The organism is Burkholderia sp. Ac-20344, assembly GCF_017104975.1.
GTDB lineage: Bacteria > Pseudomonadota > Gammaproteobacteria > Burkholderiales > Burkholderiaceae > Burkholderia.
The window spans coordinates 1-55,947 of the sequence record NZ_JAAGPP010000002.1 but is presented as its reverse complement, the minus strand read 5'-3'; the positions used below and the strand labels follow the sequence as shown (position 1 = coordinate 55,947).

54 protein-coding genes and 4 pseudogenes (1 of these 58 only partly in view) are annotated in these 55,947 nt (G+C 65.3%); 29 read left to right on the top strand and 29 right to left on the bottom strand.

The window, feature by feature from the left end; translation table 11 throughout:
- From G3N64_RS01075 to G3N64_RS01065, 3 genes are all read left to right on the top strand, one after another.
- Positions 1-290 carry the end of a LysE family translocator gene (locus G3N64_RS01075; protein WP_205781933.1) on the top strand. The gene continues 343 nt to the left of window position 1, outside the view, so 290 of the gene's 633 nt are visible here — the last part of the coding sequence; the start codon falls outside the window, past its left edge; it ends in the stop codon at positions 288-290.
- 216 nt (positions 291-506) lie between these two features.
- A complete protein-coding gene (locus tag G3N64_RS01070; RefSeq protein ID WP_205781932.1) occupies positions 507-848 on the top strand; it encodes a type II toxin-antitoxin system RelE/ParE family toxin in 342 nt (113 codons plus the stop codon).
- Positions 835-1,122 (top strand): helix-turn-helix transcriptional regulator, encoded by a 288-nt coding sequence (locus G3N64_RS01065; RefSeq protein WP_175002412.1) that lies wholly within the window; start codon positions 835-837, stop codon positions 1,120-1,122. The genes G3N64_RS01070 and G3N64_RS01065 overlap by 14 nt, the downstream gene beginning before the upstream one ends.
- An 85-nt stretch (positions 1,123-1,207) precedes the next feature.
- Here G3N64_RS01065 and G3N64_RS01060 read toward each other — a convergent pair whose 3' ends face one another.
- The 3 genes from G3N64_RS01060 to G3N64_RS01050 form a co-directional block, all read right to left on the bottom strand.
- Entirely contained in the window at positions 1,208-1,879 is a 672-nt protein-coding gene (locus G3N64_RS01060) for a YebB family permuted papain-like enzyme (protein ID WP_205781931.1), read from the bottom strand.
- A gap of 135 nt (positions 1,880-2,014) precedes the next feature.
- Positions 2,015-2,584: a hypothetical protein gene (locus G3N64_RS01055; protein WP_205782024.1), complete on the bottom strand. Its 570-nt coding sequence runs from the start codon at positions 2,582-2,584 to the stop codon at positions 2,015-2,017.
- Between the two features lie 228 nt (positions 2,585-2,812).
- Positions 2,813-3,271, bottom strand: coding sequence for an Lrp/AsnC family transcriptional regulator (locus G3N64_RS01050; RefSeq protein WP_006486309.1), 459 nt, complete (start codon positions 3,269-3,271; stop codon positions 2,813-2,815).
- Positions 3,272-3,395: 124 nt separating this feature from the next.
- On the opposite strand from G3N64_RS01050, the gene G3N64_RS01045 reads away from it, so the two are divergent.
- The 3 genes from G3N64_RS01045 (at position 3,396) to surE (ending at position 5,403) form a co-directional block, all read left to right on the top strand.
- The gene (locus tag G3N64_RS01045) at positions 3,396-4,142 is read left to right on the top strand and encodes an AzlC family ABC transporter permease (protein ID WP_205781930.1); all 747 of its coding nucleotides are present in this window, start codon (positions 3,396-3,398) and stop codon (positions 4,140-4,142) included.
- Positions 4,135-4,443, top strand: coding sequence for an AzlD family protein (locus G3N64_RS01040; RefSeq protein WP_205781929.1), 309 nt, complete (start codon positions 4,135-4,137; stop codon positions 4,441-4,443). The genes G3N64_RS01045 and G3N64_RS01040 overlap by 8 nt, the downstream gene beginning before the upstream one ends.
- Before the next feature lie 180 nt (positions 4,444-4,623).
- On the top strand, positions 4,624-5,403 hold the full coding sequence (surE, locus tag G3N64_RS01035) for a 5'/3'-nucleotidase SurE (protein ID WP_205781928.1): 780 nt from the start codon (positions 4,624-4,626) through the stop codon (positions 5,401-5,403).
- A gap of 120 nt (positions 5,404-5,523) precedes the next feature.
- On the opposite strand, the gene G3N64_RS01030 is transcribed toward surE, so the two are convergent.
- The 12 genes and pseudogenes from G3N64_RS01030 to G3N64_RS00980 all read right to left on the bottom strand — a co-directional run bounded on the left by G3N64_RS01030 (position 5,524) and on the right by G3N64_RS00980 (position 17,245).
- A complete protein-coding gene (locus tag G3N64_RS01030) occupies positions 5,524-6,345 on the bottom strand; it encodes an SDR family oxidoreductase (protein WP_205781927.1) in 822 nt (273 codons plus the stop codon).
- Between the two features lie 14 nt (positions 6,346-6,359).
- The gene (locus tag G3N64_RS01025; RefSeq protein WP_205781926.1) at positions 6,360-6,500 is read right to left on the bottom strand and encodes a hypothetical protein; all 141 of its coding nucleotides are present in this window, start codon (positions 6,498-6,500) and stop codon (positions 6,360-6,362) included.
- 219 nt (positions 6,501-6,719) lie between these two features.
- Positions 6,720-9,395: a GH92 family glycosyl hydrolase gene (locus tag G3N64_RS01020; protein ID WP_205781925.1), complete on the bottom strand. Its 2,676-nt coding sequence runs from the start codon at positions 9,393-9,395 to the stop codon at positions 6,720-6,722.
- 67 nt (positions 9,396-9,462) lie between these two features.
- The gene (locus G3N64_RS01015; RefSeq protein ID WP_205781924.1) at positions 9,463-11,922 is read right to left on the bottom strand and encodes a GH92 family glycosyl hydrolase; all 2,460 of its coding nucleotides are present in this window, start codon (positions 11,920-11,922) and stop codon (positions 9,463-9,465) included.
- Positions 11,923-12,249: 327 nt separating this feature from the next.
- Positions 12,250-12,717 (bottom strand): cupin domain-containing protein, encoded by a 468-nt coding sequence (locus G3N64_RS01010; protein ID WP_205781923.1) that lies wholly within the window; start codon positions 12,715-12,717, stop codon positions 12,250-12,252.
- Between the two features lie 119 nt (positions 12,718-12,836).
- Complete coding sequence (locus G3N64_RS01005) at positions 12,837-13,145, bottom strand: hypothetical protein (RefSeq protein WP_205782029.1); 309 nt, start codon at positions 13,143-13,145, stop codon at positions 12,837-12,839.
- A 47-nt stretch (positions 13,146-13,192) separates the two neighbouring features.
- A complete protein-coding gene (locus tag G3N64_RS01000; protein WP_205781922.1) occupies positions 13,193-14,545 on the bottom strand; it encodes a pyridoxal-dependent decarboxylase in 1,353 nt (450 codons plus the stop codon).
- 20 nt (positions 14,546-14,565) lie between these two features.
- Positions 14,566-14,865 carry a helix-turn-helix domain-containing protein gene (locus G3N64_RS00995; RefSeq protein ID WP_039369710.1) on the bottom strand — a complete coding sequence of 100 codons (300 nt, stop codon included), beginning with the start codon at positions 14,863-14,865 and terminating at the stop codon, positions 14,566-14,568.
- A 192-nt stretch (positions 14,866-15,057) separates the two neighbouring features.
- Positions 15,058-15,223: pseudogene (locus G3N64_RS39540) on the bottom strand (LysR family transcriptional regulator); the annotation flags it as partial.
- Between the two features lie 130 nt (positions 15,224-15,353).
- Positions 15,354-15,773: pseudogene (locus G3N64_RS00990) on the bottom strand (type II toxin-antitoxin system VapC family toxin).
- On the bottom strand, positions 15,773-16,024 hold the full coding sequence (locus tag G3N64_RS00985; RefSeq protein WP_205781921.1) for a type II toxin-antitoxin system Phd/YefM family antitoxin: 252 nt from the start codon (positions 16,022-16,024) through the stop codon (positions 15,773-15,775). Before G3N64_RS00985 ends, G3N64_RS00990 begins: the two are co-directional and overlap by 1 nt.
- 336 nt (positions 16,025-16,360) lie before the next feature.
- Positions 16,361-17,245, bottom strand: coding sequence for a LysR family transcriptional regulator (locus G3N64_RS00980; protein ID WP_205781920.1), 885 nt, complete (start codon positions 17,243-17,245; stop codon positions 16,361-16,363).
- Positions 17,246-17,376: 131 nt separating this feature from the next.
- Here G3N64_RS00980 and G3N64_RS00975 point away from each other — a divergent pair, with 131 nt between their 5' ends.
- From G3N64_RS00975 to G3N64_RS00965, 3 genes are all read left to right on the top strand, one after another.
- Positions 17,377-18,414, top strand: coding sequence for an aldo/keto reductase (locus tag G3N64_RS00975; RefSeq protein WP_205781919.1), 1,038 nt, complete (start codon positions 17,377-17,379; stop codon positions 18,412-18,414).
- Between the two features lie 159 nt (positions 18,415-18,573).
- On the top strand, positions 18,574-18,876 hold the full coding sequence (locus tag G3N64_RS00970; protein WP_205781918.1) for a metalloregulator ArsR/SmtB family transcription factor: 303 nt from the start codon (positions 18,574-18,576) through the stop codon (positions 18,874-18,876).
- Positions 18,877-18,937: 61 nt separating this feature from the next.
- Positions 18,938-19,939, top strand: a complete 1,002-nt coding sequence (locus G3N64_RS00965) for a zinc-dependent alcohol dehydrogenase family protein (protein WP_205781917.1) — start codon at positions 18,938-18,940, stop codon at positions 19,937-19,939.
- 92 nt (positions 19,940-20,031) lie between these two features.
- Here G3N64_RS00965 and G3N64_RS00960 read toward each other — a convergent pair.
- Positions 20,032-20,577, bottom strand: a pseudogene (locus G3N64_RS00960) (class I SAM-dependent methyltransferase); the annotation flags it as partial.
- A gap of 203 nt (positions 20,578-20,780) precedes the next feature.
- On the opposite strand from G3N64_RS00960, the gene G3N64_RS00955 reads away from it, so the two are divergent.
- The 3 genes from G3N64_RS00955 (at position 20,781) to G3N64_RS00945 (ending at position 23,852) form a co-directional block, all read left to right on the top strand.
- Positions 20,781-21,791, top strand: a complete 1,011-nt coding sequence (locus tag G3N64_RS00955) for a hypothetical protein (protein ID WP_205781916.1) — start codon at positions 20,781-20,783, stop codon at positions 21,789-21,791.
- Between the two features lie 264 nt (positions 21,792-22,055).
- Positions 22,056-22,643 carry a DUF4410 domain-containing protein gene (locus G3N64_RS00950; protein WP_205782023.1) on the top strand — a complete coding sequence of 196 codons (588 nt, stop codon included), beginning with the start codon at positions 22,056-22,058 and terminating at the stop codon, positions 22,641-22,643.
- 399 nt (positions 22,644-23,042) lie between these two features.
- The gene (locus G3N64_RS00945; RefSeq protein ID WP_205781915.1) at positions 23,043-23,852 is read left to right on the top strand and encodes a TlpA disulfide reductase family protein; all 810 of its coding nucleotides are present in this window, start codon (positions 23,043-23,045) and stop codon (positions 23,850-23,852) included.
- A gap of 34 nt (positions 23,853-23,886) precedes the next feature.
- Here the strand turns inward: G3N64_RS00945 and G3N64_RS00940 are convergent, their stop codons facing one another.
- Both G3N64_RS00940 and G3N64_RS00935 read right to left on the bottom strand, forming a co-directional pair.
- A complete protein-coding gene (locus G3N64_RS00940; RefSeq protein ID WP_205781914.1) occupies positions 23,887-24,555 on the bottom strand; it encodes a MarC family protein in 669 nt (222 codons plus the stop codon).
- 446 nt (positions 24,556-25,001) lie between these two features.
- Positions 25,002-25,889: a serine protease gene (locus G3N64_RS00935; RefSeq protein ID WP_205782028.1), complete on the bottom strand. Its 888-nt coding sequence runs from the start codon at positions 25,887-25,889 to the stop codon at positions 25,002-25,004.
- Here G3N64_RS00935 and G3N64_RS39535 point away from each other — a divergent pair.
- From G3N64_RS39535 to G3N64_RS00915, 4 genes are all read left to right on the top strand, one after another.
- Positions 25,848-28,130 (top strand): ATP-binding protein, encoded by a 2,283-nt coding sequence (locus G3N64_RS39535; protein WP_346778793.1) that lies wholly within the window; start codon positions 25,848-25,850, stop codon positions 28,128-28,130. The genes G3N64_RS00935 and G3N64_RS39535 overlap by 42 nt on opposite strands.
- 283 nt (positions 28,131-28,413) lie before the next feature.
- Positions 28,414-28,749, top strand: coding sequence for a SymE family type I addiction module toxin (locus G3N64_RS00925; protein ID WP_205781913.1), 336 nt, complete (start codon positions 28,414-28,416; stop codon positions 28,747-28,749).
- Positions 28,746-29,066 (top strand): helix-turn-helix transcriptional regulator, encoded by a 321-nt coding sequence (locus tag G3N64_RS00920; protein ID WP_205781912.1) that lies wholly within the window; start codon positions 28,746-28,748, stop codon positions 29,064-29,066. The genes G3N64_RS00925 and G3N64_RS00920 overlap by 4 nt, the downstream gene beginning before the upstream one ends.
- Before the next feature lie 73 nt (positions 29,067-29,139).
- Positions 29,140-29,502 carry a transcriptional regulator gene (locus G3N64_RS00915; protein ID WP_205781911.1) on the top strand — a complete coding sequence of 121 codons (363 nt, stop codon included), beginning with the start codon at positions 29,140-29,142 and terminating at the stop codon, positions 29,500-29,502.
- A 481-nt stretch (positions 29,503-29,983) separates the two neighbouring features.
- Here G3N64_RS00915 and G3N64_RS00910 read toward each other — a convergent pair whose 3' ends face one another.
- From G3N64_RS00910 to G3N64_RS00890, 5 genes are all read right to left on the bottom strand, one after another.
- A complete protein-coding gene (locus G3N64_RS00910; protein WP_346778792.1) occupies positions 29,984-31,732 on the bottom strand; it encodes a DUF2326 domain-containing protein in 1,749 nt (582 codons plus the stop codon).
- 34 nt (positions 31,733-31,766) lie between these two features.
- Positions 31,767-32,015: an ABC-three component system middle component 8 gene (locus tag G3N64_RS00905; protein ID WP_205781909.1), complete on the bottom strand. Its 249-nt coding sequence runs from the start codon at positions 32,013-32,015 to the stop codon at positions 31,767-31,769.
- Positions 31,984-32,964, bottom strand: a complete 981-nt coding sequence (locus tag G3N64_RS00900) for an ABC-three component system protein (protein WP_205781908.1) — start codon at positions 32,962-32,964, stop codon at positions 31,984-31,986. The genes G3N64_RS00905 and G3N64_RS00900 overlap by 32 nt, the downstream gene beginning before the upstream one ends.
- Before the next feature lie 12 nt (positions 32,965-32,976).
- A complete protein-coding gene (locus G3N64_RS00895; protein WP_205781907.1) occupies positions 32,977-33,297 on the bottom strand; it encodes a helix-turn-helix transcriptional regulator in 321 nt (106 codons plus the stop codon).
- Between the two features lie 368 nt (positions 33,298-33,665).
- On the bottom strand, positions 33,666-34,508 hold the full coding sequence (locus G3N64_RS00890; RefSeq protein WP_205781906.1) for a peptidylprolyl isomerase: 843 nt from the start codon (positions 34,506-34,508) through the stop codon (positions 33,666-33,668).
- Positions 34,509-35,532: 1,024 nt separating this feature from the next.
- Here G3N64_RS00890 and G3N64_RS00885 point away from each other — a divergent pair.
- Positions 35,533-37,131: a hypothetical protein gene (locus G3N64_RS00885; RefSeq protein ID WP_205781905.1), complete on the top strand. Its 1,599-nt coding sequence runs from the start codon at positions 35,533-35,535 to the stop codon at positions 37,129-37,131.
- Between the two features lie 49 nt (positions 37,132-37,180).
- Positions 37,181-37,567 carry a hypothetical protein gene (locus G3N64_RS00880; RefSeq protein WP_241020704.1) on the top strand — a complete coding sequence of 129 codons (387 nt, stop codon included), beginning with the start codon at positions 37,181-37,183 and terminating at the stop codon, positions 37,565-37,567.
- Here the strand turns inward: G3N64_RS00880 and leuA are convergent.
- Positions 37,485-39,194 carry a 2-isopropylmalate synthase gene (leuA, locus tag G3N64_RS00875; RefSeq protein WP_205782022.1) on the bottom strand — a complete coding sequence of 570 codons (1,710 nt, stop codon included), beginning with the start codon at positions 39,192-39,194 and terminating at the stop codon, positions 37,485-37,487. The two genes, G3N64_RS00880 and leuA, sit on opposite strands and share 83 nt — an antisense overlap.
- Positions 39,195-40,152: 958 nt before the next feature.
- Here leuA and G3N64_RS40345 point away from each other — a divergent pair.
- From G3N64_RS40345 to G3N64_RS00855, 4 genes are all read left to right on the top strand, one after another.
- Complete coding sequence (locus tag G3N64_RS40345) at positions 40,153-40,542, top strand: fucose-binding lectin II (protein WP_205782021.1); 390 nt, start codon at positions 40,153-40,155, stop codon at positions 40,540-40,542.
- Positions 40,543-40,657: 115 nt separating this feature from the next.
- A complete protein-coding gene (locus G3N64_RS00865) occupies positions 40,658-41,488 on the top strand; it encodes a fucose-binding lectin II (RefSeq protein WP_205781904.1) in 831 nt (276 codons plus the stop codon).
- Positions 41,489-41,681: 193 nt separating this feature from the next.
- Entirely contained in the window at positions 41,682-42,416 is a 735-nt protein-coding gene (locus G3N64_RS00860; protein WP_205781903.1) for a fucose-binding lectin II, read from the top strand.
- 116 nt (positions 42,417-42,532) lie between these two features.
- A complete protein-coding gene (locus G3N64_RS00855; protein WP_205781902.1) occupies positions 42,533-43,372 on the top strand; it encodes an AraC family transcriptional regulator in 840 nt (279 codons plus the stop codon).
- 57 nt (positions 43,373-43,429) lie between these two features.
- Here G3N64_RS00855 and G3N64_RS00850 read toward each other — a convergent pair whose 3' ends face one another.
- The gene (locus G3N64_RS00850) at positions 43,430-44,794 is read right to left on the bottom strand and encodes a M23 family metallopeptidase (RefSeq protein ID WP_205781901.1); all 1,365 of its coding nucleotides are present in this window, start codon (positions 44,792-44,794) and stop codon (positions 43,430-43,432) included.
- A 348-nt stretch (positions 44,795-45,142) separates the two neighbouring features.
- Between G3N64_RS00850 and G3N64_RS00845 the strand changes: the two genes are divergently transcribed.
- A complete protein-coding gene (locus G3N64_RS00845; RefSeq protein WP_205781900.1) occupies positions 45,143-46,012 on the top strand; it encodes a mechanosensitive ion channel family protein in 870 nt (289 codons plus the stop codon).
- Positions 46,013-46,069: 57 nt separating this feature from the next.
- Here G3N64_RS00845 and G3N64_RS00840 read toward each other — a convergent pair whose 3' ends face one another.
- Positions 46,070-47,212, bottom strand: a complete 1,143-nt coding sequence (locus G3N64_RS00840; protein ID WP_205781899.1) for a branched-chain amino acid ABC transporter substrate-binding protein — start codon at positions 47,210-47,212, stop codon at positions 46,070-46,072.
- A gap of 69 nt (positions 47,213-47,281) precedes the next feature.
- Positions 47,282-48,319 carry a histone deacetylase family protein gene (locus tag G3N64_RS00835; protein WP_205781898.1) on the bottom strand — a complete coding sequence of 346 codons (1,038 nt, stop codon included), beginning with the start codon at positions 48,317-48,319 and terminating at the stop codon, positions 47,282-47,284.
- 115 nt (positions 48,320-48,434) lie between these two features.
- On the opposite strand from G3N64_RS00835, the gene G3N64_RS00830 reads away from it, so the two are divergent.
- The 5 genes from G3N64_RS00830 (at position 48,435) to dbpA (ending at position 53,427) form a co-directional block, all read left to right on the top strand.
- Positions 48,435-48,923 (top strand): Lrp/AsnC family transcriptional regulator, encoded by a 489-nt coding sequence (locus tag G3N64_RS00830; RefSeq protein ID WP_205781897.1) that lies wholly within the window; start codon positions 48,435-48,437, stop codon positions 48,921-48,923.
- 61 nt (positions 48,924-48,984) lie between these two features.
- A complete protein-coding gene (locus G3N64_RS00825) occupies positions 48,985-49,296 on the top strand; it encodes a hypothetical protein (protein WP_205781896.1) in 312 nt (103 codons plus the stop codon).
- A gap of 511 nt (positions 49,297-49,807) precedes the next feature.
- A complete protein-coding gene (mqo, locus tag G3N64_RS00820; protein ID WP_205781895.1) occupies positions 49,808-51,469 on the top strand; it encodes a malate dehydrogenase (quinone) in 1,662 nt (553 codons plus the stop codon).
- 366 nt (positions 51,470-51,835) lie between these two features.
- Positions 51,836-52,033 (top strand): hypothetical protein, encoded by a 198-nt coding sequence (locus G3N64_RS00815; RefSeq protein WP_039344264.1) that lies wholly within the window; start codon positions 51,836-51,838, stop codon positions 52,031-52,033.
- Positions 52,030-53,427 (top strand): ATP-dependent RNA helicase DbpA, encoded by a 1,398-nt coding sequence (gene dbpA, locus G3N64_RS00810; protein WP_205781894.1) that lies wholly within the window; start codon positions 52,030-52,032, stop codon positions 53,425-53,427. Before G3N64_RS00815 ends, dbpA begins: the two co-directional genes overlap by 4 nt.
- Before the next feature lie 160 nt (positions 53,428-53,587).
- Here dbpA and G3N64_RS00805 read toward each other — a convergent pair whose 3' ends face one another.
- Entirely contained in the window at positions 53,588-54,412 is an 825-nt protein-coding gene (locus G3N64_RS00805) for a PhnD/SsuA/transferrin family substrate-binding protein (RefSeq protein ID WP_205781893.1), read from the bottom strand.
- A 300-nt stretch (positions 54,413-54,712) separates the two neighbouring features.
- Here G3N64_RS00805 and G3N64_RS00800 point away from each other — a divergent pair, with 300 nt between their 5' ends.
- Positions 54,713-55,738 (top strand): fatty acid desaturase, encoded by a 1,026-nt coding sequence (locus tag G3N64_RS00800; protein WP_205781892.1) that lies wholly within the window; start codon positions 54,713-54,715, stop codon positions 55,736-55,738.
- Between the two features lie 92 nt (positions 55,739-55,830).
- Here G3N64_RS00800 and G3N64_RS00795 read toward each other — a convergent pair.
- Positions 55,831-55,947, bottom strand: a pseudogene (locus G3N64_RS00795) (IS5/IS1182 family transposase); the annotation flags it as partial.

Genomic DNA, 55,947 nt, shown 5'->3' with positions numbered 1-55,947 from the left:
GCCAGGGGCTGACGACGAACCTGCTGAACCCGAAGATGGCGCTGTTCGTGCTCGCGCTGTTTCCGCAGTTCGTGCGACCCGAGCACGGTTCGATCGCCGTGCAGATTCTCCTGCTCGCAACGGTGCTGAACCTGATCGGCATCGTCGTGAACGGCGCGGTCATTCTGTCCGCGAGCCGGCTGAGCCAGCGGATCGGCGCGCGCCGCCGCCCGTCGAAGCTGCCGCAGTATCTGCTCGGGTCGGTGTTCGTGGGGCTCGCGGCGCGGCTCGCGGTGGCGGGGCGGAGCTAACACCACCACTCTTCCATCGCGCGTAGCGCGCGCCGGCAACGAATTGCGCACCGCGCCGACACCGGATTGCCTGAGAACAGTCGGGCTCGCACATCCTCGCCGAAGTCCCCAGCCGACGTAACGGCGACTCCAACCCTCCGGCACGTCTGACCAGCCGCCCGCATCCGCAGTCGCGGCAGGCCACAGTTCTTGCATCGATATAACATATTTGTTACTATGCTGACCAATGCGTACGAAATTCGGTTCTTCAATGAGCGTGTCGAGGAGGGCGTGGCAGCGTTACCCAAGACACTCATCGCCCGGTTCTATGCGCTCGTTGACCGCATGGAGCAGTACGGCCCGAACCTGGGCGAACCCCACACGCAATCGATGGGAAACGGACTGTACGAAATGCGATTGAAGGGCGCGGAAGGTATCGCCCGAGTGTTTTATTGCGCGATCGTCGAGCGGCGTATCGTCATGCTTCATTGTTTTGTGAAGAAGACGCAAAAGACGCCACAGAAGGAACTGGAAACGGCGCGCCGTCGACTGAAGGAGGTTCAAGATGGCAACGTATAAGGAACTGCGCGAGCGTGCATTGACCGACCCCGAGGTGCGCGCTGAATACGAACGACTGAACCGCGAGGAATTCGCACTGCTCGACGCAATGCTGGCTGCCCGACGAGAGGCCGGGCTGTCTCAAGCCGATGTGGCGGAGCGGATGGGCACGAAGGCACCGGCCATCACACGACTTGAGCGTGCGCTCGCAACTGGCCAGCATTCACCATCCATCGATACGTTGCGCAAATATGCGGCGGCTTGCGGTAAAAAGCTCGTGATTTCGTTCGCCTGAACCTCCCGCAAGCCGACGCATCCCCATTGCTCTTCAAGCTCTACATTGCACCACGTCGGCAGGAGCATCATCGATTCCCACTCCGTCATCCTGCGTCACCAGCGCGCGTATCCGCCACCACCCGCAACGCCCCGCTATCCAGCAAGCTCGCCGGCGTCACCGTGCGGCGGCGCCACGGAATCCGGCCGAAATACCAGATCCTCCAGAAACCGAGCGGATGATCGGGATTCCGGCGCAGCAGCATGTCGAAGGTCTCGACGTCGCCGAGCACGATCCGCGTCGCATCACGCACGACTTCGCGCACGAACCGCGAGCAGAACTGCCGCCGCGACGCGAGATTGAACCCCGTGTCGTAGACCACGCCGATCCGGCGCATCGCAGCCGCCACGAGCCGGCGCCGCTGCGCGGCATCGAGCGGCTGTTTCAACCGTGCGATCACACACGCGCCGCGATCGGAGCGCGCGAGAAACCGCGACATCGTCGTGACCCGCGACAGCGGAAACGTGCTCTCCGCGATCAGCGGCTCGCCGCCACGCTCGCCGACCACGATCCCGACGTGATTCGTCCACGAGCGCGTCGCGCTCGCCACTTCGAGAAACGGCCGCACGGTCACGCGGATGAAGACGATGTCGCCGATCTCCGGTTCGATCGGCAACGGCATGTCGTGCGATGCATGGGACCCGACGGAGAAGAGGCGCTGCCGGCCTGAGCCGGGCGAGCGGATCAGGAGCGGCCGGCAACCGATATCGACAACCATACGAACCTCGCGCGTGGAGTGATGCCGCGAGCATGTCAGCAGCAGTCGCGCGCCGCACCCGCTTCTTGCGCGAGGGCGAGTATCCGCGCCGCCGGGTGGCGGTTTTCGATACCGGCGCGCGCGGCCGCGCTGCCTTCAGCGCGTCGCACCCAGCGCCACGCGCAGCCGCTCCATCAACTGCGTGTAGTGCCGCAGCACGTCGTCCTTCGGCACGACATTCGCGGTCGCGAAACGGTCGGACCACGCCGGTTTCCATTCATACGAGCCGTGCACGCTGCGGTCGCCGTCGGGCGCCTGGATCAGCGAGCGGATCCGCGCGTCGCGGCCCGGGCCCGTATGCATGTCGAACAGCGCGTGGATGTACGTGTGATACGCGTCGTACACGTCGTCGTCGAACAGGTAGCGATAGATGTGGAACGTGCGGTCGAGTTCGCGCTTCGCGCGGATCACGTCATCCGGCGAGATGTCCTTCCAGTAGCCGATCCACGTGTAGAAGCACAGCAGCGCATTGAGCTGCGGCGCGACCGCGTCGTACAGCGCGAGCCGCTTCTCGATCAATCGCTGGTTGGTCCACTGCACGAGTTCGAGCCGCTTCAGCCGGCGCGCGACGAGCCAGCCGAGACACGCGACCGACAACGGCGTCAGCACGCCCAGCACGAGCTTGACGATTTCCAGCGAATTCCACGGATTGCTGATTGGCTGCATGAATGGCCCGACAAGAAGAAACGCGTCCGTGCCGGCGCACGCCCCGGCGCGCAGCGCCGCCTGCCCGATCGCGTCGGCATTGACCGTTAGTTGCTTGCGCATCGAACGTCGCGTGACGACACAGGCGACGGGTTCGAAGCGGCGTGATTCGTCAGTCTATCGGGTGATTGTCACCGAGCCGTGACCGTTCGTCGACCCGTCGTCGCGTGGCCACGCACCTCGCCCGCGTCAGGTCGGTAGCGCCGACGTGAGCTTGACCTTCTGCATCGGAATGTCGGTCTTCACGCTCAGCACGCCCGGAATGCGCGTGAGGTATTCCATCTGGAAGCGCCGGTAGTCGTCGATATCGGCCGCGACGACGCGCAGCAGGAAATCGCAATCGCCCGCCATCAGGTGGCATTCGACGACTTCCGGCATCTGCTGGACGGCCTCCGCGAAGCGGTTCACCGATTCCGCGTCCTGCCCCTTCAGCCACACGCGCGTGAAGATCGTCAGCCCCTTGCCGACTTTCGCGGGATTCAGCACGGCCACGTATTTCTCGATCACGCCGGCTTCCTCGAGGAGCCGCACGCGCCGCAGGCACGGCGACGGCGACAGCCCGACCTCGTGCGCGAGTTCCACGTTCTGCATGCGGCCGTCGCGCTGGAGCGCGCTCAGGATCCGGCGGTCGATGGCGTCAAGTTTCATTGGCATTCGATTCCAAAAAAATCGCGTATCACGCGTTCAATGCCAAATTCTGAGAAAAATCTGGCCACAACGCAACCCGATTCGAGTCAAAAAAGCAGACAATTCCTCCCCCGAAGGAGGAGTAATGAGCAGTAGCGTTTCAACGTCGTCAGGGCTTCGCGACAAGCCCGCCTATGTCGCCGAGATGGGTCGCGGATTGCGCGCGGCGCTGCCCGTCATGCTGGGTTTCGTGCCGTTCGCGCTCGTGCTGGGCGCGCAGGCCGCGCAGAAAGGGCTGAGCCTGTTCGAAGTGCCGATGATGACCGGCATGAACTTCGGCGGCGGCTCCGAATTCGCGGCGATCCATCTGTGGACGTCGCCGCCGCACATCGCGCTGATCGTCGCGATGTCGTTCCTCGTGAATTCGCGCCATATCCTGATGGGCGCCGCATTCGAGCCGTATATCCGCCGCCTGCCGCGCCGCCGCGCGTTCTTCGCGCTGTTCTTCATGTGCGACGAAAGCTGGGCGATGTCGCTCGCCGACGCCAGGGCACGCTCGGCCACGCACATCAGCGTGCCCTATTACGCGGGCATCTGCATGGGGCTCTACCTGACGTGGATCTCGATGACCACGCTCGGCGCGGCGGTCGGCCCGACGATCGGCAACGTCGAGCAGTACGGCTTCGACATGGCGTTCACGGCCGTGTTTCTGGTACTGCTGCGCGGGATGTGGAAAGGGATGCGCGCGAGCCGCCCGTGGTTCGTGAGCCTCGTCGTCGCAGCGGCCACGCACCTGGCCGTGCCCGGCGCGTGGTACGTCGCGGCCGGCGCCTGCGCGGGGCTGATCGCCGCGCTGCTGTGGGAGCCGCGCGAGGAGCCGCGCGATGCCTGATTTCCCGGATTTCAGCACGGTCGCGACGATCGTGCTGATGGCGTCGACGACCTACCTGTCGCGCATCCTCGGCTACGTGCTGCTGCGCAACCGCACGCTGAGCCCGCGGATGGCGTCGGTGATGGAGAACGTGCCCGGCTGCGTGCTGATCTCGGTGATCGCGCCGGCCTTCGTGTCGACGCGCCCGGCCGACCTGCTTGCGCTGGCCGTTACGCTGATTGCGGCGACGCGCCTGTCGATCCTGCCGACCGTCATCGTCGGCGTCGCGTCGGCCGGCCTGCTGCGGCACCTGCTCGGCTGAGCGGTTCCGACCCGCCGCGTACGCCGCGGCACGGCCACCGACGAACGGGCGCGCGATGCGCCCGTTTTCACATCCGCGCCGACCGCACGACACGACGATCCTCACGCGGGAATGCTAGCCTTGTGGCTTGCGCCACGCTGCATGCCCCTCTCATTACCCGTCTCCGCGAGGATCGTCCCGATGCAAGAAACCCGCCCGCTGTTCGATCGCGTCCTGCTCACCAACGACGACGGAATCGACGCCCCCGGCCTTGACGTGCTCGAACAGGTCGCCACGCAACTGGCGCGCGAAGTGTGGATCGTCGCGCCGGCGGAAGACCAGAGCGGCACGTCGCATTCGTTGAGCCTGCACGAACCGCTACGCGTGCATCGCAAGGGCGAACGCCGCTTCGCGGTGCGCGGCACGCCCGGCGATTGCGTCGCGATCGCGATCAGCCATCTGATGAAGGACGCACGGCCCGACATCGTGCTGTCCGGCGTGAATCGCGGCGGAAACCTCGGCACCGAAACGGTGTTTTCCGGGACGGTGGGCGCCGCGATGACGAGCATGCTGGTCGGCGTGCCGGCCATCGCGCTGAGCCAGGCCTTCACCGATCGCAACGCGGTGCCGTGGGACACGGCGCTCACGCATGCGCCGGACGTCATTCGCCGGCTCGTCGCCGCCGGCTGGGACAGCGACGCGTGCCTCAACGTGAATTTCCCGCCGCGGCCCGCTCAGGACGTGCGCGGCCTGAAGGTGACGAACCAGGGCGCCGGCACGCTGCAGGGCGTCGAGATCGTGTCGGGGCGCGACCCGCGCGACATCGAGTATCACTGGCTGAAGCTCGCCCGCGCACCGCGCGACGACGATGCGGATTCGGAAACGGTCGCGCTCGGCGAAGGGTATGTCGCCGTCACGCCGCTGAAGTTCGAGCGCACGCACGATCAGGCGCTCGCGCGGTTGCGGTCGAGCCTCGGCTGATCTGCGTACATCGACGAGTTAGCGGTCGCGGCAATCGCGCGCGTGGCACCTGCGCGCGGGTGCCCGGCTGCAACGCCGCTTCACCGCTTCACCGCTTCACCGCTTCATTGAGTCGCAACATCACGTCAGGCTCATCCCCCCGTCGAGCATCACGATCTCGCCCGTCACATAGTCGGACGCGACGAGCATCGCGACCGTCTGCGCGATGTCGTCCGGTGTCGCCGCACGGCGCATCGGCGCGCGCTCGCGCCAGAGCTGCTGCGCGTCCGTCCAGTCGGCCGTGAGCGGCGTATCGACGAGCCCCGGCGCGACCGCATTGACGCGAATCGCCGGCGCGAGCGTGCGCGCCAGCAGCCGCGTCGTGTGATTGAGCGCAGCCTTCGCCGCCGCATAAGGAATCGACGCGCCCTTCGGCCGCACGCCCGCATGCGAGCTGACGTTCACGACGCAACCGGCCCGCCCGTGCGACGCCGCCTCGCGCAACGCGGCCTCCGCCTCGGCGACGAGCCGGAATGGCGCGATCACGTTGATCTCGTGCATCTCGCGCCACACGTCGGGCGTCGCCGCGGCGAGGTCGTCGTGCGGAATCACGCGGCTCACGCCCGCATTGTTGACGAGCACGTCGAGCCGCCCGTGCACGGCCAGTGCGTCGCGAATCAACCGCACGCGCTCGGCATCGTCGGCGAGATCGGCCTGCACGTAAGCCGCGCCGAGTTCGCGCGCCATCGCCCGCCCCACGTCGGCCGAACTGCGCGAATGCAGGATCACTGCGTAGCCATCCGCCGCCAGGCGGCGCGCGACGGCCGCGCCGATCCCCGACGTCGAGCCGGTGACGAGCGCGACCGGCCGATGCAGGCGCGACGCGCGCGGCTCGGCGAGGGTTTCGGTTTCAGGTTCCGTTTCGGAAATCGGGGCAGATATCGGCGGGAGCGGCGCATCCATATCGGGGAACCCTGTCAGTGGCGTTCCCGCATCATAAGCGCGACGACGCCCCATGACACGAACGTGACGGCGATCACCATCGGGATTGCATCGGTCAGGCCGAAGCGGTCGGCCGTCAGGCGCCAGATCCGTTCGATGCCGAGCCGGAGCAGCATGAGCGCATTGCCGGCCGGAACGGGGGCCGTCGCCTGCTGTCGCGCCCTGTGTTGCGTGCTGGCCGCCGAAGCGGTCACCGCGTCGGCGCATGGCGTCCCCGCCGCACGACCCGAAGACGGATTCCCGGGGCAGGCCGCTTCCTGCCTCGCGGCCGCGGCCCGCACCGTCATATGAAGGGAAGGAGAAGCGGCCCGCGTCACACGGGCCGCTTGCGGCCGCTACTTGCCGGCCAACGCCAGCGACGGTGCGAGCGCACTGTTCGGATCCTGCCCGTTCCACGTGCCGACCCATGCGTCATTCGGCGTCGCCCCCATCACGAAGTCGAGCGTGCCGCCGGCTTTCATCTCGTCGTACGTGATGTACGGCCGATGCAGCGGCGTGCCGTTCAGGCTGACCGACTGGACGTAGCGATTGACCGATGACGGCGCGCCGCCGCCGGCCGTATGCGCGGTCACCTTGAAGCGCCGGGTCGCGCCGAACTTCAGTGCCTTTCCGTCCCCGCCTCCCGATGCGACCGGCATGTCGACCGTCGCTTCCTCGAACAGCGGCGTGCCGAGATAGAACACGCCGCCCACCGGATTCAGCGAATAGATGCCGAGCGCGGACAGCACGTACCACGCGGACAGCTGCCCGCAATCGTCGTTGCCGGGAATCGCCGCATCGCGCACGCGGCGCGGATCGGCCAGCGCGGCCTGCAGGCTGTCGCCGCTCAGCAGCGCGCGATCGCCGGCCGTCAGCGTCAGCGAGTACATGTCGTCCATCACCGTGCGCACGCGGTCCTGCGTCTTCGACGGCATGCCCGCGACGTCGTACAGGTACGGCAGGTGGTTCGCCGGCTCGTTCCCCGCGAAGAACTGGCCGCTGCGGCCGGTCAGATCCGGAAAGCCCTGGTTGTTGAGGAAGGTCAGCGGATTGGCCGGATCGAACGTGCGGTCGAGCTGCGCGATGAACTGGCTTTTCCCGCCGAGCAACGCAACGAGGCCGGGGAAGTCGTGGAAGATGTTCCACGTATCGACCCACGAATTCGATTCGGAGAAGTCCGTCTTCTCCGCCGCCGCCGGGTCGAAGCCCGCCACCCAGTTGCCTTGCGAATCCTTCGGCTGCGCAAACTTCCAGCCGTTGTTCGACACCGGATTGAACACGTTCCGGTAGTTCTGGCTGCGCTGCAGATAGGGCCGGTAGTCGGCCGTGCGCTTGCCCGCCGCCTTGCCGACCGCGGCCGTCGCCCAGTCGTCGAACGCGTAGTCCTGCGTCGTCGACACCGATGCGTTGTCGCCCGCGTACACGTAGCCGCGCTGGCGATACTGGTCGAAACCGTGTGCGCTCGCGCTCTGCGTGGTCGTCAACGCGGTCCAGATGTCGTCGATGCCCGCGCTCGTCAAGTGCTTCAGGTACGCATCGGCGATCAGCGGGATCGACGGGTGGCCGGCCATCGTGAAGGTTTCCGTTTGCGCGAGCGGCCACACCGGCAGCTCGCCCTTGCCGTTCTGCCTGAACTGCGTGAGCAGCGACTTCACCCAGCCGTCGACACGCTCGGGCTGCACCAGCGTCATCAACGGCGACTCGGCGCGAAAGGTATCCCACAGCGAGAACGTCGACGAATAGTCGAAGCCCGGATCCGCATGCTTGCTCGTGGTCGGCGGCGACGTCGTGCCGTCGTTGGTCGAATCGGTGCCGACGTAGCTGCCGTCCGCATTGTTGTAGACGGTCGGCGCGAGCATCGTGCGGTACAGCGACGTGTAGAACATCGTCCGCTGGTCGGCGCTGCCGCCCTTGATCCGGATCCGGTCGAGCGCGGCGCTCCACACGCGCTCGGCCGCACCGCGCACCTGGTCGAACGACTTCGCGCCGACTTCCGACGCGAGATTGGCCTGCGCATCCGCGATGCTCGATGGCGAGATGCCGACCTTCACCGTGACCGCGCCGCCGCCGTCGTTGCCGTCGGCGAACGTCAGGTAAGCCTTGAAGCCGTCCGCGCTGAACGCGACGTGCTTCGTATCGAACGGCTTCGAGAAACGCGCAACGAAATACGTCGGCTTGTTGTTCGCCCAGTTGTTCGTGAACTGCCAGCCGGCGATCGTCTGCGCATCGATGACCTGGATCCTGCCGCTGGCGGTCGAGCCGCCGATCGGGTTGTCGATGCTGACGATCATGCTGCGCTTCTGCGTCGCCGCGCTCGGGAAGTACGTGTAGCGGTGCACGCCCGCATGCGAAGTCGCCGTCATCTCCGCGAGGATCTTCGCGCCCTGCACGTTCCACGGCGTGTTGCCGCTGCCGACCGGCGCCATCTTCACGCGGTAGTAACCGGGGCTCGCGGTTTCGTCGTCGTGGCTGAACGATGCGTTGTACGTGATCGACGAATCGGCGGCGACCTTCGCCAGCGTCGCGGTGTCGACCGGCGCCAGCGTCGGCAGGAACCGCACTTCGCCGCCCGAGCCGATGCCGGTGCCCGACAGGTGCGTATGCGTGAAGCCGGTGATGAACGGATCGTCGTACTGGTAGCCCGACGTGCGATCCCAGTTCCACGGCAGCGTGTGTGCGCCGCCGGTCGTGTCCGGCCCGAGCTGCACCATTCCGAACGGCACGGTCGCGCCCGGGTACACGTGGCCGTGGCCGCGCACGCCGCTGCTCCAGTCCGCGTTGATGTCGAGATTCGCGGTGCCGATCATCGGGTCGACGCTGCGCAGCACCGACCGTTTATCCGCGCCGCCGTGCTCGTTCCGATCGCCCTGGTCGTTCGGGTTGCTCTGGTTGCTCTGGTTGCCTTGATCGTTCTGGTTGCCCTGCGCGTTCGACATCTGCGCGAGCACGCTCGCATCCGTCGAACCCTGATCGCCCCCGCACCCCGACAGCACGGCAAGGCACCCGATACCCACCACATGACGTAGCTTCATCCGTTCGTCCCTCCCTCTCTCTGCGTCGATCCTGTTGGCAAGAACCGCTCGTCGCTCTCCCCGCCCGTTACGGCGCGCTGGCCGCCTGCGGGAACGACGGCAGCGCGGATGCGTCGGTGCCCCACGTCGCGGCGCTCGCGTCGGCCGTCATCGCATACGTCAGCTTCCCGCCCTTCGCGATCTGCTCGAACGGCAGCCACGCGGTCGAGTAAGGTGCGCCGTTCAGCTTCAGCGACTTCACATAGAACGACGCGCCGTCGCCCGAGCCGGCACCCGGCGCGACGATGTGCAGCAGACGGTAGCTGCCGTCCTTCTGCCCGACGCGCACCGTGATCCTCTCGAACTGCGGGCTCGACAGCGCGACGCCGCTCACGCCCGGCACGACCGGATAGAGGCCGAGCGCGGCCCATACGTACCAGCCCGAAATCGCGCCGAGATCGTCGTTGCCCGGCAGCCCGGCCGCGCCGGCGCCGAACGCGTTCGCGAGCGATGCGTGCAGCACGCGCTGCGTATGCGACGGCGCACCGGCCCATGCGTAGACCCACGGCACGGCCATCGTCACTTCGTTGCCGACGTAGAAATACGGCTGCACGGTGCCGATGTTCAGGTGCGTGAAGAACGTGTCGAGCCGCTTGACGACCGGTGCGGCACCACCGGCCTGTGCGACCACGCCGGCGAGGTCGTGCGGCACGTACCACGTGTATTGCTCGGAATTGCCTTCCATGAAGCCCGTGCCGTCGGTGACCCATGCACCGGCCGACGTCTTCGGCTGGATCGCGCCCTGGTCGAACAGGTTTCTCCAGTTGCCGCTCGACTTCAGCAGCGTGCCGGCCGTCGCCGACTCGCCGAGCGCCGTCGCGAAGCGCGATACCGCGAAATCGCGCACCGCATATTCGAGCGTGTTCGATGCGCTCTGGTTGTCGCCCGAGCCCGACGACGGCACGTAGCCGAGCCGGTCGTAGTCCGCGCGGCTGCCCATCACCGGCGTGCCGGCGCACGCGGCGCCCGGCGCCGTGCTGTTCTTCATGATCGACAGCGCGGCCTGCGTGTCGAAGTTCGTCGCGCCGAACGCATGCGCGTTCGCGACGATGATCGAGCCCGCATCGCCCGGCATCACGGCCGTCTCGGTATTGAAGTACGCCCAGCGCGGGAATGCGCCGCACGCCTTCGCATCGAGCACGAGCGACTGCACGATGTCGCTGGTCCGCACCGGGTCGAGCAGCGCCTGCAACTGGATGAACGAGCGGTCGATGTCCCAGCCCGAGAAGTTCGCGTACATCGTGCGGCCTTTCTCGACCCGACGCGTCGGCGCGGCCGATGCGCCGTTCGACGCGTAGAAATCCGGATACTGGCCGTTCACGTCGTTGAACACGTTCGGGTGCAGCGACGCGTGATACAGCGCGGTGTAGAACTTCGTCTTGTCGGCGTCGCTGCCGCCCGCGACCTGGATCGCGTTCAGGCGCGCGTTCCACGCGGCGCTCGCCGCGCTGCGCACCTTGTCGAAACGCCAGTTGCGGTTGCCTTGCGCATCCGATTCCGGATTTTCCGCGCGCAGGTTCGCCTTCGCATTCGCTTCGCTGACGAACGAGATGCCGAGCTTCATCATCACGTCGGGATGCTTGCGGTCGACATTGAACGTCAACGTCACCGGGCTGTTGTTCGACAGCGCCGGCTTCGCCGCGAACGGCTGGCTGAATTCCGCGTAGTAGTACACGGGCACCGTATGCCCGGCCCAGCAGAATCCGCCGCCCGCGATCGTGCCGGACAACGCGCGGTCGCCGACCTGGCCGATCGTGTCGCGCGTCGTGCCTTGCGCGCGGTTGTTCAGCACGGTCGGATCGATCGCGATCGTCGCCTGCTGGCCCTGCGCGAGTGCCGGATACGTGAAGCGCGCGAAGCCGGTGCGCACCGTCGTCGTCAGCTCGGCCTTGATGCCATTGCCGAGCGTGACGCCGTAATAGCCGGCCTGCGCGGTTTCGTTCGCGTGACTGAAGCTGGCCGGCGTGCCGGCATCACCGGGCGCGAGCTGCGGCATCACGTTCAGGTAGCCGCCGTTCGCCCAGCAGCCGGTACCGCTCAGGTGCAGGATGCTGAATGCGTTGATCGACGTGTCGCCGTACCAGTAGCCACCGGAGAAGCCGGAGCCGTCGCCTTTGCTGCTGTCGTACTGCGCAGTCGGCGTCATCGGGCTCCACTGCATCATCCCGAACGGGACCGTCGGCCCCGGGAACGTGCCGCCGCCGAGACCCGAGCCCACCGGGTCGGCCGGCTGGTCGGTCGCGTAGTCGGTGCCGATCAGCGGATTGACGTACTGCGCGACGCGGATGTCGGCGTTTTTCCTCGCCGCTTCGTTGCTGTTGTCGTCTTCGTTGCCATTGCCGCCGCTGTCGTTTTCACTGGCCTGCGACGGCACGGACGCCGACCTGTTTGCAGCGACCGCCGACGGCGAATCGCCATCGCCGCCGCATGAAGCCAAGACAACGCATAGCGCCAGCAGCGCCGTTCCCAACCCCCAGTTCCTCGACATCGCCTGTCTCCGTATCGTTCTTGAATCCGATATTGATTCGAACTACTGAGCTTTCAATCAGGATGCTTTTTGATGAGTTCCACTTTCCTGGCCGATCGGTCGAAAATCCCGGGTTCGTGTATTTATTTCCGCATTCCGGCACCCGGAAAAAGACGCGCCGATATGTCGAAATACCGGCGCCCAGGAACGGACAACGGGCACAAGCGTGCCCAAATAAACGTGTTTTCTCTACCCCGTGTTTTTACGAATTTTTATTTCGTTTATCTAAACAAGAGGTTATTGATTCGATTTTTATGTGGAATGGGGTATTGAATGCACGATTGGCGATCAAGGCTGCTTCGGCAGATCGACGTAGTCCTCGAGTTCGCCCGCGATATAAAGCCGCTTGCCGATTCGCGGGTATTCGCAGACGTCGTGTTCGAGCCGCTGCCCGCCGACGAGCAGCTCGAGCGGCGCATCGCCGGTGTTCTGCACCGTATGCGCTTCGCCGCCGCGCGGAAAGCCCAGAAAATCGCCGGGCCCGATTTCATCCGTGCGCTCGCCGATCGTGACCGCGCCCGTACCGGACAGCACGTACACGAACTCTTCTTCGTACAGGTGGCGGTGATACTCGGCCGATTCGTGACCGGGCATCAGCGTGAGCAGGTGAACACCGAATTGCGTCAGGCCGGTCAGGTCGCTGAGTTGCCGCTTGAGACGAACGGCATTGGGATTCAGCGAATGCACCGCGCGCGTCGGTTCCATCTTCGCGATATCGGCGGCCTTCAGCAGTTCCCGGGGAAAGGGAGTCGACATGGGGATCTCGCAAGCGTGAATGCTTCGGTTGAACGCCGCGCCAGCATGGCGCGCGCAGCGGCCATTGTCCGACATTTTCACGCTTGCAGATGTGTCGCGAACCCCGCCATCGCGCGCGGCTAGCGCGCGAATTTCTCCTGCGTCGCGCTGCCGTACACGGCGTAAAGCAAGCCCGCCAGCATCGCGAGAATCAGGCCGATGCTGATCGCGACGCGATAGACGCTGGTGATCTCGACGTAATGCTGCGGGTCCGGCACGCCGATCTGAAGATAGATCCACCCGACCAGCGGCACGAGCGCATAGAGACTCGGCAGCGCCATCACGCAGAGCACGGCGAACAGGCTCCACTCCTTGACGAGCGCATGACGCTCACGCATCACGCCCCAGAGCAGCAGCACCGCGACGAACAGTTCGAACGCACCGTTCATCTGGAACGGCGTCCCGCCGGACGACGTGATCGCCGCCGGGCCGCCGCTCAGCGCACGTGGACGCCGCGCAGCTCCGTCAGCAAAGCCACCAGACGATCGATGTGCGCGTCTTCGGTACGCCACGACGACACGCTGATCCGGAACGCCGGCCGCCCTTGCCACACCGTCGCACCGAACCACACGTCGCCCGACGCCTGCGCGGCCGCGAGGATCGCAGCCGTTTCGTCGTCGGTGCCGGCGCGCACGAGCACCTGGTTCAGCACGACGCGATTCAGCACGTCGTAGCCGGCGGCACGCAGGCCGTCCGCGACCCGCGCCGCCTGTGCGCAATGCCGCTCGACCATCGTGGCCACGCCGGCGCGGCCGAGCGAGCGCAGCGCGGCCCACACGGGAATGCCGCGCGCACGCCGCGAGAATTCGAGGTTCAGGTTCTTCTGCGCGTCCTGCGCGCCGCTCAGGTACACGGCGTCGCTGTTCATCGCGGTCGCGAGCGCGGCCGCGTCGCGGCAGATCACCATCGCGCCGTCGTACGGCGTGTTGAGCCACTTGTGGCCGTCGGTGGTCCAGCTGTCCGCGCCGTCGATGCCGTCCGTCAGCGCGCGCTTCGACGATGCGCGGGCCCACAGGCCGAACGCGCCGTCGACGTGCACCCACGCACCGGCCGCCTTCGCGGGCGGAATCAGCGCTGCGAACGGATCGAACTCGCCGGTGTTCACTTCGCCGGCCTGCACGCAGAGGATCGTCATGTCGTCGAGGGGCGGCAACTGCGCCGGGTCGATCCGGCCGTGCACGTCGACCGGCGCGACGATGAGGCGCTTCATCCCGAAACCGAGCACGCGCAGCGCCTTCTTCACCGTGATGTGCGCCAGCTCGGAGATCACGACCTTCACTTCGGGCGCGCCGATCAGGCCATCGGCATCGATGTCCCAGCCCTTGCGCGCGAGCAACGCGCGCCGCGCAGCCACCAGCGCGACGAGCGTGCAGGCCGTCGCGCTCGTGCCGAAACCGACCGCGCTGCCTTCGGGCAACCCGAGCGCGTCGACGATCCAGCGCGCGGCCTGGCGCTCGATCGTCGCGGCGACCGGCGAATTCGCATACGACGACGCGCACTGGTCCCACGCGAGCATCAGCCGCTCGGCCGCCGCCGCGGCCGGCAGCGCGGCGCCGATCACGAAGCCGAAGTAGTTCGGTCCGTTCGACGCGACGGTCGCGGGCGTGCCGCGCTCGTCGAGCAGGCGCAGCACGTCGTCGGCCGGTCGGCCCGTATCGGGCAGCGGCTCGTCGAACGCCGCCAGGCCGGCCAATGCGGCCGCGTCGGGAAACGCGCGCCGCTCGTTCGTCGCGGCCAGATACGCGTGCGCGCGCCGGTCGGCGTCGGCCAGCAATGCGAGTTCGTCCATGTCGGTTGCCTCGGTGGGAATCAGAGTTGCAAAAGATCGCGGCCGAGCTGCTGCAGCGCGCCGTCGATCCGCTTGTAGTACGTGAACTTGCCGACGCGGGTCGCCTGCACGAGCCCGGCATCCGCGAGGATGCGCATGTGGCGCGTGGTCGTGGCCGGTGCGATGCCGAGCTTCTCGGTGATGTACGTGCAGCACACGCCGAGTTCGTCGAAATCGCCGTGCGGCTGCGGCGGGAAATGCTTGCGTGGCTGCTTGAGCCAGCGCATCACGGCCAGGCGGCTTTCGTTGGCCAGTGCGCTGATGCGGGTGACGTCGTCCATGAGAGTGCGGAGCGCGATTAACGTTTCGAATATTAGCTAAATGACGAAATGTATGCAATCGAGTCGAGGGGCGACTTGAGCTGACGCTGTGGTGTGGCCGGTCGCCGTTTCGGCACCGGATTCGATCGCGGCAAGCGCGCCGCAGCAACGCTTTGCACGCAGCGCCGGGAACGCGCTTCAGCTCGCCGTCGAGCTGAACGGCCATTCCGCGTAGACGTCTGGCCCGAAACGCATTGCGATGCCGTCATTGCGCGGCGGGATTGTCCGGATGCGGATGCGTGCCGTGTGCGGCGGGATACGCGGGTGACGCGCGCACCACGCGCCGCGTACGGTCGAGCGAGCGGCTACGCAACGAACTGCCGGTTGGCGCGACTCATCCGCCAATGCTGGGGATGCCAGGGGCGCGCGTAAGCGTTACCGTGAAATGAAGGCGCGGTCTGTCAACGAAAGCGGCCCGCTTCCTTGTTCGAGAGGGAGGGTTCGCTCGCTCAATCCCACGGGTTCACGATAGCAACGCCGGTTTCGACAAAATCGGCGACATTGCGCGTCACGACGGTCATGCCATGCACGAGCGCCGTCGCGGCAATGAGTGCGTCACGCTCGGACCGCCGATCCGGTACATGGAGTCGTGCGCATCGTTGCGCGACCGCCGTATCAACCGGCAGTACGCGACCCGCGAACTCCGGCAGGACATGCCCGTCAAGCCATGCCCGCAGAAGCGCGCCTTGGGCCGTGTCCCGGCGTTCGATTTGCAAGACACCTGTCTCCAGCTCCATGATCGTGATCGCCGAGACAAAAAGCGTGGGTGCGTCGACGGTTGAACTCCAGGCCGCCAGGCCTTTGTCCGCCTTGCCGGTTCACACCTTCCGGAGTTCCGAAACGACGTTGGTATCGAGGACGAACATCATCAAAAATCAACCGGTTTGATACCGATGTCCACGCGCGGAGGGGCAAACTCGACGTCCTCGACACCGGGCATGGCCAACGCGTCGGCAATGTTGCGCCGTTGCTGCGTGAGACGCTGGTATTCCTCGAAACTCAGCAGCACATGGGCAGGCCTGCCACGATCCGTAATGAACACCGGGCCATCCTTCGCTGCCTTCTTCGCTTTGGTCACATCCTGGTTGAGTTCGCGACTCGAGAGCGTTGTGATGGTCATCATGGACTCCTCAAACCAATCAATGTAGGTATGTTGCTACAACAAATGAGATTGCGCGGCTTTGCCTGCCCCGGTTGATCCGGCCCCGTGTGCGTCGTCTTCATCGATACCTCGTGCGCCTGCGCACGAACTCCGTTTCCGGCGGCAAAGTCCTCTGGCGGGAAGCAGCGATACGCACCGCAACGAATCGCATCCGTTCGATCACGCGCACCCGATTCCGAGGTCAACCCATGCCGAGTTTCGCCGTTGCCGAAACGAACACGCCACAATGGCCACCCGATGGGCATCGAGTTGGCGTTGTCACGTCGAATTCGACGCAGTTGCATCCATATACGTTCACGCCGCGAGCGCCTGCGCCAACCTGTCGATCAGCGCCCGCACACGCCGCGGCTGCACGGCGTTGCCCGGATAGACGATCTGCAAATCGACGTCGCCCGGCGAGAACGCGCGCAGGACTTCGACGAGCGCGCCGGACGCCAGATCCTGTTCGACGTCGACCAGTGACTTCAGCGCGACGCCGTGCCCCGCGACGCACCACGCGCGCACGAGGGCGCCATCATTGGCCATCCGCCGGCCGCGCACCGTCACGCGCCGGGGTTCGCCATCGATGCTGAACGGCCATTCGGCATACAGGTCCTGCCCGAAGCGCATCACGATGCAGTCGTGCGCGGCGAGATCGTCCGGATGCCGCGGCGTGCCGTGCACGGCGAGATATGCGGGCGACGCGCACACCGCGCGCCGCGCCCGGCCGAGCGAACGGCTGCGCAGCGAACTGTCGGCGAGCACCCCGCGACGGATCGCGAAATCCAGCCCCTGCCCGACGACATCGACGTAACCGTCGCCGAGATGCAGGTCGACCGTGACGCCCGGATGCTCGGCGAGGAACGCGTCGACGACGGGCACCACGCGCTCGCGGCCGAGATCGGCCGGCGCGCTCAGGCGCACGGGGCCCGACAGCGTCTGCACGCCGAGCCGCACGCGGCTTTCGAGTTCGTCCGCTTCGGCCAGCAGGCGCCGCGCACCGTCGACGAGCGTGCGGCCTTCGTCGGTCAGGCTGATCGCGCGTGTCGTGCGCGTGAGCAGCGCCGCGCCGTAGTGGCGCTCGAGCGCGGTCAGCCGCTCGGACACGGTGGCCGGCGACAGCCCGAACTCACGGCCCGCCGCGGCCAGTCCGCCCTTCTCCACGATGCGCAGGAACAGCGCGAGATTGTCGAGCAGCATTATTCGCCTCCTCCGAACGATATTTTCGAAGTCTGCCCAATTATCCGAAATATCCGCAAGCGATACAGTGTGCCGACGCCTGGCCTCGCGCCCCCCCCTTCGACACTTCGATCACCCAAAGGAAACCCGCCATGGAATACCGCACCCTCGGCCGCTCCGGCCTCCAGGTTCCCGCCCTGAGCTTCGGCGCCGGCACGTTCGGCGGCACCGGCCCGCTGTTCAGCGCATGGGGCAACACGGGCGTCGACGAAGCGCGCCGCCTGATCGACATCTGCCTCGAAGCCGGCGTGAACCTGTTCGACACGGCCGACGTATATTCGGACGGCGAATCCGAGCGCGTGCTCGGCGCCGCAATCAAGGGACGCCGCGACCAGGTGCTGATCTCGACGAAGACGGGCCTGCCGACCGGCAACGGCCCGAACGACGCGGGCACGTCGCGCGCGCGGCTGGTACGCGCCGTCGACCACGCGCTGCGCCGCCTGGACACCGACTACATCGACCTGCTGCAACTCCACGCATTCGATGCGGGCACGCCGGTCGAGGAAGTGATGTCGACGCTCGACGATCTCGTGCGCGCGGGCAAGCTGCGCTACATCGGCGTGTCGAACTTCGCGGGATGGCAGATCATGAAATCGCTGGCGGTGGCCGATCGGCACGGCTGGTCGCGTTACGTGGCGAACCAGGTCTACTACTCGCTCGTCGGCCGCGACTACGAGTGGGACCTGATGCCGCTCGGCGCCGACCAGGGGCTCGGCGCGCTCGTCTGGAGCCCGCTCGGCTGGGGCCGGCTCACCGGCAAGATCCGGCGCAACGCGCCGCTGCCCGAAGGCAGCCGCCTGCATGAAACGGCCAGCTACGGGCCGCCGGTCGACGACGCACGCCTGTACGACGTGGTCGATGCGCTCGACGCGATCGCCGAGGAAACCGGCAAGACCGTGCCGCAGATCGCGCTGAACTGGCTGCTGCAGCGCCCGACCGTGTCGTCGGTGATCATCGGCGCGCGCAACGAGGAACAGCTGCGGCAGAACCTCGGCGGGGTCGGCTGGGCACTGACCGATGCGCAGGTCGCGAAGCTCGACGCGGCAAGCGCGGTGGAAGCGCCGTATCCGTACTTCCCGTATCGCCGCCAGCAGGCGTTCGCGCGACTCAATCCGCCGCTGCGCGGGTAAGGGTGACGGCCTGCGGTGCGAACGCCGAGGCATCGTGACGACGTCGACACACGGTTCCTGGAGGCCCTGTCAAAGAGACTCCAGAACCGCGCTGCCTCTACAGAATGGCGGTTGGCTCTCACATTGACATATCGGTAATTCTCGATATACTCACCGCCCATGGAATTGCTCGAAATCTTCAAAGCCCTCTCGAACCGGACACGCCTTGAAATCCTGCAGGGTTTGAAGGATCCCGTGAAGAACTTCCCTCCGCAGGACGAAGGGGATGTTCTGACGGTGGGCGTCTGCGTCAGCAGTATCCAGGAAGGGGTCGGGCTGTCGCAGTCAACGGTGTCCGACTATCTCGCCACGCTGCAACGAGCGGGCCTGGTCGAAGTCAGGCGCATCGGCCAGTGGACCTACTACAAGCGGAACGAAGCCGCCATCAGTGCTCTGGCCAAGAGCATCGGGAAGGACCTGTAATTTTTTGCCCCATGATATCGATAATTCCCGATATCCCTTTTTACCGAAACGAGGATATGCAATGAAAGCGCTATTGCTCAAGTCATTTGGCGGCCCGGAATCATTCGAACTGGGCGACGTTCCCAGGCCGGTGCCGCACACGGGACAACTCCTGGTCCGGGTACATGCGACCTCCATCAATCCACTGGATTACCAGGTCCGACGGGGCGACTATCCGGACCTGGTGCCACTTCCGGCCATTACCGGACACGACGTCTCCGGCGTGGTCGAAGCAGTCGGCCCGGGGGTGACGGCCTTCTCTCCGGGAGACGAAGTCTGGTACACCCCGCAAATCTTCGACGGGCCGGGAAGTTATGCCGAATACCACATGGCTGCCGAACGCATCGTCGGGAAGAAGCCGCCGTCGCTGAGCCATCTTGAGGCGGCAAGCCTGACCCTGGTTGGCGGGACGGCGTGGGAAGCCCTGGTCGTGCGTGCGGCGCTACGCGTGGGGGAAAGCATTCTGGTACACGGCGGCGCGGGTGGCGTCGGCCATGTGGCGATCCAGCTCGCCAAGGCGATCGGCGCAAGGGTGTTCACGACCGTGCGCGAAGCAAACGTCGAGTTCGCCCGAAGCCTGGGCGCCGACGTAGTCATCGACTATGAAAAGGACGATTACGTCGACGCCGTCATGCGGGAAACGGGTGGCCGCGGCGTCGATGTCGTGTTCGACACCATCGGCGGCAACACCTTGTCACGCAGCCCCGACGCGCTCGCCCAGCTCGGCCGCGTCGTCACGATCGTGGACATTGCCCAGCCGCAAAACCTCATTCAGGCCTGGGGCAAGAACGCGAGTTATCACTTCGTGTTCACGAGACAAAACCGCGGCAAGCTGGATGAGTTGAGCGCATTGATTGCACGCGGCCAACTGCGGCCACACGTTGGCGCCGTCTATTCCCTTGCCGACATTCCACTCGCCCATGCCCGGCTGGAAAGTCCCAACAACGGTGTTCGGGGAAAAATCGCGATTGCGGTGGAGCCGTCGGTTCATCCCGAACGTGTTCCCGGTTCTCGAGGGGTGTGATCTTTTCTCGCAGGTTGACCGTAGTGAACTGCGCGTGATTCGTAGTGAGCCGCGCAGGAAAGCACTCACGGCATCGAGGCTGTGCGCCGAGGGCTTTCCACGCCGTCGAAGTGCTCGCGCCCGAAATAGCTGCCCTTCAGCACGAACGGCGCATCGGGCTGCGGCCCCGCGAAGCCGCCGCGATCGCGGAACGGATGCACGAGCGAGATGAACAGCGTCCCGCCCGGCTTCAGCACGCGGCGCGCCTCGTTCAACGCGCGCTGCATGTCGTCGAGATCCATCAGCACGTTGTACGCCATCACGAGATCGAAGCTGCCCGCGTCGAACGGCAGCGACGCCGCGTCGGCCAGCTCGTAGCGATGCGCGGAATCCGCGTGACGCGCGGCGTCGAGCATCGCGGGCACCACGTCGCTCGCGGTCACGTCGTAGCCGAGCGCCTTCAGCTCGCGGCTCACGCGGCCTTCGCCGCAGCCGATCTCCAGCGCGCGGCCGGTATTGCGGCCGGTATTGCGGCCGATATACGCCGCGAGCCCCGCACGGTATTTCCAGAACGCATCGTGCCCCGGCTTGCCGGCCCAGCCGATCCATTGGTCGGCGACCTGCGTCCAGTGCTCGGTGATGGCTTTCGTGTCGGTCATGTGCGCTCCCGCCCGGTGTTCGTCGTCGGCTCAGGATGCGCATGGTAATGCCGAAGCGGCGGAATGCGTGAGCGGGTTGAGCGGGTTGCGCCGCGTCGCCGGTTTCCGTTTCCCGCGGCGACGTTCTACAGTGACATAAAACAATCCGCGCCGCCGCGCGTCGTTCCCGCTGGACGATGCGCACCCGATTCCGAGGACATTCCATGCCGAGCATCCTGGCCGCGCCCGCCAATCTCCCCCCGAGCCCCGTCGCGGCGGAAACGCGCATGGTGCACGACATCGCGACGCTGAAGCCGTCCGACTACCGTTCGGCGGACGGCGCGTCGTGGGTCATCGCCACCATCACGCCGGCCGCGGACAGCGGCACGAACGTGACCGGCACGACGTACTTCGACACCGCGAAAGGCCAGACCGTCGCGGTGCCCGACGCGCGACGCCGCTATGCGAATCGCGGCACGTGGCAGGTCGTCGCGAGTTCGAGCCCCTCGGTGCCCGCCACCGGCCGCTACGACTGGCTGACGCTCGCCTGGCTGCCGATCGACCGGCGGCCGCTGCCGCAAACGCCCGAGCACCTGTATTCGCCGTTCATTCGCGGCGGCACGATCGTGTATCGATGGAATCCTGCGGCGGAAGGCGGCGAGCAGTTCGGCAACGTGCGGATGATCTTTCCGGAATGGACGCAGCAGGTGGCCGATGCGTTGCGGTCTGCGCCTGCAGCGTCGCCGGACGGCGCCAGCGCGTCGGCCGCGCCGCCGGCGCTCGATCGCCTGAAAGCGGACACGAATCCGATGACCGCCGTGCTCGACTTCGGCGATGCACTGCGCGACGAACCGGTCGAGCGGATCGTCGCTCGGCTGCCGGCGCTGCTACGGGCGAAGGATCTGCACGAACTGTCGGCGATCGTGTTCCTGTGCCTGTCCGGATCGCGCGCGGAAGACCGGCCGCGCTTCGCTGAAGCGATCAACGGCTCGATCGCGGCGACCGACGACAGCGCGCGCCTGCTCGCGATTGCGTATGGCGCATTCGCGGCCGGCCGGGCGCGGCCCTATCCGTTCAACGATGCGGGGCAGACAGCGCGGATCGACGACGTGTTCGGCGCGTTGAAGCGGCGGACGGCGGCGCTCCACGTGCCGGTTGCGGAAGGGTCGCCGTGGTACGAGTTCTTTACCGCGTATCGGCTCGGCGGAGCAGCATCGGGCAAGAGCCAGCGATGACCCACACCTGGCCGGCGCCGCCACGGCGGATACCGGCCTCCATCTTCTGCGCGGAACCGGTCGCCCCGGTGAACCGCACACCGTCATCGCGCGCCACGCACGCGGCGCATGTTTTTCATCGGCGCCAAAGGCCGCGACGAATCCATATCGAACGGGCTTTTCGACAATTCGGCTATTCGACCTTTTGAATCGAATCGTCCCGTGCTAGATTTCCGCCCGGCCACAGAGCCATCTCAAATAACCCGAACTAAAAAAGACCAAATCATGAAATCTGTATTCCGTCATGCCGCTCTGGCACTGGTGACGATCGGCTTCCTGTCGGGCTGCGCGAGCAGCGTGACACGCGACGCCAGCGATCAGGCGGGGGCCATCGCCACTGCATCGGCGCCCAAATTCGGCACGAAGCCCGTGATCGTGCAAGTCACGCTCGACAACGCCGCCCAGGAAGCGCTGAAAGACAATCTGAAATTCAGCCCCGAGAACCTGAAGGGGAAAATCGAAAGCGCACTGGCCGCACGCAAGCTGCTGGCAACGGCTGGTTCGACCGATGCGATGCACCTGAACGTCGAAGTCAACGGCATTCGCGTGCGCTCGAGCTTCTCGGCAGTGATGTTCGGCTTCATGGCGGGCAACGATCACGTCGACGGCACCGTGACGCTCGTCGACGCCGACAATCATCAGATCGACCGCTTCAAGGTGTCGGCTTCGTACGCGCTCGGCGGCATCGCCGGCGGCATGGACGATACGCGCATGAACTGGCTGTACGAGAAGTTCACCGAGAAGACGCTGGCGACGCTCGAACCGGCGGCTGACGCTCAGCAGGCAAACGCCACGCAGACGAAGACGCAGTAATGCCCGACGCCCGGCCGGCCACGGATGCGCGGCCCGTCGGGCGGCAGCGGTCGCGCTCAGCCGCCGGCGACGATAAAAAAGCAGCCGCCCGGAGGGAGCGGCCGTCAAGGAGAGATCCCTGTACGGGATGCCGGCGGACACCACTCCGGACCGGCGAGCGTATTGTTGACGAACGCTCTTCCGCTGACCATCAGACCAGTCTGATTCACAGCCTGCCCGCATGAAAATCACGGAGTCCTGAGCCAGCCTGCCCCGTCGAATCCGCAACACGCCGTTACGTTCGCGACGGGAACCCGCATCCCAGGCAGCCGGTCGAAACGCAGCACGACCGTCGACAGGCCTCAGCGCCGCGACGGCCCATCCCGTCTCCAGCCCCGCTCGATCACGTCCCGCCCTTTCATGCTGAGCATTGGTCCTTTCTCGATCCGCGTCGTCGCGGTAGCCGCCGCCGCGCTGCTCGCGTGGCTCGTCGCCCGTTTCATCCAGCGCCGTCCACCGGACGGCCAGCACAAGACTGCATCGAGCCTGATCCTCGATACGCTGCTGCTCGGGTTAATCGCCGCGCGCCTCGGCTATGTCGCGCAATGGTGGTCAGAGTATTCGGCCGCGCCGCGCTCGATCATCTCGCTCGGCGACGGCGGCTTCGACTGGCGCATCGGCCTCGCGGCCGGGATCGTGTTCGCGGGCTGGCGCCTGCGCCGCCTGCCTGCGCTGCGTCGCCCGGTGACGGCCGGCATGCTCGCGGGCCTCGCCGCATGGGGCATCGCGCAAGGCACGCTCGCAACGTTGCAGCACGGCGCGCCGCCGCTTGCCGCGTTGCAGCTCGAAGCGCTCGACGCCACGCCGGTGCCCGCGCAACGCTTCGCGGGCAAGCCCGTCGTCGTGAATCTTTGGGCCACGTGGTGCCCGCCGTGCCAGCGCGAAATGCCGATCCTCGCGCAAGCGCAGCAGGATCATCCGGCGATGACGGTGCTGATGGTCAACCAGGGCGAAGACGCGCAGGCCGTGCGCGCGTTCCTCGAACAGAAGGGGCTGCGCTTCAATCACGTGCTGCTCGATCGCACGCTGCATGCGATGCAGGCCTACGGTTCGCGCGGGCTGCCGACGACGCTCTTCTTCGACGCGAAAGGCAACCTCGTCGAATCGCACATGGGCGAGATCACCGCCGCGCGGCTGAAGGATGCCGTGGCGGACCGCTTCGGCCAGTAACGCGCGTCGGCCGAAGCAGCACGGCATCGCTTCGTCACCCCGCCTGCCCACCCAGCATCTGCACGAACGCCGCCAGCCCAGTCAACATGATCTGCACACCCACGCACAGCAGCAGGAACGCGGACACCCGCATCGCCACTTTCGTCCCCTCGCTGCCGAGATAGCGCGCGAGCGTCGTCGCGCGGCTGTAGATCTGCCAGATCGCGAACGCGACGAGCGCCGCGACCGCAACCGACACCACGCCCGACGTCAGATAATCCGCTGCCGTCCGTGCACGGTTCGCATGCAGCGCAATGCCGGCCGCGATCGAGCCGGGGCCGATCGTCAGCGGCACCGTGAGCGGGAAGAATGCGCGCGCCATCAGCTTCGGCAGATCGTCGCCATGCGCGGCGCTGTCGCCGCCCGGCACGTCGGGGGCGTTGAGCATCGACCAGCCGGCCACGGCCACCGCGAAGCCCCCGCCGATCCGCAGCGCTTCCATCGAAATCCCGAAGAAATTCAGCACCGGTGCGCCGATGAAGAAGATCACGAGCAGCGTGAAGAACACGTTCGTCGCGAGCTGTTTCGACAACGTCGCGCGCTCGGCCTCCGTCAGCGATTGCGTGCGTTCGAGAAACACGAACGCCATGCCGATCGGATTGATGATGCCGATCAGGCCCGTGAAGCCAAACAGAATTTCAGAGATAAGGCGGTCGACCGGCATCGCGTTGCGTACTCCTCGGTAACGGGCAGCGAATAAAAAAACGGCCGGTCGACAGGACCGGCCGCTCAAACGGAGATATCTCCATGATCCGGCGCGCGGGGGGCACGCCGGGCCGCAGAACCCCTATTGTCGATGAAGCGGATCCGGCAGGAAATCAGTCGGGTCTGATTTTTCGGGGCGATGTGAAGCGCAGCGCGGTGCCCACATGCGAATGCTCAAGGCTCCCGTCGCATTTCAGACGCATGCTGAAGACAATACGGCAAAAAAAAACGGCGGCCAGTCGTCACGAGCGGCCGCCCAAGAGAGGAGAAACTTCCACGAATCGTCGCCGGAGCGTGGTGCGAACGGATCGCATGTCAGCGGCAGGGCAGCAGCAAGGCAGCGGCACCGACGTACCCAGGTGCGCAACGCCGAACGAATGCGCCGCGACGCGTCGTCCAGGCCGCTCAGTATCCGACCAGACGCGTATGGGTCGGCAGATCGACCGTGAGATCGGCGCCGCCGGCATCCGTCTTCGGCAACGGCGCAGCCGGGCGTGCCGTGTCGCGCGTCGCCGCGAGCCAGTGCGTGAATTCGGCTGCGGTCATGCCCACTGCTTCGGCCGCGCCGGGTGCCGGAACGGTCGCCGGGTCCGCAGGCCGACGCGTGTCATGCGGGTTCGACGACACGACGCGTGCCCTCTCACCCTCGGCCACGCGCGCCGCGCGATGCTGCTCGGGCGGGGTACCCTGCGCACTCCGGTTACGTGCAACAGTGCCCGCTCTCGATGCGGGAGTCGAACGCGCCGACACCGTATCCGACTTGCCGCGCGCCGCCTTCGCAGGCCGCGACGCCACCCGCGCCGGCTGTGTCGCCGTCGTATCGCCGTTGCGCGCATCCTGCGCGCCGGCCGGCACGCTTGCGGCGGAGGCGGCACCCGGTGAAGCGGCCGGCTTCGCATTCGATTCGAACGACGTATCGGCCGCAGCCGCATCCACCATCGCCGAGACCGCCGCCACCGGCGCGGCGATGATCGCCTCCGGCGCGATCGAGATGGCCGCTGCATACACGCTGCCGGGCGTCGCCCTGTGCTGACGCTCGTCGAACAGATGTGTCGCCACCACGCACGCCACGCCGAACATCGCTGTTGCGAGCAGCGTCATCTTCCAGCGGCGGCGCAACGGATGCGGCCGGACCCACGCGCGGTTGTCCGAACCGAAATCCGCGGCACGAACCGGATTGACGGCCCTGGGCGCCTCACGCGCCACATTGCATGGCAGCCGCCCGCGGTCGATCCGCTCACGGGAAAGACGGTGTTCCGTCTCGTCGAGCCGGTATTCGACGGCCCCGATCACGTGATGACCTTCGTCAGCGATCTCGACGTGGACGTGATCGCCGACCGGATGGACCACGCGCCCGACGACACCGTCGCGATGCTCGTCGACGAAAGCGGCCGCATCCTGCTGAGCGCGGATCGCACCAACGCGTCGACCGACGGTGCTGCGCTGATGCAACACGCGCTCGCCGGTGGTGACTGGCGGCTCGGCTTCGACCGGCTCACCGCGAACTACCGGGACGGCATCTTCACGGTCAGCGACCGGATCTCGGATACGGGCTTCGCGATCGTCTATGCGTACTCGTGGCGGATGATCGCGCACGCGATCTGGCCGGCGATGCTGCGCGAGTTCGGCACGACCGCGCTGATGCTCGCCGTGCTGTGGGCGCTCGTGATCACGTTCGACCTGAAACTGTTCGCACCGCTGTTCCGCCGCTCGCGCCGCGTGTTCGAAAGCGAGCAGATGAGCCGCGCGATCATCGCGACCGCACCGTTCGGCATCGGCCTGATTTCGCTCGGCTCGCGCCAGGTGCTGCTGCGCAACCGGATGATGGAGCTGTACGAGAAGGAGGCCGGCACGCCGCCGCTGCATGAACGCCTGCTCGCACGCTACCGGGAACGCCAGGACGGCGATGCCTTTCAGCTCGACGTCGAACTGCCGGTCACGCTGAAGGACGGCCGCACGCGCGACCTGCTCGTCAACTTCGTCCGCGCGCGCTACAAGGGTCGCGACACGCTGCTGTGCAGCTTCTCCGACATCACGACGCGCGCCGACGCCGAACGCGCGCTCGGCAGCGCGAACCGTGCGAAGTCGACCTTCCTCGCCACGATCACGCACGAGATCCGCACGCCGCTGAACGCGATGCTCGGCAACCTCGAACTGCTCGACAAGGCGCCCGACCCCAGCCGGCAGAAGCGTCGGCTGCATGCGGTCACATCAGCCGCACGGATGCTGCTCGACATGCTGAACAACGTACTCGACATGACGAAGATCGAGGCCGACCGGATGACGCTCGAAGCCACCAGCTTCCGCATCGACGAACTGATGCGCGACCTCGCCGACCTGTTCGAGCCGATGGCCGCCGCGAAGGGTGTCGCGTTGCGTGTGGAGATCGACCCGGCCGTCGCGCATGCGTATGTCGGCGATCCGATGCGCGTGCGGCAGATCGTCGTGAACCTGGTCAGCAATGCAATCAAGTTCACCGATCGCGGCACGGTCGCGCTGTCCGTGTCGGCATCGGCGGTCGATGCAACGCCCATGACGATCCGCGTCAGCGATTCCGGGATCGGGATGACGGCCGACCAGCTCGCGCACATCTTCGAACCGTTCGCGCAGGCCGACAAGTCGATCGCACGACGATTCGGCGGCACCGGCATCGGGCTCGCACTGAGCCACAAGCTCGTCGAATCGATGGGCGGCGACATTGCGGTCGACAGCGTGCCGGGTGTCGGCTCGACGTTCGTCGTCACGCTGCCGCTGCCGCTCGATCACCGGCCGGGCGCCGCGCGGGCCGACGCGGGGGCCGACGCGCAGAACGCCCGTGTGCTGTTCGTCGACGACAACCCGGTGAACCGTTCGTTGATCCACGACCAGCTCGACGTCCTAGGCTATCCGGCCGATGTCGCGTCGAGCGTTTCGGAAGCGCTCGACCTGGTCGATCGGCATGACTACGCGCTCGTGATGACCGACCTCAACATGCCGGGGCTCGACGGCTATGCGTTTGCGCGCGTGCTGCGCGAGCGAGGCCGCGCGCGGCCGATTCTCGCCGTGACCGCGCATGCCGAGCCGGATGAATTGCGTCTCGCGCGGGAAGCGGGGATCGACGAAATCGTCGCTAAGCCGACGTCGTTGAAGTCGCTTGAACTGGCGATCGTGAAGCACACCGGTCCGTCGCAGGCGTCGCATGCTCCGCCGCCGTCGCGCCGGCATGGGCCGCTGCCCGGGGATCTGCACAAGGTGCTCGCCGACACGGCACACCGGTCGAATGCGGCCATCTCGCGTGCGCTTCAGGACGGCGATCTGAAGGCCGCGCGCACGGAGATTCACAGCATGCGTGGGGCGTTCGCGATGATCGGCGAGCATGAGATTGCCGGGCTTTGCGCTTCGATGGAAACGCTTGCGCTGGCGGGAGACGCGGCGGCGTTCGCGCGTGAGTTCGAACGCTATCGGCGCGACGCGGAAGCAATGCTCGTGCGGCGTGCGGCCGGTGAATCAAAACCGTCGTCCGACACGTTTTCTGACATATCGGTGATGAAATGACGATGCGGTTCGTCAGCGCAACTGCCCTGGAATCGTTGAGCATCAAGCATGCAAGACATCGGCCGAATGGCCAATGTCGATAAAACCGTACAAGACCGATATCAGACGGCCGCCAATCTCAGTAGAGTGGTTGCACGTTTTCGTGTGGAAGGTTAGGTCATTTCGACATGCGAATCATGTAACGGAATGGCGATCGAAATCCGCTGCGTAAACGAGCGCGGCCCACAAGTGCTGATTCACCTGCGGGCCGCTGACCACAACCAACTCAAACCAGGAGTTGACCATGGCTGGCGCGAATCATAACGCACCGACGTACTTCCGCGATTGCTTTTTCTCCCCGCAATCGTCCTTTCGATCTGGCCGCCTCGTTCCGCATCTCAGGCTGACCGACATGGCGCCGCCTGTCATGTATCTGTGGACGAAATTGTCCGGCCGGTGGATCGAGGCAGCGGGTTTCGATCCCGAGCAGCGCTTGCAGATCGAGGTATCGCACAAGCGGCTGGTGATCACGCCGATCGATGATGCAGGCAGCGATCATGGCGCGCAGCACGAACGCCCCGATGGCGATCCCGCAACGGGACGGCAACTGGAATCGGTGATGGCGGGAGAAGCGCAATGAATCACGACGCCCCGAATCAACACACCGACGACGTGCCGGCCGATCTCGACTTCTACGATGTCGGGGAACTGGCGGCCAAGTCCGCGCTCGTGCTGAAGCTCAACGCGCTGATCGCGTCGCGCGGCCTGAGCGAGAACGAGGCTGCCGCGCTGGCCGAGATGACCCGGCCGGTGGTCACACCCGAGCAGCGCGACAGGCTTCGGAACGTTTCGCTGGAAACGCTGATGGTGACGCTCGCATCGCTCGGCCAGCATGTGGACATCGTGGTACGGCCAGCGGGGGGATTGGGGCCGGCGGGTATCACGGTTTCGGTCTGACGGTTGTCGGAGTAAAAGGAAAGGAGTATGTGCGGTGGCCGGGTCTGGCCGCCGCCATAAATGGAGTAACGAGATGGACATTCAACCAATTCGAACCGAGGCTGATTACGAGGCCGCGCTGAGGACAGTCTCTGCTCTCGTCGATCTGAATCCGGCGCCAGGTACGCCGCAGGGTGACGAGCTGGAGATTCTGGCGATTCTGGTTACGCGCTACGAAGCCGAGCACTTTCCGATGGCAGCACCGAACCCGATCGACGCAATCAAGTTTCGGATGGAACAGGCTGGTCTGACGGTCGCCGACATGCAACCGTACATCGGGAACAGCAACCGCGTGTATGAAGTGCTAGCCGGCCGGCGAGCATTGAGCCTCACCATGATCCGCAAGCTGCACGAGGGTCTGCATATCCCCACCGACGTACTGATCGGAACGCTATAAACGATAACGAATGTGAACGAGTGGCTCAGCGCGGACACTCGCGGGTGGCCGTCACCGAAATCGAGCGCAAGCGCCACCACGAAACGCGTCGACGCCCCTTCGTGCCGGAAGCGGGCTTCAAACGCTTGGTCCGTGATGCCAAGCACTCGGGCGCCAGTACTGACGGCCATCCAGATCAACGGGAACAAGTGTGTGGCGCCGGAATATCCTCGGCGCTCGCATAAGGCAGCGTTAGGAGTAGCGCTATCAATGAATAGCATGACTACGACCGGGCCCAACGGTCGCCGCCGAAGCCACTCCGGCACCACACCTGTTCAATTTATCGTGAACGATCGTCACAACCAATCAGACCAGGCTGATTCTCCAGTGCATCGAACGCCGCGTTAACTGCCAGATCGGCTAACAAGCGAACGGTTTCCTCATCGGCATTTCGGACCGTCGAACCGATCCTCGTTCGTATCCCCACCGCGAGCCCCAATCACTACCAAGCCTTCATTTTAAAGAGTCGCCCTTTTTCGTCCTCGTCATGCAATGTCACGACGATTTCGCCGGTAGTAAACACGGGCGTTTCATCACCGATGCGCGCGGGCAGATCCGAATCAATCAGCGTAATGATCGGTTGCAGGCCGAGATCGGCGTACCGTCGGACCACCGTCAACAGGTTCTCCTTCTTCCGATCGTCCAACGTCTCAAACACGCCATCGTGATAGACGAAACGCGGGAACTTGTCGTCCAGATGCGCACGCAGGACCGCCAGATCAAATGCGATGCACAGTAGCTTCCGATAGGTGTGACCGAGATCCGCACTTGTTGCATTGCCGGATTCGTCGAGAATTTCCGCCTTGAATTCCAGATGACCCTGCTGGTTCGGCGACACGCTCAGCAACGCCTTTCGGCTGATGACCTCTTCGACGATCTCATTGAAGAACAACCGGATCGACGAGAAGAGGCTACTTTGATCCGAATTCTGCTTTTCAACATCGGCTTCGATCTGTGTCTGCAAGTGGCTAAGTTCGTCAGCCAGGGCCCGAATCTCAGTCCGCAGTTCCTGCAGACGATGGAGAAAGCCTCGCTGCCGCTCCAACGAAGTGATGTCGGCTCGCAGCGTCACCATTTCGTCCGAGACGTGCTTGTACTTGCCGAAAACGTCCGTGTCACTTAGAAAGGACAACATTTCAGAACGCTTCTTACCCCATGCATTCAGATCGGCACTGACACGCTTCAATTCAGCTTCAACTTCGGAGTGCTCTTCCTGAAGATACCCTCGGCGCTCATCTGTGATCGCACGATTAAATGCGATCAACTGTTGGAAATCTTTTTTTATTTGCCCCTTGAAGATAACACCAGCTTCCGCGAACAAGCGCTCGGCCTCGTCTGGATTGAACAGGATCTGGTCTTCTTCCAGCGAGGCGACGATTTTCTTCTGGTTCTGATTGAGTGAATAGCGTCGTGCATTGAGCTCTGCAATGCGTTCGTCGACGTCATCAACCAATTGCTTGGTGCGATCCTTGTCCTGCGCACGGAAGTCAAAAGCATCGAGCAGCTTTTGCTTCTTTTCCGCCTCCTTCTGCTTCAGCAGCAAGATGCCTTCAATCTTGCTGATGTCCTCGATGGACCCGCCAAGTTCGGTCTTGATGGTCTGCGCAGTTGTCTGCTTTTCAGCGAGTTGCTCCTCCTTCTGGTAGTGCAGCGCAATCAGTTGTGCATTGAAACCGAGGACATGCGCCAAGAACGGCTTCCAGTCCGAATGAGCGGCCGCGAACTTCCGCAAATGAAACACATCACGGAAGTCATCCTGAGAACGTAACAAATAGCCCAAGCCTTTGCGAAATCCCCATGGCTTGAGCGCCCGCCAGTCAAGCAACCCATCCAACAAGTCGCGTGCCCGGTCGAAGGGCACATCCCGGTGATCCCAGTCCGCCAGCGGCAAACCAGACAAGTCCTGATGGCCCGCCTCATGGCGCTTGAAACTGATCTTCGTGGCTTCTTCGACCCCGCGCCGAATCGTCACAAAAGAAGCGTCTTCTAACTGGATCTCAAGGAAGAAGATGAACGTCTTGAACAGATCGAGGTGCTTGAAGAGAAAAAATTTGGGATCACGCTTGGCCAAGAAGCCGAAGTCGAGCAGCCTTCCGAGTGTGGTTTTACCGAGGTTATGAGTGTCCTTGTTGCGGTTTTCCGGCAAACGGATCTCCGCCACAACAACATTCAAGCCCTGGACAAAATCCACGGGCTCGAACAGATCCGGCCGGTTCGAATAGAGTCTAGACGGCTTCATTTGGCCCCACATATTCGATGGCGTCCGTTTTAGGGCGATACTCGATCAAACCCATGAGGTAAAGAAAGTTCAGAGCTGGCAGGAACAACACATCACCACCAGCGACGCTCTTCTTAACGAAATTTCTCAGCCCATCATATTCATCCAGGCGACGCGTCTTCAGTCGTGCAAGCAGCAACAATGAGACATTGATGATCGTGCGGTCAGGATGCGAGTGTTTCGTCGGCCTCAGCATCGCCCACCTCCCCGATATCGCAGTGCCAGTACATGTAGAACAACACGACGCGCGTCAAGCGCTTGTGAGCACGCTGCTTCAATACCGGATCCCGGTTGAATAGCAGATCGACAAGGTGTTCCATCACCGCGTCGAAGGTCTGATAGTCCTTGCGTTTGGCTATGATCTTGAGCTGGAACTCATCGACCACCGACTCGTACATACGCAATAGGTCGAAATTTTCCGGCGCAGCTAAGAATGCCCCTATCTGTACGGTCTCTTTGAGATACTTTCGCCGCAACTCTTTCGCGTATTCCGCACTCATGTTGTTGAGCAGGTTCTTCTGCTCGTAGCCTACGCGTGCGGTCGGCGGATCGTCGAGCACGGACGTGACGCCATCCATCTGACTCGCCAGAGCTTGTACGACCTCAGCCAAGTCATCGGGGCTGACAATCAGTGGCGAATCGACCGGATCAAGATCGGCTTCGTTCGCCACGTCCGGAAAGCGCTTCAACCAGAGTTCAAGTTGCTCCACGCCGCAGAGATAAATCGACGAAATCGGAATATCGCATTGCTCGGCAATGTGATCACGTATCTCCGCTTCAGCGTTCCCGGTCAGGCGTCGATTACCGAACAGCATGTAGTGATCGAGTTGCTTGGCCGCACGCAGTTTCTTGATGCGAGGAATCTCCTTGCCGAGCACTGTGTTCTCAGTCGACTTGCTGAAGAAGTCAGTCTCGGAGAAGCTGCGGTTATAGCCGATCGTGTGCTTGGCTTGGATAATGGTCGTGCCGTTCCACGGGGCTGCCTTGCTAGGATGGCACTCCGCGACCCCAACGAACTTGGCATCGCGTCCCCCGTCTGGTCCCTTTGCAAAACCTTGCACTGCGATGCCAAGCAAGCGCTGACATAGAAGCACGATCAAACGCTCGAACTGGTCGTCGCCAAGGTCTTCGTATGAGAACTTCATCGCATCCTCACGTCAATTTGCGACCGTAATGCCCGCCCCATGCGCGCGCCGGGCTGGATGCACGACAATCTCCACACGTTGGTCGAGCGATACCAGTGCTTGCATCAGCCTTTCAAGCGAAATATTTTGAAGCTTGTAGTGACGAACCTGAGAGACCTTCGGCTGGGTCATGCCTGTAATGGTCGCTGCCTCTGTCTGACTTAGCCCACGTTGATCAATCAATTCATTGAGCTTGAGCGCAAGGGCTGCCTTCGCCGATAGTTCGTCCGCGTCTTCGAAGTCAAGACTGCTCAGCACGTTGTCTGTGCTCCGCGGACCAGTTTTGCGATTCATCACATCCTCCCGCCCATTGTGTAACAGATGAGCACAACCGTCGGCTACTTCGCGATAAATTCCGCGTTCGATTGAAGTGCAACGGCTTCAGACCCAGACGGCTTCTCAGCCGCTTATTATACCTGTTCGGGTATAGATCGCAATCGGTGGCCTGGGCGTAGCCGGTACGTGGCACTCCGTCAGTGGAAGGAATTTCGACGTACTTGACGCGGTAATTTCCTTAAGAGAATCCGAGGAGATCTAACGCGAGATCGGCCTCACATCCTCCGATAGCGCGCATTGAGGCCACAAAAAAGCCGCTGCCGTTCGAAACAGCAGCGGCTGACAACGCGAATCACGCTGATCCGCCTTCGTCCTGATACACACACTTACTGCTGAATCGTCGCCTGCGAAGCCAGCTTCTCGACCAGCGCAGCCATCGCGCGTTGATCCGCCTGCGCTTCGAGCTGCTGGCGCAGCACGTTCTTCGCCGCGTCGAACGTCGGTACAACCGTCTTCCGCTTCTGATCGAGCTTCACGAATGCGAACGCATCGCCGATCCGGATCGGTGCCGCCACGGCACCCGGTTGCAACGACGTGATCGCCTGCGCAAGCGCCAACGGCACGCCAGCCGTATTCCCTTCGGCCACCGGCGTATGCAGGTCGACCCACTCCGCAATGCCACCGTTCGGGGCCGTGTTGTACTTCTTCGCAAGCGCGTCGAACGCGGTGCCCTTCTTCAGCGCCGCAACCACTTCGCTCGCCTCCGCGGGGCTACGGACAGCGATCACTTCCGCGCGGTACTGGAACGGCGCGGCGCTGCCGACGATCTGGTCGTAGCGCGCCTTGACCTGCGCGTCGGTTACCGGCTGCGGGCGAGCCATCTCGTGCAGATAGAGATCGGTCGCCGCCACCGTGCGGGCACGCATCACGACCTTGTTCACTTCCGGGCGGCTGCCGTAGTTCGCCTGGTCGGCGGCCTGCTCGACCAGTTGCTGGATGATCAGGTTCTGCTTGACCTGTGCACGCAGCGCCGGCGTGTCGGCCTCACCGGACGTCTTGATCGCGGTGTCGATATCGATACGCGGAATCGGCACGTTGTTGACGACTGCCTCGACGCCCGGCGGCAGCGCCGCATCGGGTTTCGGGCCGGCGGCGCGCGCAGCAGGCATGCCGCCGGCACACGCGAGTGCGATCAGGGTGGATACGATGGAAAGCTGATGCTTGTTCATGAAGTGTCCTTCATTGTGGAGTGGAGAAGCCGCGCAACGGCGGCGACAGGGAAAGCGGCGGCGCCGCTGTGGGCAACCGAGCGGGTCGGCGCCAGGATGACCGCGCGCAAGCGAAGGCACGACGGCATGTCGGGAACGTGCACCGGTCGTACCGGGTTCGCCATGGCTGCACGGGCACCATCGGGTACCGCGTGCGTGCGGCGCATTCCGGTGATCGTCCGGCACCGGCAGACAGGCGTGAATGCACTGCGCTCGCATGAGGCAGCGTTCTCCCAACCTGCGACCTGAAAGGTCGAAAAGCAGCCGAGCCCACCGGCCGCCGCAAGGCATTCACGTCTGTCCGCGCGACACGCATCGCGCAATCGGGTCGATCGGCGCGTGCATGCGGCCGAGAAAAAGACGCTGCCCGAAACCGGGCAGCGCATTGAACGAAGACACGCTTCGGATACGAGGTATCGGACGCATACCATGCGGTCGCCCGACCTGCGCATTGTCGAAGAACGACGGGCACCCGCACAATCAGCCTGGTCCGAATCTGCACGATTTCGCCGGTCACTCGCGCGGCGGGGTCGTCCGCGATCATGCGACGTCGCCCGTCGGCATCGCATGCAGGTTCGTCGTCACGGCATCGATCATCGTCTGCGCTCCCAATCAAGCCGAGGCCGACCATCCCGGCCCCGAATGTCTCGCATTAAAGACGCAGACAACGCCGATCTCTATCAGACCGGTCTTACATCGGTCGTGCGAAACGCATGAATCAGACTGGGCCTACGTGGGCGCGTCCAACAGGATTTCCAGCGACATGCGGACGAGTTCCGTGAGATTCCGGCACGGCAATCAGCTCGTTTAGGACTTGTCCGATTCATTTGCCGTTGGCGCCTGCCTAAAGTGGAGTGCATCACGGCGCCGGGCTTTCCACCGCACTCGGAACGACAGCACGCGATGCCATCCGTCGGCATGCTTCGCATCACGAAGCTATGTCAGCCTTCCCCGATACGCGAACGGCTTTCCGGAGCGACCGCACATGCAGATCACCACGCACGACATGCCCACGTTTGCCGACATCCCTCGTCTTCCGGCCGATCTCGCCGATGCGACGCAGGCCGTATCGATCGACGCGGAGGCCGCCCCCGGCACGCTCGACGCGTCCGTCGCCGCCACCACGCAGACGCTGATCGAGCGCGGCAATTGCTCTCGCGCGGCCGAGCTCGCGGTCATGCACTGGCAACACCATCCCGCGTCACCGGCGGCGGCGTTCAATTGCGGTTATGCACTTCAGATGGCCGGACGCCACGCGGAGGCGATCGTTCCTTATCTCAAGACACTCGCGCTCGCACCCGCATGGCCGTCTCTGAAGAACAATCTCGCGCTCGCGATTCGGCAGTCGAGCGGCGATCCCGAACTGGAACACGCCTTCATCGAAGGCGCACTCGACGACGATCCGAACGACGCGCACGCCTGGACCAACGCGGTCATCACGCGCCTCAATCGCTTCGACCTGGACGGCGCACTGCGCGCGGCCACCCGTGCCGTGACGCTTGCGCCGGACAGCCCGCTCGCGGCCAACAACGCGGCCGCCGTGCTCAAGGAAGCGCAACGGTGGGACGAAGCCGAGCAGTACGTGCAGCGCGCGTGCGCGCTCGATCCGCACGACCCGACACACCGCCACAACCTGTCGCTGCTACGGCTTGCGCGTGGCGACTTCGCATCGGGATGGGCGGACTACGAGACGCGCTGGCACGGCGCGGGGGAACTGCGCGGCACGCTGCCCGAGTTTCGACGGCCGCGCTGGTGCGGCGAATCGCTGGCCGGAAAGACGCTGCTCGTATGGGGCGAGCAAGGCATCGGCGACGTGCTGCAGTTCAGTCGCTACGTCCCGCTGCTCGCGGAGCGCGTGCATCGCGAAGGCGGGCGGCTCGTGTGGAATGCGTTTCCGCAGATGGGCGCGCTGCTCGAACGCAGCCTCGGCGATCACGCCGACGTGTTCGATACCGGCACCCGCATCGAGCACCTGCCCCGCTTCGACTACGAACTGCCGCTGATGAGTATTCCGTGGATGCTCGGCCTCGACACGGATGCGCTCTTCACGTCCGCGCCTTACCTCCATGCGGACGCCGGGGCCACCGACGCTTGGCGCCACGCGCTGTCCGGCGAGACGCGGCTGAAGGTCGGCCTCGCGTGGACGGGCAGCCTCAACCATCAACGCAACCGCTTTCGCCGGGTCGGGCTCGAGCGCTACGCCGACGCGTTCGCCGGCCGGCAGAAGGACGTCGCGTTCTACTCGCTGCAACCGGGTGCGCAGCACGACGTCGAAGCCGCGAAAGCGGCCGGGTTCGACGTGACCGACATGACACGCGAATGGAAGACGTTCGACGACACCGCGGCTTTCGTCGGCGCGCTCGACCTGGTGATCACCGTCTGCACGTCGGTCGCGCACCTGAGCGGCGCGCTTGGCCGGTCCACCTGGGTGCTGCTCGATGCGAACCCGCACTGGGTCTGGCAGCATGACCGGCGCGACAGCCTGTTCTATCCGAGCGCGGCGCTTTACCGGCAGCGCAGGTTCGCCGACTGGCAACCCGTGCTCGACGAGGTGGCGGCGGATCTTCGGGGTCTCGTCGACTGACACGCGAGCGCCGGTGTGCGTTGCAAATACGGCCTCTTCTGATCGCCGGATGCGCTGCAATGCGAGCCTGTCGCTGTGCCTCGCGTTGGCGCTGACGCTACCGCGCCGATCGGATCTGGCGTCGCTCACACTGCCGATTCTCGTGCTGCTCGTCTCGCAGACGCTGCCGATGGTGGGTGATGCGGTGTTCGTCACGTATCCGTCGCGCAAGCATCTCGACGCGAAGACGCGCGCGTGGGTGGATTTCATGAAGGCGGAACTGTGCGCCGCGCTCGCCGGGCCGCGCAGCGGCAGCCACACCGACGACGACGCGGCCGCGCCGGGCACCGCCGGCGCGGCCACCAAGCCCCCGCTTACGCGACGGCCGTCACCGCAGGCTCCGCGCCAAAAAACGTCGCCTGCACCGCTTCGTCCGCGCGCGCATACGCGCGATTGATGCCGCTGATCACCGCGCGAATCGATGCGGTCGTCAGGTTCGCGTCGATGCCGACGCCGAACGCGCTGCCGCGCACGCCCGTGCCGGCGAGTTCCGCGATCGCGATCGCCTTCGCATCGGCGCCCTGCGACAGCGCACGTTCCTCGTAATGCTGGATCCGCAGCGGCGTGCGCAACGCATGCATCAACGCGTCGAGCGGGCCGTTGCCTTCCCCGCGCAGCACGCGGCGCTCGCCGTGCACGTCGGCGGTCAGCACGATCGTCTCGCGGCCGTCGCGCTCGGTCAGCTCATGGCCGACATAACGCAGCGGCGCATCGCCTTCGACGTATTCCTGCTGGAACAGCGACCAGATCTGCGCGCTCGTCACTTCGAGCCCGCTGTCGTCGGTCAGGCGCTGCACGGCCGCGCTGAAATCGACCTGCAGGCGGCGCGGCAGCGCGACCCCATAGCTCTGCTCGAGCAGGTACGCGATCCCACCCTTGCCCGACTGGCTGTTCACGCGAATGATCGAGTCGTACGTGCGGCCGACATCGCTCGGGTCGATCGGCAGGTACGGCATCTCCCAAAAGGCATCGGGGCGCTGCACCGCGAAGCCTTTCTTGATTGCGTCCTGGTGTGAGCCGGAGAACGCGGTGAACACCAGGTCGCCGACATACGGATGGCGCGGATGGATCGGCAACTGCGTGCATTCCTCGGCCGTGCGCGCGACTTCGTTGATCTGCGAGAAATCGAGGCCCGGATCGACGCCCTGCGAGTAGAGGTTCAGCGCGAGCGTGACGAGATCGACGTTGCCGGTGCGCTCGCCGTTGCCGAACAGGCAGCCCTCGATCCGGTCCGCGCCGGCCATCACCGCGAGCTCGGCCGCCGCGACCGCGGTGCCGCGATCGTTGTGCGGATGCACGGACACGATCAGCGCATCGCGGCGCGCGAGGTTGCGGTGCATCCATTCGATCTGGTCCGCGTAGAAGTTCGGCGTGCCGACTTCGACGGTGGCCGGCAGGTTCACGATCGCCTTGTGCGCCGGCGTCGGCTGCCAGACGTCGAACACGGCGTCGCAGACTTCCTTCGCGAAATCGAGCTCGGTCGCCGTGAAGGTTTCCGGGCTGTATTGCAGCGTGAAATGCGTGTCGGTCGCGGCGTCGGCGAAGCGCTTGATCGTGCGCGCGGCGTTCACCGCGAGCGCCTTCACGCCGTCGCGGTCGAGGCCGAACACGATCTTGCGGAATTCCGGTGCGGTCGCGTTGTACAGGTGCACGATCGCGCGCTTCGCGCCGCGCAGCGAGTCGAAGGTGCGCTCGATCAGGTCGTCGCGCGCCTGCGTGAGCACCTCGATCGTCACGTCGTCGGGAATGTGGCCGCCTTCGATCAGCTCGCGCACGAAGTTGAAGTCGGTCTCGGACGCCGACGGGAACGCGACTTCGATCTCCTTGAAGCCGATCGCGACCAGCATCTTGAACATCCGCATCTTCCGCGCCGCGTCCATCGGCTCGAACAGCGACTGGTTGCCGTCGCGCAGGTCGGTGCTCATCCAGATCGGCGCTTGCGTGATCGTGCGCGTCGGCCACATGCGGTTCGGCAGGTTGACGGGCGTGAACGGTCGGTACTTCGTCGCGGGGTTCTTCAGCATCATGATGTTCGGTCCTCGGTCGGTTTATCGGGAACCCGCGGCGCGGTGGCCATCAGTCGTGGTGGCAGGCTGCGCGCACAGCGGTGAAAACGGGTGAAAGCGGTAGCAAACGGCACAACGGCAAAGCGGTACGGCGAACGACAGCCTTGGCGGTTGAGCGACCGGGACGGAGCGGAGCGATTCGGAAGAAGGACGAACTCAGGCGCCGGTCGACAACCGGGGCCAGGTCGGTGATGCGGGGGAAATCTGGCGCTTCAGGAAAGAAGCAGATGGAAAGCGCGCAGCCGCAGACCCAGCCCGGAGAAACGGGCTAGTAGTCGTAGCGAGAAGAAGGGCTGGGCGGCTTGCATGGCCGAAATCAGATCACAGGGGGATGGGGGCTGTCAACGGGCCGAGTGCAAATGGCGCGGAATTTGATCGCTCAAAATCAGTCCTGTCCGATAGGCGGCGCACCGCGCCGTCGATATCCTTCATGGGTGCGGCGCCGGTGAGGCCCCTGTTCACGTTCGGAGTGAGTTGGTCTACGTACTTCGCCGGTTGCCGCACCCCCTCCTGTTGCAAACAATCGGGTTTCGGCGCGGGCGTTCGGTGGTGGCCGGTGGGCGCGGCCACGACCGAGATGCTGATGTTGAAACCAACGCTGCCATATGCGAACGCCGAGCGTCCGCGCCGAAACCCGATTGCCTCCTCCTCCCGCCCGCCCCGCCTGCGCAACCGCACATCGTTCCGAAAGGCGATACGCACGTCGATATCATTTTATGAATATATCGAAATAGCGCCAATTAAACACATTTCATTAAATCGACTAACCTGCATTTTCGATTTACTGAACAATGACCATTCTCCGGCGAATATTTTTTTATTTATTTTTCGGCATGCTCGGTACGTCGCCTTTCAAACAGCAAACGTTTGCGCGACATGGCTCGAAGCCTTACCCATCATTCCTCAGGAGGAAAGCATGGCCGATTCTCAAACGTCTTCCAATCGCGCCGGCGAGTTTTCGATTCCGCCCAATACCAATTTCCGCGCGATTTTCTTCGCGAATGCCGCCGAGCAGCAGCACATCAAGCTGTTTATCGGCGACAGCACGGAACCCGCCGCATATCACAAGCTGACGACGCGCGACGGCACGCGTGAAGCGACGCTGAATTCCGGCAACGGCAAGATCCGCTTCGAAGTGTCGGTGAACGGCAAGCCGTCGGCCACCGATGCGCGCCTCGCGCCGATCAACGGCAAGAAATCGGACGGCTCGCCGTACACGGTCAACTTCGGGATCGTCGTGTCGGAAGACGGCCGCGACAGCGACTACAACGACGGCATCGTCGTGCTCCAGTGGCCGATCGGCTGACCTGACGCGCACCTGACGACCGATCACCGCCGGGCGCCTCCGGGCCGGCCGGCGGTCGGGCGCCGCATTCAGCGCCCCCTTTGCATCGAAACCCGCCCTGACAACGGAGACATCCATGCCCCTCCTTTCGGCTTCGATCATCGGCGCACCCGTGACGACATCGGAGACTTACGTCGACATCCCGGGCCTGACCATCGACATCGCCAAGGCAGAGATTCGAAACGGAAAACTGCAGGTCATCCTCAACGTGCCGACGCCGTATGCGACCGGCAACAACTTCCCCGGTATCTATTTCGCGATCGCGACCGACAAGGGCGTCGTCGCGGACGGCTGCTTCACCTATTCGTCGAAGGTGCCCGAAAGCACCGGGCGCATGCCGTTCACGCTCGTTGCGACGATCGACGTGGGCAGCGGCGTCACGTTCGTGAAAGGCCAGTGGAAAAGCGTGCGCGGCAGCGCGATGCATATCGATTCGTACGCGAGCCTGTCCGCGATCGGCGACACGGCCGCGCAATCGTCGTCGCACGGCAGCGGAAGCAGCGAAACCGGAACGGGCGGCAATCCTGGCGGCACGGATAGCGGCAACGTCGGCGGCGGCGAACGCGACGGCACGTTCAACCTGCCGCCGAACATCAAGTTCGGCGTCACCGCGCTCACCCATGCGGCGAACGACCAGACGATCGACATCTACATCGACGACAACCCGAAACCGGCCGCCACGTTCAAGGGCGCCGGCGTGCAGGACCAGAACCTCGGCACGAAGGTGCTCGACTCCGGCAAGGGGCGCGTGCGCGTGATCGTGACGGCGAACGGCAAGCCGTCGCGGCTCGGCTCGCGGCAGGTCGATCTCTTCAAGAAGTCGTACTTCGGGATCGTCGGCTCGGAAGACGGCACCGACGACGACTACAACGACGGCATCGTATTCCTGAACTGGCCGCTGGACTGAGCACGACGATTCGCGGCGCGGCAGGAGGTGCGTGCCGTTGTCGAACCCGCAATGGCGACAGGGCCAGTCACCCATTGCGAATCGATTCATTCGAGCAGTCATTTGCAGTCCCACGCTGTACTCCGTGCGCGACAACGGCGAAATCCATTCACCGGCCGCGCAACGCGATTCCTTTCATCGAGACGAGGACGACATGTCACAACCGTTTACCCATGACGATCTGTATGCCCTGCTGCAACTCGCCGGCAACGACGCAACCGCCGTACAGGCCAACGGCGACCAGGCGGTGCTCGACCGGATGCGCCAGTTCATGACCGCGCAGCTCGTGGAAAAGCTGCCGCAATACGATGTGTTCGTCGACATCGCGACCATCCCGTACAGCTTCGACGTCGGCAGCTGGCAAAACAAGGTGAAGGCCGATGCGGCCGGGCAGGTGGTCGCCTGCACGGTAACGTGGGCCGGCGCGCCCGGCGTGCTGCCCGGGGCCGCGGCGAAGTTCGGCGTCGGCGCGGTGGTCAATTACTTCTCGAAAGCGACGCCGCAGCCGACGCAGCCGGATCCCACGACGACCGGCGGCGGCGAACGCGACGGCGTCTTCAACCTGCCGCCGAACATCGCGTTCGGCGTGACCGCGCTGGTCAATTCGTCGGCGCAGCAGACGATCGAGGTCTTCGTCGACGACAATGCGAAACCGGCCGCGACGTTCCAGGGCGCCGGCACGCAGGACGCGAACCTGAACACGCAGATCGTGAACTCCGGCAAGGGGAAGGTGCGCGTGGTCGTGACGGCGAACGGCAAGCCGTCGAAGATCGGCTCGCGCCAGGTCGACATCTTCAAGAAGACCTACTTCGGTCTGGTCGGGTCGGAAGACGGGACCGACGGTGACTACAACGACGGTATCGCCATCCTGAACTGGCCGCTCGGCTAACAAGCAGCGTAACCGTGCACCTTCGCCACGCCGCCCGGCGTGGCGATCCGCAAGAACGATCAAATGCCCTCGCCACCGATACCCTATAGTCCGCCCGACACGCTCATTGGCACGCCATGAATCCGGTAGGACAAGCACTCTGGTTTATCGAAACCGAACTGGGCAGGGAACTGACGCTCGACAGGATTTCCGCCGATTGCGACATGTCGCGCTTCGGCTTCTCGCGGCTGTTCTCGATGAACACCGGCTGGCCGGTGATGCGCTATGTCCGGTCGAGACGGCTGACACGTGCGGCGCACGCGCTGGCGCAAGGCGCGCCGGACATCCTTCACGTGGCACTCGATGCCGGCTATGGCTCCCATGAGGCGTTCACGCGCGCCTTCCGCGATCTCTTCGGCATGACACCCGAGGACGCGCGGGCACGGCGCACGCTCGACGGGTTATCGCTTGTGGAACCGCTACGCATGAAAGAACTGAAGATTATCGCCGTGACACCGTCACGCTTCGAAGCCGCCGGAAAACGGCTGATCGCCGGCATGAGCGACCGCTACACCTTCGAAACCAACGAAGGCATTCCGGCGCTGTGGCAAGCGTTTATCCCATACATCGGTACCATTCCCGGCCGGGTCGACGACGTGACCTACGGCGTGTGCTGCAACCCCGATGCGGATGGCAGCTTCGAATACATCGCAGGCGTGGAAGTCACCAGTCGCGACCGGTTGCCCGCGCCGTTTCGCTGCGTCGAACTCGAACCGCGGCGGTATGCGGTCTTCGAACACAGCGGGCATATTTCCACGCTGCACCAGACCTTCTACAGCATCTGGAACGGCTGGCTGCCGACGTCGGGGTTCAAGGCGGTCGACGCGCCCGAATTCGAGCGCTACAGCGCGGACTACGATCCGGTGACCGGCGCCGGCGTGCTGGAAATCTGGTTGCCTGTCGAACCTGCTGCGTAAGCGGGTTGCCTTGATCTGCCGCGACGTGGCTCGTCGCGGCCCGCACCTCGCCAACAGTCAGCCCGCCTGCGATCCGGCAGGCGCCGACATCGCCACCGGCTGCAACCACGCAGCCGACGCCAGGCGCGTGCGCGCGTCGAGCGCCACGCGGTTGAACGCCACGCGCCGTTCGCCCTTCAGCTTCGCCGCCTTGCCCGCCTGTACCAGCGCGACCGGGTCGACGAGACGTTTGTGCCGCCGGACCTCGAAGTGCAGATGCGGCCCCGTGGCCGTGCCCGTGCTGCCGACCGCGCCGACACGCTGGCCGCGCGCGACCTGCGTGCCGGTTCGCAGCGTCGGCTCGAATGCCGACAGGTGCGCGTAGTACGACGCATAGCCGCCGTCATGGCGAATCACCACGTACTTGCCGTAGCCGCGCGGCTCGGTGCCGATGAACGTCACGACGCCGCGCTCCGACGCATGAACCGCACGCCCGGCCGGCGCCGCGAGATCGACGCCGGAATGCACGTGACGCGTGCCGGTCACCGGATGCACGCGCGCACCGAAATGCGAGCTGATCCGCGTTGCGCTGACCGGCATCGCAAACCGCGAGCCGGCGAGCGGCACGCCGTCGAGGTCGTAATAGGCGCCCGGCGAGCCGGCATCGGGTGCGAACCACACGCCCGCGACGTGCTGGCCGTGAAAGCGGAGCGCGAGCGCCGTCACGCGCACGCCGCCCGGCAGCGTCGCACTGTCGTCAGGTTCGTAGGTCACGCGGAAGGTGTCGCCCAGCGCACCGTTCTGTTTCAGGTCGATGCGCCCGGCGAGCAGGCGGGTGATCTGCGCGGCGACGCCGGCCGGCAGATCGGCACGCGCCAGCGACGCCTGCACGCTGCCGACGATCGCACCGGCCCGCGCGCCGCGCTCGGCTTCCGCGAGCACGAACGGCTCGGCGGCGGCGAGATCGACAGGACGCCGTTCGAACGCGGCCTGCTCGCCCATCGCAGGCAACGCCGATGCAAGGCCGTAATCGAACCTCGACGCGTACGCGCGTTCGACCGCACCGCGCGCCGCCTCGCACAGCACGCGGTAAGCCACGCAAGCACCGAAGCGCGCAACGGGGTCGTCGCGCTCGCCGGCCGCCCGCACGGCCAACGCATGCGACGCATAGGCAACGTCGAGCGGCGCGGCCGTCGATGCGTGCAGGCCGCCCCACGTCGTGCGCGCGGCATTGAAAAAGGGCACGTCGACAAGGTCGGCCGTCACGGGCATGAACGGCGCGGCGTCGTGAGACGCGTGGGCCACCGTACCCGGTGCGCCGGCCACACAGGCCGCCGCGATGACGCCGCGCAGCAGCGCGCGGCGCATCGGGAAACCGTGAATGCCGCGCGGCGCGGGTTGACCTTGTTCGCGTGCGAGACGGAAACGCAGGTCTAACCGCATGACGTCGTCACTCGCTGTCTGTCAATGAAACATCGGGAAAGAACCGGGTATCGCGGAGGAGCGATCGTCGCGTCCCGGCAACGTGAAAACGAGTGTATCGGTGCGATCGAATCGGCTGAATAGGACGAGTCTCATTTAATAAAAAAGTCGCTTCGTACTAGGTCGAAATCGCGATTTCACGGCGCGGCGGCCTGGCAGTCAGGCTACGCGGCATTTGACCCCATCCATTCGCGCGAACCATCGTGCCCCGTGTACAGTCGAACGCTGCCCGCGCATGAGCGCAAGCCTGCCCGACCACGGCAGGTGCGCTACGCGTCGCGCCCTGTTTCTTCGAACCGGAATCCCTTCATGTTGCTCGATCACCTGCACCCGGAACGCTGGACGTTCCTGTGGAACGCGTTGTCCACCCTCTCCCTCAAGCTGTGCGCCGGCGTGGCGCTGCTCGTCGCCGGCTGGTGGCTGTCGAAACGTATCGGCAACTGGCTGAACCGCCTGCTCTCGAACAAGGAGCACGTCGACGACACGCTGCGGCCGATCCTCTGCGACGTCGCCGTGTGGGGCATCCGCATCGTCGCGATCGTCGGCGCGCTGTCGCAGCTCGGCATCGAAACCGCGAGCATCGTCGCGGTGCTCGGCGCGGCCGGCCTCGCGATCGGCCTCGCGCTGCAGGGCACGATGCAGAACATCGCCGCCGGCATCATGCTTCTGCTGCTGCGTCCGTTCAAGGTCGGCGACTATATCGACGGCGGCACGGGCGTCGCGGGCACCGTCGACGAGGTCGGGCTCTTCATGACGCGGCTGACGAAGCCGGACGGCATCTGCGAATACGTGCCGAACAGCGCGCTGTGGGGCAGCTCGATCCGCAACTACACGCGCAACCCCACGCGCCGCCTCGATCTCGAAGTGGAAGTATCGGTGCATGACGATATCGATCGCGCGCTCGACGCGCTGCGCGCGCTGGCCGACGCCGACCCGGACGTGCTGCAGGATCCCGCGCCGGACGTGATGGTGATGCGCTTCGACGACAGCACGGTCGTCGCGAACATGCGCGTCTGGACGCACACCGACAAGTTCTGGGCAATGCGCTGGCGCCTCGCGCGCCAGGTGCGCAAGACGCTCGCCGACGCGAGCTGCACGCTGCCGATCCGCACGCGCGAGCTGCACATCGTGCACGACGCGGAGCGTCGCGTCGACCGCGCGCAAACGCGCGCGCTGTAAACGGCGAAGGCCGCAAAGCCCGTCCCGCTGCGCGGCCCCTGCGACGTCACCGCCGCATCACATCTTCACGATATCGAGCAGCGCCTTCTTGCCGCTCTTGTACGTGAACACCGAGATCGCGCCGTGCTTCAGGTCGCCCTGCGGCGTGAAGCCGGTTTCGCCGATCACGCCGCGATAGTCGGTGGCCGGCATCGCGGCCAGCACCTTCGCCGGGTCGGTCGAGTTCGCGCGTTTCATCGCATCGACGATGATGTAGACGGCGTCGTACGAGAACGGCGCATACACCTGCATCGGCTGGTGGTAACGCGCTTCGTAGCGCTGCGCGAACGCCGCGCCGCCCGGCATCTTCTCGAGCGCGATGCCGGCTTCGGAACACACGACGTTGTCGGACGCCGGGCCCGCGAGCTTCGGCAGGTCGGTCGAGCACACGCCGTCGCCGGCGAGGATCTTCGCGCGCATGCCGAGCTGGCGCGCCTGCTTCGCCAGCGGCCCGCCCGTCGCATCCATGCCGCCGTACATGATCGCGTCCGGGTTCGCGCCCTTGATCTTCGTGAGGATCGCGCGGAAGTCGATCGCCTTGTCGTTGGTCGCGTCGCGCGATACGACCTTCATCCCGGCCGCCTTCGCGGCCTTCTCGAACTCGGTCGCGAGGCCCTGCCCGTACGCGGTCGAATCGTCGACCACGGCCACTGTCCTGATGCCCAGATTCTTCGCCGCATACATCGCGAGCGCCGGCCCCTGCTGCGCGTCGGTCGCGACGACGCGATAGGTCGTCTTGAAACCCTGCTGCGTGTACGTCGGGTTGGTCGCGGCCTGCGAGATCTGCACGACGCCGCCGTCGCGATACACGCGCGACGCCGGAATCGACGTGCCCGAGTTGTGATGGCCGACGACGCCGACGACCTTGTCGTCGACGAGCCGCTGCGCGACCTGCGTCGCGGTGCGCGGGTCGCCCGCATCGTCCTGCGCGTCGAGCTGCAGCGTGACCTTCTTGCCGCCGATCGTCAGGCCCTTCGCATTGATTTCCTCGACCGCGAGGCGCGCGCCGTTCTCGCTGTCCTTGCCGAGGTGCGCGATCGCGCCGGTCAGCGGCGCGACGTGGCCGATGCGCACGATCTCGTCCGCGTGCGCGGGCCCTGCAGACAGCGCGCACGTCAGTGCGGCCGTGGTGGCGAGTGCCGTCTTGTGTTGTCGATTCATGGTTGTCTCCGTCCTTGTCGCGCTTCGTTCGTGTTCAGATTCGTCGTTCGTCGCAAGTCGTGCCGCACGCTACGCGCGCCCTTCGAATCCCAGCAGCACGTTGACCGCGTTGATGCCGATCTCATCGACCATGTACCCGCCTTCCATCACGAACAGCGTCGGCAGGTTCAGGCGCGCGAGCGCCGCGCCGATGCGCAGGAAGTCAGGCGAACGCAGCCGGAAATGGCTGATCGGGTCGTGCTCGAAGGTATCGACGCCGAGCGACACGACGAGCGCGTCGGGCGCATGCGCGGCGATCGCGGCGGCCGCCTGGTCGAGCGCCGCCGAGTAGGTATCCCACAGCGTGCCCTTCGGCAGCGGCAGGTTCAGGTTGAAGCCTTCGCCCGCGCCGATGCCGCGCTCTTCCGCATAGCCGGAGAAGTACGGGTACGACACCGCCGGCTCGCCGTGGATCGACGCGAACAGCACGTCCGCGCGGTCGTAGAAGATGTCCTGCGTGCCGTTGCCGTGGTGGAAATCGACGTCGAGCACCGCGACGCGCGCGGCGCCCTGCGCGATGCAGTGCTGCGCGGCGATCGCCGCGTTGTTCAGGTAGCAATAGCCGCCCATGGACTCGCGGCCCGCATGGTGGCCGGGCGGGCGGCACAGTGCGAACGCCGCGCGCGCCGCGCCGCTCGACAGCAGGTCGGCGCCGGTGAGCGCCGAGTTCGCGCTCGCGCTCACCGCATCCCACGTGCCGGCGTTGATCGGCGCGCCGGCGTCCATCGCGTAGAAGCCGAGCTTGCCGTCGATGAACGCGGGCGGCGTCGCGGCGGCCGGCATCGCGCGCACCGGCCACACGAGCGGCAGCGCCTGACAGCTGCGGCCCGTCGCGGTCCACTCGTCCCACGCGCCGGCGAGGAAATCGACGTAGCGCGCGCTGTGCGCGGCCGCGTAGTTCGCGCGGTCGAACGGTTTCGGCGCGATCACGTCGCCGAGGCCGGCGGCGCGCACCTGTGCGAGCACCGTTTCGGCGCGAAGGGGGTTTTCGAACGAATCGGTGATCGCGCCGTCCTTCAGTTCGACGCCGCGATGCAGTTGGTGATCGCTGCTGTAGACCGTGAGCATGGTTGACTGTTGCGGTGAGGATGGCAACAGTTTATTGACTGCAACCGGCAATAGCTTTGCTTTCGACGCGCACCTTTCCTACAATTTTGAGAAAACCGCCTACGGAATTCCGGAAATGAGCAAAAATCGCGCTTCGGCCGAACTGGATGGCGTCGACCGCGCCATGCTGCGCCTGCTGCAGGACGACGGCGCGCTGTCGAACGCGACGCTCGGCGAGAAGCTGTCGCTGAGCGTCACGCCCTGCTGGCGCCGCCGCAAGCGGCTCGAGGACGAAGGCGTGATCACCGGCTACCAGGCGAATCTCGACCGGCGCACGCTCGGCATGAACGTGTTCGCGTTCGTGCAGGTGACGTTCAACATGCATTCCGACCAGGATTCCGACCACTTCGAGGACGTGATCCGGCAACACGACGAGGTGACGTCCTGCCACAAGATCACCGGCGCGGCCGACTACATCCTGCAAGTCGTCGCGGCCGATCTCGATGCGTATGCGGAATTCGTCGAGCGCGTGCTGCGCAAGCAGGCCGGGGTGTCGTCGATCCAGTCGAGCCTCGCGTTGCGCGAAGTGAAGTTCTCGTCGCGCGTGCCGGTGCCGGATGCATGAACGCCCCTTCGCCCGTGCACGGGCATCCACCGTCGATCGTCATTCCATGGAGCAATACGCAATGAAACATCTCATTCCTTCCGCGTCGATTGCCGCCGCGATCGCATTCGCGTTTGCATTGAGCGCATGCGTGACGCAACCGCCTTCCCCGCTCCCGCCCAATATCGCCGGGCAGGACACGCAGACCGCCCAGGCCGCGCCGCCGATGGTCGGCGGCGATCGCGATGCGCACGGCTGCATCGGATCGGCCGGCTATTCGTGGTGCGAAACGACGCAGCAATGCGAGCGCCCGTGGGAACTCGCGAAACAGAAGGGCTTCGCGAATTCGGTGCAAGCGTACGGCCAGTTCTGCCGGAACGGTGCCGCGAAGTAAAGTGACATGACGTCACGCGATCGTGTCGCGGCGCGCTGCCGCGGCACGACACGACGCCCCCGAAAACCCCTCCCGATCCCGCGCAGTTATCCACAACTTTCCCGGTTCCCGCAACCGTCATTCCGGAAACCCGGACACGCAAAAAACCCCACAAAAACAACGGTATTTTTCGTTTGTGACACAGCAAACGAGTTCGGTTACATTACGCGCCCCTTGCCACCCCGCCCCCGCAAAACGCGTCGCGCACGGCCTCTTTCCACGCAGCCTGAAGCGCCTTCCGCTCAGGCTTGCCGCAAGGGCCCGGGCGCGTTGTGCGCCACTGTGACGCAGGCGCTTGCCTGCCCGCAGGAAGCCGATCCGAAGGTGTCCTTCCCGACGGCTTCGCGTGCGCAAATGCAACGGCGTGCGGCGTCGATCCGGAATTCCGGATTCGCGCGTCCGGATCTCCGGATCCGTGTTTCGCCGCGATCGACACACGCGCCGGGCGGCTTGGCAAACCGATGCATCCAAGTTGAAAAAGGGATCTGCTGTGATCAAAACGTTACGGGTAATACTGTCGGCGCTCGCGCTGTGCGTCGCCGCGTCGTCCGCGCATGCCGCCGATACGAAGAAGGTCGACGTCCTGCTGGTGGGCGGCGGCATCATGAGCTCGACGCTCGGCGTGTGGCTGCACGAGCTTCAGCCTGACTGGTCGATGACGATGGTCGAACGCCTCGACGGCGTCGCGCTGGAAAGCTCGAACGGCTGGAACAACGCCGGCACCGGCCACTCGGCGCTCGCCGAACTCAACTACACGCCGGAGAAGGCGGACGGCAAGGTCGACATCTCGAAGGCGATCGAGATCAACGAGTCGTTCCAGATCTCGCGCCAGTTCTGGGCGTGGCAGGTCAAGCAGGGCGTGCTGAAGAACCCGCACTCGTTCATCAATTCGACGCCGCACATGAGCTTCGTGTGGGGCGACGACAACGTCCGCTTCCTGAAGAAGCGCTACGAAGCGCTGCAGGCGAGCCCGCTGTTCCGCGGGATGCAGTATTCGGACAACTACGACCAGATCAAGCAGTGGGTGCCGCTGATGATGGAAGGCCGCGACCGCAACCAGAAGGTCGCGGCGACGTGGACGCCGATCGGCACCGACGTGAACTTCGGCGAGATCACGCGCCAGTTCGTCGGCTACCTGAAGACGCAGCCGAACTTCACGCTGTCGCTGTCGAGCGAAGTGCGCGAGATCTCGCGCAATGCCGACGGCACGTGGCACGTGAGCTGGGTCAAGCTGCACTCGGATGAACCGGCGCAGTCGGTCGACGCGAAGTTCGTGTTCATCGGCGCGGGCGGCGGTGCGCTGCACCTGCTGCAGGCGTCGGGCATCCCCGAGGCGAAGGACTACGGCGCATTCCCGGTCGGCGGCTCGTTCCTCGTGACGGATAACCCCGAGGTCGTGAAGCAGCATCTCGCGAAGGCATACGGCAAGGCGTCGGTCGGCTCGCCGCCGATGTCGGTGCCCCACCTCGACACGCGGATCATCGACGGCAAGAAGATCATCCTGTTCGGGCCGTTCGCGACGTTCTCGACCAAGTTCCTGAAGAACGGCTCGTACTTCGACCTGCTCAAGAGCACCAACACGCACAACGTCGCGCCGATGATGCGCGTGGGCGTCGACGAATTCCCGCTGGTCCAGTACCTCGCCGGCCAGCTGATGCTGTCCGACGACGACCGCTTCAACGCGCTGAAGGAATACTTCCCGAACGCGAAGAAGGAAGACTGGCGCCTGTGGCAGGCCGGCCAGCGCGTGCAGATCATCAAGCGCGACCCGGTAAAGGGCGGCGTGCTGAAGCTCGGCACCGAGATCGTCAGCTCGCAGGACGGCAGCATCGCGGGCCTGCTCGGCGCGTCGCCGGGCGCATCGACGGCCGCGCCGATCATGCTGAACCTGATGCAGAAGGTGTTCAAGGACAAGGTCGCGACGCCTGAATGGCAGCAGAAGATCCGCCAGATCGTGCCGAGCTACGGCACGAAGCTGAACGACAGCCCGGCGAAGGTCGTCGAGGAATGGACGTACACCAGCGACGTGCTGCAGCTGTCGCCGCCGCCGAAGATCGACGTCAACACGCCGTCGCAGGCCACCGGCACCGCGCCGGCCCGCCCGGCGAAGGCCTCGGCCGACATGGCGCTGTAACGCGCCGAGCGCCGCGCAACACCGGCGCGACGCCGTTTCGTCGCACGACACGGCCGCCCTCCGGGGCGGCCGTTTTTCATGGTGGGGGCGATCAGGGCCTGTTTCCGCAAATAACGGGCCCTGAATGCCCACCATCCCCGAAAGCGTCGCCCGCAGCCGGTCGCCTGCAGCCGGTCGCCTGCTTCCGGTCGCCCGCTTCCGCTAGAATTGCGGCACGCGCGACCCCGTCGCCGCCCGATCCATCATCCGCATCGACGCAATCCAAGCGACGCCCGGTGCGGCCCGCGCCCGAGCCGCGCGAGCGCCGCCCGCCGTTGCCGCGCCCGCCCGGGCGCGCCATCAACCGAATTCAGCTGGAGAAAAACCGTGTTTACCTGCCGAAACCAGAGCTGCGGCACGCAGTGGGAACAGTCCGACGTCGTCATCAAGGACGAAGGCCAGGGGCTGCTGTTCCGCTGCCCGCTGTGCGGCGCGCGCAACTACCTCGAACGCTTCGAAGACGACGAAGGCAAGGTCGTCTACGAGCAGATGGAAGGCCGCCCTTACCTCGGAGACCTGGAATGACCCAGCCGACCGCCACGCCGTTCAGCGCGCTGCCGTTGACGCCCGCCACGCTCGCCAACCTCGCGCAGCTCGGCTATGTCGACATGACGCCGATCCAGGCCGCGAGCCTGCCGATCGCGCTGGCCGGCCAGGACCTGATCGCGCAGGCGAAGACGGGCAGCGGCAAGACCGCCGCGTTCTCGCTCGCGCTGCTGGCACGCCTCGACGCGCGCCGCTTCGACGTGCAGGCGATGATCCTGTGCCCGACGCGCGAACTCGCCGACCAGGTCACGCAGGAAGTGCGCCGCCTCGCGCGCGCCGAGGAGAACGTGAAGGTGCTGACGCTGTGCGGCGGCACGCCGATGCGCCCGCAGACGCAGAGCCTCGAGCACGGCGCGCACATCGTCGTCGGCACGCCGGGCCGCATCATGGATCACCTCGATCGCGGCAACCTGAAGCTCGACGCGCTGAATACCCTCGTGCTCGACGAAGCCGACCGGATGCTCGACATGGGCTTCTTCGACGACATCGCGAAGGTCGCACGGATGTGCCCGACCACGCGCCAGACGCTGCTGTTCTCCGCGACCTATCCGGACGGCATCGCGAAGCTGAGCCAGCAGTTCCTGCGCAACCCGAAGGAAGTGAAGCTCGCGGAGCGCCACGACGACAGCAAGATCCGCCAGCGCTTCTATGAAGTGACCGAGAACGAGCGGCTGCATGCGGTAGGCCAGTTGCTGAACCACTACCGGCCGGTGAGCACGATCGCGTTCTGCAACACGAAGCAGCAGTGCCGCGACCTGCTCGACGTGCTGCACGCGCAAGGCTTCCACGCGCTCGCGCTGCACGGCGAGCTCGACCAGCGCGAGCGCGACCAGGTGCTGATCCAGTTCGCGAACCGCAGCTGCTCGGTGCTGGTGGCGACCGACGTCGCCGCGCGCGGGCTCGACATCGCGCAGCTCGAGGCGGTGATCAACGTCGACGTGACGCCCGACCCCGAAGTGCACGTGCACCGCATCGGCCGCACGGGCCGCGCGGATCAGGACGGCTGGGCGCTGAGCCTCGCGAGCATGGACGAGATGGGCCGCGTCGGCGGGATCGAGCAGGCGCAGAAGCGCGAGGTCGAATGGCATCCGCTCGCGGAACTGACGCCGGCCGACGACGGCGTGCTGACGCCGCCGATGGAAACGCTGCAGATCCTCGGCGGGCGCAAGGACAAGATCCGCCCGGGCGACGTGCTCGGCGCGCTGACCGGCGACGCCGGGTTCGACGGCAAGCAGATCGGCAAGATCAACGTGACCGAGTTCTCGACCTATGTCGCGATCGAGCGCGGTGTCGCGCACGACGCGCTGCGCAAGCTCAATGCGGGGAAGATCAAGGGCAAGCGGGTCAAGGTCCGGCTGATGGACGAGGAATAAGCGGTAACGTGGAGGCGTCGCGGCGGCATCGCTGCGCCGTGGCGCCCAAGCCGAACCTGAATCTGTCCCTGACTCTGCATCGCCCCGGGCAACCTGCGGTCGTCGCCCCACTTTCGGCAATCGGCCGCCGCCCCGTCAAGCCGCCCGCATCGCCTGCTTGCTACGCGAGCGCCGGATACCCGTGCGCAGCAGCCTCCTGCTCGAACCGCGCAATCGCCTCATAGTCATCCGGCGACAGCCGTTCGAATCCTTTCAGCCGCAGCACGCGCGCCCGCTCCACATCGGTCGCCACCGCGCGGTCGAGCGCATCTCGCAAAGCAGCGACCTGTGTATCTTCGAGTGTTCGCGATGCGATGAGCGGTAATCCCGGCGCAGAGGCCGTCGTACCGATGATCCGGATGTCCTGGAGCAGATCGGGCAACGCGTCGCTCACGTATGCGAACGTCACGCAATCGATCGCCGCGCAATCGGCTTCCGCTGAAGCCAGCGCACGCAGCACGTTCAGGTGCGAGCCGAGGGCTGCAACCGATCCGAAGAATCGTCCGCCGCGCGCATGCGGCGCGACCGCATGCCGGAGCGCGTTCATCCCGCTGTGCGAATCTCCACCGTTGAATGCGGCCCGCAGCCCGCGGCATGCCGCGAGCGTCGTCGCGCCGCCCGCATGCGCGCGCGCCGACACGGCCAGCACGCTGCTGTAGTGCGCGCCGTGGCAACCGTGCGCATCGAACACCGGTGTCGCGATCAGTCGCACGACATCGCGCAGGCCCAGCATCCGGTACGGGTAGCCGCAGGTCTGCGACAGCAACAGATCGTCGCGCCGCCACAGCGCGTGCAGGTCGTCGAAGGGTTCGTCGGGAAGCGTGATATCGGCGGGCCCGCCCGCGTTCGCGAACGCATCGAGCGCGTCGCGCAGCAGTGCGCGCCACAGCGCGTCGTGGCGCGGCGTCACGTTGTACATCGGCAGGGCTGCGATCCATGAGCTCATGCGGGCATTCTACGCATCGACGCTCGCGCAGCGGAACCCGGTTCGATCACGGCAAAACGGGGGCGGAACGTGGCGCAGCGCGCCCGAAGCTTATCGGCCCCGCGTCGATAAGCAAATGCGAATCGATTGGTTGGCCGCACGGTGCGATCCCGGTACCGTCCTGATGCCTGCCCGAGCATCGCTACAGCACGTGATAACGGACAGGCCGACCGTGATCCGCGAGACACCTGCGCACCCGGGCCGAGCGCACCGGTTCAACCGCGCGTTCCCCGCACTGCCCGTTCAATCCGCCTCAACGCCATGGCCGAATATTTCGACGTCGACCACGCGCGTGCGATCGCCGCGCTCGACACCCGCTTCACCGCCCGCACCGAGTGGCCGACCTGGCTGCTGGTCGTCGCGATCTACGGCGGCTGGCTCGCCGTGCTGCTGCTCGTACGCGACGGGACCCTGTCGCTCGCGGCCGCGACGCCGCCGCTGATCCTGCTCGGCGCGTGGCACCTGTCGCTGCAGCACGAGCTGCTGCACGGCCATCCGACGCGCTCCGCGCGCGTGAACAGGCTGCTCGGCTATCCGCCGCTGACGGTCTGGTATCCGTACACGCTGTATCGCGACACGCATCTCGACCATCACCGCGACGAAGACCTGACCGTGCCGGGCGTCGATCCCGAAACGAACTACGTCACGCGCGAACGCTGGGCGCAGCTGCCGCGCTGGCGCCGCGTGCTGACGGTCGCACGCAAGACCTTCGTCGGACGCTTCATCGCCGGGCCGCCGCTGAGCGTCGCCGCGATGGGCGTCGACGCATTCGCCGCGTTTCGTCGCGGCGACTTCCGCTATCTGCCGATGTGGGCGACGCACGTCGCCTGCGTGGTCGCGCTGCTCGGGTGGCTGCAATGGGCGATCGGCGTGCCGTGGTGGTATTACCTGCTCGCGGTCACGTGGCCCGCGTTGTCGATCGCGATGATCCGCTCGCTGTACGAGCACCGCGCCGCCCCGCATCCGAAGGCGCGCATCGCGATCAATGAGGCCGGCTTCGCGATGCGGCTGCTGTACCTGAACAACAACTATCACCTCGTCCATCACGACCTGCCGAAGCTGCCGTGGTACGACCTGCCGCGCGCGTACCGGATGCGTCGCGACGCGTATGCGCAGAAGTGCGGCGGCTTCGTGATTCGCGGCGGGTACCGCGAACTGCTGGCGCGCCATGCGTGGACGCCGACCGATACGCCCGTGCATCCATTCGACCAGGGCACGGCGTCGTTGTCGACGGGGAGCGGCGTGAAGGTGGCGGTGGTCGACAAGGTGTTGCAGATCAGTACGTGACGTTCGGCGAAGGCGCCGGATTCGGCAAGGCAGGCAACGGGCCGCACGGCCGCCGATTCGTCCACCCCACCGCACATTCCTTAGAGGCCAGTTCAAAAAGGCTGCTCGATACGCCTGAAGATGTTCCAACAGACAAGCGAGCAACCGAGTTTCAGGAATGCTTCGTGAATGTCGGCACGTCGCTCGAAGCGAGTGCGTAGGCGACGAAA

Excerpts from the sequence above, each read along its gene's own strand:
- G3N64_RS01015 (WP_205781924.1), bottom strand. The coding sequence starts at position 11,922 with ATGTCGAGGAACTGGGGGTTGGGAACGGCGCTGCTGGCGCTATGCGTT.
- G3N64_RS01040 (WP_205781929.1), top strand. The coding sequence starts at position 4,135 with ATGCCTGATTTCCCGGATTTCAGCACGGTCGCGACGATCGTGCTGATG.
- G3N64_RS00895 (WP_205781907.1), bottom strand. The coding sequence starts at position 33,297 with ATGAATCGCAAAACTGGTCCGCGGAGCACAGACAACGTGCTGAGCAGT.
- G3N64_RS01060 (WP_205781931.1), bottom strand. The coding sequence starts at position 1,879 with ATGGTTGTCGATATCGGTTGCCGGCCGCTCCTGATCCGCTCGCCCGGC.
- G3N64_RS00900 (WP_205781908.1), bottom strand. The coding sequence starts at position 32,964 with ATGAAGTTCTCATACGAAGACCTTGGCGACGACCAGTTCGAGCGTTTG.
- dbpA (WP_205781894.1), top strand. The coding sequence starts at position 52,030 with ATGACCCAGCCGACCGCCACGCCGTTCAGCGCGCTGCCGTTGACGCCC.
- G3N64_RS01010 (WP_205781923.1), bottom strand. The coding sequence starts at position 12,717 with ATGTCGACTCCCTTTCCCCGGGAACTGCTGAAGGCCGCCGATATCGCG.
- G3N64_RS00860 (WP_205781903.1), top strand. The coding sequence starts at position 41,682 with ATGTCACAACCGTTTACCCATGACGATCTGTATGCCCTGCTGCAACTC.
- G3N64_RS00880 (WP_241020704.1), top strand. The coding sequence starts at position 37,181 with ATGCGCTGCAATGCGAGCCTGTCGCTGTGCCTCGCGTTGGCGCTGACG.
- G3N64_RS00885 (WP_205781905.1), top strand. The coding sequence starts at position 35,533 with ATGCAGATCACCACGCACGACATGCCCACGTTTGCCGACATCCCTCGT.
- G3N64_RS00830 (WP_205781897.1), top strand. The coding sequence starts at position 48,435 with ATGAGCAAAAATCGCGCTTCGGCCGAACTGGATGGCGTCGACCGCGCC.
- G3N64_RS00975 (WP_205781919.1), top strand. The coding sequence starts at position 17,377 with ATGGAATACCGCACCCTCGGCCGCTCCGGCCTCCAGGTTCCCGCCCTG.
- G3N64_RS00950 (WP_205782023.1), top strand. The coding sequence starts at position 22,056 with ATGAAATCTGTATTCCGTCATGCCGCTCTGGCACTGGTGACGATCGGC.
- G3N64_RS00840 (WP_205781899.1), bottom strand. The coding sequence starts at position 47,212 with ATGAATCGACAACACAAGACGGCACTCGCCACCACGGCCGCACTGACG.
- G3N64_RS00890 (WP_205781906.1), bottom strand. The coding sequence starts at position 34,508 with ATGAACAAGCATCAGCTTTCCATCGTATCCACCCTGATCGCACTCGCG.
- surE (WP_205781928.1), top strand. The coding sequence starts at position 4,624 with ATGCAAGAAACCCGCCCGCTGTTCGATCGCGTCCTGCTCACCAACGAC.
- G3N64_RS01005 (WP_205782029.1), bottom strand. The coding sequence starts at position 13,145 with ATGAACGGTGCGTTCGAACTGTTCGTCGCGGTGCTGCTGCTCTGGGGC.
- G3N64_RS00825 (WP_205781896.1), top strand. The coding sequence starts at position 48,985 with ATGAAACATCTCATTCCTTCCGCGTCGATTGCCGCCGCGATCGCATTC.
- G3N64_RS01045 (WP_205781930.1), top strand. The coding sequence starts at position 3,396 with ATGAGCAGTAGCGTTTCAACGTCGTCAGGGCTTCGCGACAAGCCCGCC.
- G3N64_RS00955 (WP_205781916.1), top strand. The coding sequence starts at position 20,781 with ATGCCGAGCATCCTGGCCGCGCCCGCCAATCTCCCCCCGAGCCCCGTC.
- G3N64_RS01050 (WP_006486309.1), bottom strand. The coding sequence starts at position 3,271 with ATGAAACTTGACGCCATCGACCGCCGGATCCTGAGCGCGCTCCAGCGC.
- G3N64_RS00995 (WP_039369710.1), bottom strand. The coding sequence starts at position 14,865 with ATGGACGACGTCACCCGCATCAGCGCACTGGCCAACGAAAGCCGCCTG.
- G3N64_RS00985 (WP_205781921.1), bottom strand. The coding sequence starts at position 16,024 with ATGACCATCACAACGCTCTCGAGTCGCGAACTCAACCAGGATGTGACC.
- G3N64_RS00945 (WP_205781915.1), top strand. The coding sequence starts at position 23,043 with ATGCTGAGCATTGGTCCTTTCTCGATCCGCGTCGTCGCGGTAGCCGCC.
- G3N64_RS00940 (WP_205781914.1), bottom strand. The coding sequence starts at position 24,555 with ATGCCGGTCGACCGCCTTATCTCTGAAATTCTGTTTGGCTTCACGGGC.
- G3N64_RS00970 (WP_205781918.1), top strand. The coding sequence starts at position 18,574 with ATGGAATTGCTCGAAATCTTCAAAGCCCTCTCGAACCGGACACGCCTT.
- G3N64_RS00920 (WP_205781912.1), top strand. The coding sequence starts at position 28,746 with ATGAATCACGACGCCCCGAATCAACACACCGACGACGTGCCGGCCGAT.
- G3N64_RS00915 (WP_205781911.1), top strand. The coding sequence starts at position 29,140 with ATGGACATTCAACCAATTCGAACCGAGGCTGATTACGAGGCCGCGCTG.
- G3N64_RS00865 (WP_205781904.1), top strand. The coding sequence starts at position 40,658 with ATGCCCCTCCTTTCGGCTTCGATCATCGGCGCACCCGTGACGACATCG.
- G3N64_RS00980 (WP_205781920.1), bottom strand. The coding sequence starts at position 17,245 with ATGCTGCTCGACAATCTCGCGCTGTTCCTGCGCATCGTGGAGAAGGGC.
- G3N64_RS00850 (WP_205781901.1), bottom strand. The coding sequence starts at position 44,794 with ATGCGGTTAGACCTGCGTTTCCGTCTCGCACGCGAACAAGGTCAACCC.
- G3N64_RS00845 (WP_205781900.1), top strand. The coding sequence starts at position 45,143 with ATGTTGCTCGATCACCTGCACCCGGAACGCTGGACGTTCCTGTGGAAC.
- G3N64_RS01030 (WP_205781927.1), bottom strand. The coding sequence starts at position 6,345 with ATGGATGCGCCGCTCCCGCCGATATCTGCCCCGATTTCCGAAACGGAA.
- G3N64_RS00855 (WP_205781902.1), top strand. The coding sequence starts at position 42,533 with ATGAATCCGGTAGGACAAGCACTCTGGTTTATCGAAACCGAACTGGGC.
- G3N64_RS40345 (WP_205782021.1), top strand. The coding sequence starts at position 40,153 with ATGGCCGATTCTCAAACGTCTTCCAATCGCGCCGGCGAGTTTTCGATT.
- leuA (WP_205782022.1), bottom strand. The coding sequence starts at position 39,194 with ATGCTGAAGAACCCCGCGACGAAGTACCGACCGTTCACGCCCGTCAAC.
- G3N64_RS00800 (WP_205781892.1), top strand. The coding sequence starts at position 54,713 with ATGGCCGAATATTTCGACGTCGACCACGCGCGTGCGATCGCCGCGCTC.
- G3N64_RS00965 (WP_205781917.1), top strand. The coding sequence starts at position 18,938 with ATGAAAGCGCTATTGCTCAAGTCATTTGGCGGCCCGGAATCATTCGAA.
- G3N64_RS01000 (WP_205781922.1), bottom strand. The coding sequence starts at position 14,545 with ATGGACGAACTCGCATTGCTGGCCGACGCCGACCGGCGCGCGCACGCG.
- G3N64_RS01070 (WP_205781932.1), top strand. The coding sequence starts at position 507 with ATGCTGACCAATGCGTACGAAATTCGGTTCTTCAATGAGCGTGTCGAG.
- G3N64_RS01020 (WP_205781925.1), bottom strand. The coding sequence starts at position 9,395 with ATGAAGCTACGTCATGTGGTGGGTATCGGGTGCCTTGCCGTGCTGTCG.
- G3N64_RS01055 (WP_205782024.1), bottom strand. The coding sequence starts at position 2,584 with ATGCAGCCAATCAGCAATCCGTGGAATTCGCTGGAAATCGTCAAGCTC.
- G3N64_RS00835 (WP_205781898.1), bottom strand. The coding sequence starts at position 48,319 with ATGCTCACGGTCTACAGCAGCGATCACCAACTGCATCGCGGCGTCGAA.
- G3N64_RS00905 (WP_205781909.1), bottom strand. The coding sequence starts at position 32,015 with ATGCTGAGGCCGACGAAACACTCGCATCCTGACCGCACGATCATCAAT.
- G3N64_RS00925 (WP_205781913.1), top strand. The coding sequence starts at position 28,414 with ATGGCTGGCGCGAATCATAACGCACCGACGTACTTCCGCGATTGCTTT.
- G3N64_RS00805 (WP_205781893.1), bottom strand. The coding sequence starts at position 54,412 with ATGAGCTCATGGATCGCAGCCCTGCCGATGTACAACGTGACGCCGCGC.
- G3N64_RS01065 (WP_175002412.1), top strand. The coding sequence starts at position 835 with ATGGCAACGTATAAGGAACTGCGCGAGCGTGCATTGACCGACCCCGAG.
- G3N64_RS01025 (WP_205781926.1), bottom strand. The coding sequence starts at position 6,500 with ATGCTGCTCCGGCTCGGCATCGAACGGATCTGGCGCCTGACGGCCGAC.